The 55,096-nt window shown below is 63.0% G+C and carries 61 protein-coding genes and 1 tRNA gene (1 of these 62 only partly in view); 37 read left to right on the top strand and 25 right to left on the bottom strand.

The window, feature by feature from the left end:
- Window positions 1–1,412: 1,412 nt before the first annotated feature.
- A complete protein-coding gene (locus tag EWV37_RS04660; RefSeq protein WP_129700109.1) occupies window positions 1,413–2,429 on the bottom strand; it encodes an IS481 family transposase in 1,017 nt (338 codons plus the stop codon).
- A gap of 135 nt (window positions 2,430–2,564) precedes the next feature.
- On the opposite strand from EWV37_RS04660, the gene EWV37_RS04655 reads away from it, so the two are divergent.
- The gene (locus EWV37_RS04655) at window positions 2,565–3,311 is read left to right on the top strand and encodes a DUF429 domain-containing protein (RefSeq protein ID WP_129700107.1); all 747 of its coding nucleotides are present in this window, start codon (window positions 2,565–2,567) and stop codon (window positions 3,309–3,311) included.
- Window positions 3,312–3,335: 24 nt separating this feature from the next.
- Here EWV37_RS04655 and EWV37_RS04650 read toward each other — a convergent pair whose 3' ends face one another.
- Window positions 3,336–3,827 (bottom strand): sugar O-acetyltransferase, encoded by a 492-nt coding sequence (locus EWV37_RS04650; protein WP_274542998.1) that lies wholly within the window; start codon window positions 3,825–3,827, stop codon window positions 3,336–3,338.
- A 120-nt stretch (window positions 3,828–3,947) separates the two neighbouring features.
- Here EWV37_RS04650 and EWV37_RS04645 point away from each other — a divergent pair, with 120 nt between their 5' ends.
- The 5 genes from EWV37_RS04645 (at window position 3,948) to EWV37_RS04625 (ending at window position 6,425) form a co-directional block, all read left to right on the top strand.
- Window positions 3,948–4,559, top strand: coding sequence for a DUF1349 domain-containing protein (locus EWV37_RS04645; protein ID WP_129700142.1), 612 nt, complete (start codon window positions 3,948–3,950; stop codon window positions 4,557–4,559).
- 114 nt (window positions 4,560–4,673) lie between these two features.
- Complete coding sequence (locus EWV37_RS04640) at window positions 4,674–5,123, top strand: AAA family ATPase (RefSeq protein ID WP_129700103.1); 450 nt, start codon at window positions 4,674–4,676, stop codon at window positions 5,121–5,123.
- 178 nt (window positions 5,124–5,301) lie between these two features.
- A complete protein-coding gene (gene gvpO / locus EWV37_RS04635; protein ID WP_129700102.1) occupies window positions 5,302–5,787 on the top strand; it encodes a gas vesicle protein GvpO in 486 nt (161 codons plus the stop codon).
- Between the two features lie 67 nt (window positions 5,788–5,854).
- Window positions 5,855–6,088, top strand: a complete 234-nt coding sequence (locus EWV37_RS04630; RefSeq protein WP_202976183.1) for a ribbon-helix-helix protein — start codon at window positions 5,855–5,857, stop codon at window positions 6,086–6,088.
- Window positions 6,069–6,425: a type II toxin-antitoxin system PemK/MazF family toxin gene (locus EWV37_RS04625; RefSeq protein ID WP_129700099.1), complete on the top strand. Its 357-nt coding sequence runs from the start codon at window positions 6,069–6,071 to the stop codon at window positions 6,423–6,425. Before EWV37_RS04630 ends, EWV37_RS04625 begins: the two co-directional genes overlap by 20 nt.
- Before the next feature lie 70 nt (window positions 6,426–6,495).
- On the opposite strand, the gene EWV37_RS04620 is transcribed toward EWV37_RS04625, so the two are convergent.
- On the bottom strand, window positions 6,496–6,735 hold the full coding sequence (locus EWV37_RS04620) for a PspC domain-containing protein (RefSeq protein WP_129700097.1): 240 nt from the start codon (window positions 6,733–6,735) through the stop codon (window positions 6,496–6,498).
- Window positions 6,736–6,929: 194 nt separating this feature from the next.
- Between EWV37_RS04620 and EWV37_RS04615 the strand changes: the two genes are divergently transcribed.
- Window positions 6,930–8,129 (top strand): winged helix-turn-helix domain-containing protein, encoded by a 1,200-nt coding sequence (locus EWV37_RS04615; protein ID WP_129700095.1) that lies wholly within the window; start codon window positions 6,930–6,932, stop codon window positions 8,127–8,129.
- A 15-nt stretch (window positions 8,130–8,144) separates the two neighbouring features.
- Window positions 8,145–8,999 (top strand): Fpg/Nei family DNA glycosylase, encoded by an 855-nt coding sequence (locus tag EWV37_RS04610; RefSeq protein WP_129700093.1) that lies wholly within the window; start codon window positions 8,145–8,147, stop codon window positions 8,997–8,999.
- A 3-nt stretch (window positions 9,000–9,002) separates the two neighbouring features.
- On the opposite strand, the gene EWV37_RS04605 is transcribed toward EWV37_RS04610, so the two are convergent.
- From EWV37_RS04605 to EWV37_RS04585, 5 genes are all read right to left on the bottom strand, one after another.
- Window positions 9,003–9,830, bottom strand: coding sequence for an RCC1 domain-containing protein (locus tag EWV37_RS04605; protein WP_129700091.1), 828 nt, complete (start codon window positions 9,828–9,830; stop codon window positions 9,003–9,005).
- 66 nt (window positions 9,831–9,896) lie between these two features.
- The gene (locus tag EWV37_RS15525) at window positions 9,897–10,106 is read right to left on the bottom strand and encodes a dodecin (protein ID WP_193554300.1); all 210 of its coding nucleotides are present in this window, start codon (window positions 10,104–10,106) and stop codon (window positions 9,897–9,899) included.
- A gap of 224 nt (window positions 10,107–10,330) precedes the next feature.
- Complete coding sequence (locus EWV37_RS04595; protein ID WP_129700087.1) at window positions 10,331–10,516, bottom strand: hypothetical protein; 186 nt, start codon at window positions 10,514–10,516, stop codon at window positions 10,331–10,333.
- A gap of 59 nt (window positions 10,517–10,575) precedes the next feature.
- A complete protein-coding gene (gene arr / locus EWV37_RS04590; protein ID WP_129700085.1) occupies window positions 10,576–11,004 on the bottom strand; it encodes an NAD(+)--rifampin ADP-ribosyltransferase in 429 nt (142 codons plus the stop codon).
- Window positions 11,005–11,050: 46 nt separating this feature from the next.
- Window positions 11,051–11,596 (bottom strand): hypothetical protein, encoded by a 546-nt coding sequence (locus EWV37_RS04585; RefSeq protein WP_129700083.1) that lies wholly within the window; start codon window positions 11,594–11,596, stop codon window positions 11,051–11,053.
- A 124-nt stretch (window positions 11,597–11,720) separates the two neighbouring features.
- On the opposite strand from EWV37_RS04585, the gene EWV37_RS04580 reads away from it, so the two are divergent.
- On the top strand, window positions 11,721–12,140 hold the full coding sequence (locus EWV37_RS04580) for a hypothetical protein (protein WP_129700081.1): 420 nt from the start codon (window positions 11,721–11,723) through the stop codon (window positions 12,138–12,140).
- Between the two features lie 54 nt (window positions 12,141–12,194).
- On the opposite strand, the gene EWV37_RS04575 is transcribed toward EWV37_RS04580, so the two are convergent.
- The 4 genes from EWV37_RS04575 to EWV37_RS04560 all read right to left on the bottom strand — a co-directional run bounded on the left by EWV37_RS04575 (window position 12,195) and on the right by EWV37_RS04560 (window position 15,768).
- Window positions 12,195–12,533 carry a DUF2568 domain-containing protein gene (locus EWV37_RS04575; RefSeq protein ID WP_129700079.1) on the bottom strand — a complete coding sequence of 113 codons (339 nt, stop codon included), beginning with the start codon at window positions 12,531–12,533 and terminating at the stop codon, window positions 12,195–12,197.
- A gap of 77 nt (window positions 12,534–12,610) precedes the next feature.
- Window positions 12,611–13,936 carry an ISL3 family transposase gene (locus EWV37_RS04570; RefSeq protein WP_129700077.1) on the bottom strand — a complete coding sequence of 442 codons (1,326 nt, stop codon included), beginning with the start codon at window positions 13,934–13,936 and terminating at the stop codon, window positions 12,611–12,613.
- Between the two features lie 185 nt (window positions 13,937–14,121).
- Entirely contained in the window at window positions 14,122–15,069 is a 948-nt protein-coding gene (locus tag EWV37_RS04565; RefSeq protein ID WP_129700075.1) for a zinc-binding dehydrogenase, read from the bottom strand.
- 84 nt (window positions 15,070–15,153) lie between these two features.
- The gene (locus tag EWV37_RS04560; RefSeq protein ID WP_129700073.1) at window positions 15,154–15,768 is read right to left on the bottom strand and encodes an NAD(P)-dependent oxidoreductase; all 615 of its coding nucleotides are present in this window, start codon (window positions 15,766–15,768) and stop codon (window positions 15,154–15,156) included.
- A gap of 166 nt (window positions 15,769–15,934) precedes the next feature.
- Between EWV37_RS04560 and EWV37_RS04555 the strand changes: the two genes are divergently transcribed.
- The 3 genes from EWV37_RS04555 (at window position 15,935) to EWV37_RS15465 (ending at window position 16,817) form a co-directional block, all read left to right on the top strand.
- Window positions 15,935–16,144: a type II toxin-antitoxin system VapB family antitoxin gene (locus EWV37_RS04555; protein ID WP_238663061.1), complete on the top strand. Its 210-nt coding sequence runs from the start codon at window positions 15,935–15,937 to the stop codon at window positions 16,142–16,144.
- Window positions 16,141–16,512: a type II toxin-antitoxin system VapC family toxin gene (locus tag EWV37_RS04550; RefSeq protein WP_129700071.1), complete on the top strand. Its 372-nt coding sequence runs from the start codon at window positions 16,141–16,143 to the stop codon at window positions 16,510–16,512. The genes EWV37_RS04555 and EWV37_RS04550 overlap by 4 nt, the downstream gene beginning before the upstream one ends.
- Window positions 16,513–16,670: 158 nt before the next feature.
- Window positions 16,671–16,817, top strand: coding sequence for a hypothetical protein (locus tag EWV37_RS15465; RefSeq protein WP_158222920.1), 147 nt, complete (start codon window positions 16,671–16,673; stop codon window positions 16,815–16,817).
- Between the two features lie 152 nt (window positions 16,818–16,969).
- Here EWV37_RS15465 and EWV37_RS04545 read toward each other — a convergent pair whose 3' ends face one another.
- From EWV37_RS04545 to EWV37_RS04530, 3 genes are all read right to left on the bottom strand, one after another.
- A complete protein-coding gene (locus EWV37_RS04545; protein ID WP_238663060.1) occupies window positions 16,970–18,250 on the bottom strand; it encodes a glycerophosphodiester phosphodiesterase family protein in 1,281 nt (426 codons plus the stop codon).
- 592 nt (window positions 18,251–18,842) lie between these two features.
- The gene (locus tag EWV37_RS04535; RefSeq protein WP_129700065.1) at window positions 18,843–20,513 is read right to left on the bottom strand and encodes an FAD-binding dehydrogenase; all 1,671 of its coding nucleotides are present in this window, start codon (window positions 20,511–20,513) and stop codon (window positions 18,843–18,845) included.
- A 13-nt stretch (window positions 20,514–20,526) separates the two neighbouring features.
- Window positions 20,527–21,144 (bottom strand): HhH-GDP family DNA glycosylase, encoded by a 618-nt coding sequence (locus tag EWV37_RS04530; protein WP_095797525.1) that lies wholly within the window; start codon window positions 21,142–21,144, stop codon window positions 20,527–20,529.
- Between the two features lie 67 nt (window positions 21,145–21,211).
- Between EWV37_RS04530 and EWV37_RS04525 the strand changes: the two genes are divergently transcribed.
- Together EWV37_RS04525 and EWV37_RS04520 are read left to right on the top strand one after the other, a co-directional pair.
- A complete protein-coding gene (locus EWV37_RS04525) occupies window positions 21,212–21,832 on the top strand; it encodes a DUF2238 domain-containing protein (protein WP_129700063.1) in 621 nt (206 codons plus the stop codon).
- Between the two features lie 8 nt (window positions 21,833–21,840).
- On the top strand, window positions 21,841–22,404 hold the full coding sequence (locus EWV37_RS04520) for a protein-L-isoaspartate O-methyltransferase family protein (protein WP_129700061.1): 564 nt from the start codon (window positions 21,841–21,843) through the stop codon (window positions 22,402–22,404).
- A gap of 28 nt (window positions 22,405–22,432) precedes the next feature.
- Here EWV37_RS04520 and EWV37_RS04515 read toward each other — a convergent pair whose 3' ends face one another.
- The 3 genes from EWV37_RS04515 to EWV37_RS04505 all read right to left on the bottom strand — a co-directional run bounded on the left by EWV37_RS04515 (window position 22,433) and on the right by EWV37_RS04505 (window position 24,211).
- On the bottom strand, window positions 22,433–23,137 hold the full coding sequence (locus EWV37_RS04515) for a superoxide dismutase family protein (RefSeq protein WP_095797522.1): 705 nt from the start codon (window positions 23,135–23,137) through the stop codon (window positions 22,433–22,435).
- 121 nt (window positions 23,138–23,258) lie between these two features.
- Window positions 23,259–23,660 carry a VOC family protein gene (locus EWV37_RS04510; RefSeq protein WP_095797521.1) on the bottom strand — a complete coding sequence of 134 codons (402 nt, stop codon included), beginning with the start codon at window positions 23,658–23,660 and terminating at the stop codon, window positions 23,259–23,261.
- Window positions 23,657–24,211, bottom strand: a complete 555-nt coding sequence (locus EWV37_RS04505; protein WP_095797520.1) for a hypothetical protein — start codon at window positions 24,209–24,211, stop codon at window positions 23,657–23,659. Before EWV37_RS04505 ends, EWV37_RS04510 begins: the two co-directional genes overlap by 4 nt.
- Window positions 24,212–24,444: 233 nt before the next feature.
- On the opposite strand from EWV37_RS04505, the gene EWV37_RS04500 reads away from it, so the two are divergent.
- The 5 genes from EWV37_RS04500 (at window position 24,445) to EWV37_RS04480 (ending at window position 30,800) form a co-directional block, all read left to right on the top strand.
- The gene (locus EWV37_RS04500) at window positions 24,445–24,816 is read left to right on the top strand and encodes a PH domain-containing protein (RefSeq protein ID WP_129700059.1); all 372 of its coding nucleotides are present in this window, start codon (window positions 24,445–24,447) and stop codon (window positions 24,814–24,816) included.
- A 217-nt stretch (window positions 24,817–25,033) separates the two neighbouring features.
- Window positions 25,034–27,238, top strand: a complete 2,205-nt coding sequence (locus tag EWV37_RS04495) for a multicopper oxidase family protein (RefSeq protein ID WP_202976182.1) — start codon at window positions 25,034–25,036, stop codon at window positions 27,236–27,238.
- 141 nt (window positions 27,239–27,379) lie between these two features.
- A complete protein-coding gene (locus EWV37_RS04490; protein WP_129700057.1) occupies window positions 27,380–28,813 on the top strand; it encodes a dihydrolipoyl dehydrogenase family protein in 1,434 nt (477 codons plus the stop codon).
- A 74-nt stretch (window positions 28,814–28,887) separates the two neighbouring features.
- Window positions 28,888–30,054 carry a type III polyketide synthase gene (locus tag EWV37_RS04485; protein WP_129700056.1) on the top strand — a complete coding sequence of 389 codons (1,167 nt, stop codon included), beginning with the start codon at window positions 28,888–28,890 and terminating at the stop codon, window positions 30,052–30,054.
- Complete coding sequence (locus tag EWV37_RS04480; protein ID WP_095797516.1) at window positions 30,051–30,800, top strand: class I SAM-dependent methyltransferase; 750 nt, start codon at window positions 30,051–30,053, stop codon at window positions 30,798–30,800. Before EWV37_RS04485 ends, EWV37_RS04480 begins: the two co-directional genes overlap by 4 nt.
- Here the strand turns inward: EWV37_RS04480 and EWV37_RS04475 are convergent.
- From EWV37_RS04475 to EWV37_RS04455, 5 genes are all read right to left on the bottom strand, one after another.
- Window positions 30,758–31,570, bottom strand: coding sequence for a nitroreductase family protein (locus EWV37_RS04475; RefSeq protein ID WP_095797515.1), 813 nt, complete (start codon window positions 31,568–31,570; stop codon window positions 30,758–30,760). The two genes, EWV37_RS04480 and EWV37_RS04475, sit on opposite strands and share 43 nt — an antisense overlap.
- A gap of 3 nt (window positions 31,571–31,573) precedes the next feature.
- Window positions 31,574–31,903, bottom strand: coding sequence for a hypothetical protein (locus EWV37_RS04470; RefSeq protein WP_095797514.1), 330 nt, complete (start codon window positions 31,901–31,903; stop codon window positions 31,574–31,576).
- A 156-nt stretch (window positions 31,904–32,059) separates the two neighbouring features.
- Window positions 32,060–33,274 (bottom strand): baeRF2 domain-containing protein, encoded by a 1,215-nt coding sequence (locus tag EWV37_RS04465; RefSeq protein WP_238663059.1) that lies wholly within the window; start codon window positions 33,272–33,274, stop codon window positions 32,060–32,062.
- 109 nt (window positions 33,275–33,383) lie between these two features.
- Window positions 33,384–35,384 carry a vWA domain-containing protein gene (locus tag EWV37_RS04460; protein ID WP_129700054.1) on the bottom strand — a complete coding sequence of 667 codons (2,001 nt, stop codon included), beginning with the start codon at window positions 35,382–35,384 and terminating at the stop codon, window positions 33,384–33,386.
- Window positions 35,385–35,392: 8 nt separating this feature from the next.
- Window positions 35,393–36,781: a sigma 54-interacting transcriptional regulator gene (locus EWV37_RS04455; RefSeq protein ID WP_129700052.1), complete on the bottom strand. Its 1,389-nt coding sequence runs from the start codon at window positions 36,779–36,781 to the stop codon at window positions 35,393–35,395.
- A gap of 122 nt (window positions 36,782–36,903) precedes the next feature.
- On the opposite strand from EWV37_RS04455, the gene EWV37_RS04450 reads away from it, so the two are divergent.
- The 7 genes from EWV37_RS04450 to nrfD all read left to right on the top strand — a co-directional run bounded on the left by EWV37_RS04450 (window position 36,904) and on the right by nrfD (window position 44,808).
- On the top strand, window positions 36,904–37,536 hold the full coding sequence (locus EWV37_RS04450) for an MSMEG_4193 family putative phosphomutase (RefSeq protein ID WP_129700050.1): 633 nt from the start codon (window positions 36,904–36,906) through the stop codon (window positions 37,534–37,536).
- A 6-nt stretch (window positions 37,537–37,542) separates the two neighbouring features.
- Window positions 37,543–38,250 carry an SCO1664 family protein gene (locus tag EWV37_RS04445; RefSeq protein ID WP_129700048.1) on the top strand — a complete coding sequence of 236 codons (708 nt, stop codon included), beginning with the start codon at window positions 37,543–37,545 and terminating at the stop codon, window positions 38,248–38,250.
- A 167-nt stretch (window positions 38,251–38,417) separates the two neighbouring features.
- On the top strand, window positions 38,418–38,843 hold the full coding sequence (locus tag EWV37_RS04440) for a VOC family protein (protein WP_095797510.1): 426 nt from the start codon (window positions 38,418–38,420) through the stop codon (window positions 38,841–38,843).
- Between the two features lie 69 nt (window positions 38,844–38,912).
- Window positions 38,913–39,146, top strand: a complete 234-nt coding sequence (locus EWV37_RS04435) for a hypothetical protein (RefSeq protein ID WP_016997346.1) — start codon at window positions 38,913–38,915, stop codon at window positions 39,144–39,146.
- A gap of 9 nt (window positions 39,147–39,155) precedes the next feature.
- The gene (fdh, locus tag EWV37_RS04425) at window positions 39,156–42,584 is read left to right on the top strand and encodes a formate dehydrogenase (RefSeq protein WP_193554299.1); all 3,429 of its coding nucleotides are present in this window, start codon (window positions 39,156–39,158) and stop codon (window positions 42,582–42,584) included.
- On the top strand, window positions 42,581–43,717 hold the full coding sequence (locus EWV37_RS04420; RefSeq protein WP_129700045.1) for a 4Fe-4S dicluster domain-containing protein: 1,137 nt from the start codon (window positions 42,581–42,583) through the stop codon (window positions 43,715–43,717). Before fdh ends, EWV37_RS04420 begins: the two co-directional genes overlap by 4 nt.
- Window positions 43,714–44,808, top strand: a complete 1,095-nt coding sequence (nrfD, locus tag EWV37_RS04415; RefSeq protein ID WP_129700043.1) for an NrfD/PsrC family molybdoenzyme membrane anchor subunit — start codon at window positions 43,714–43,716, stop codon at window positions 44,806–44,808. The genes EWV37_RS04420 and nrfD overlap by 4 nt, the downstream gene beginning before the upstream one ends.
- Window positions 44,809–44,916: 108 nt before the next feature.
- Here the strand turns inward: nrfD and selD are convergent, their stop codons facing one another.
- Window positions 44,917–45,933: a selenide, water dikinase SelD gene (gene selD, locus EWV37_RS04410; RefSeq protein ID WP_129700041.1), complete on the bottom strand. Its 1,017-nt coding sequence runs from the start codon at window positions 45,931–45,933 to the stop codon at window positions 44,917–44,919.
- A gap of 164 nt (window positions 45,934–46,097) precedes the next feature.
- Between selD and EWV37_RS04405 the strand changes: the two genes are divergently transcribed.
- From EWV37_RS04405 to EWV37_RS04375, 6 genes are all read left to right on the top strand, one after another.
- Window positions 46,098–46,192, top strand: a tRNA-Sec gene (locus EWV37_RS04405).
- A gap of 77 nt (window positions 46,193–46,269) precedes the next feature.
- On the top strand, window positions 46,270–47,577 hold the full coding sequence (gene selA, locus EWV37_RS04400) for an L-seryl-tRNA(Sec) selenium transferase (protein ID WP_095797505.1): 1,308 nt from the start codon (window positions 46,270–46,272) through the stop codon (window positions 47,575–47,577).
- On the top strand, window positions 47,577–49,376 hold the full coding sequence (selB, locus tag EWV37_RS04395) for a selenocysteine-specific translation elongation factor (RefSeq protein WP_129700039.1): 1,800 nt from the start codon (window positions 47,577–47,579) through the stop codon (window positions 49,374–49,376). Before selA ends, selB begins: the two co-directional genes overlap by 1 nt.
- A 172-nt stretch (window positions 49,377–49,548) precedes the next feature.
- Complete coding sequence (locus tag EWV37_RS04390; RefSeq protein WP_095797503.1) at window positions 49,549–49,818, top strand: DUF3072 domain-containing protein; 270 nt, start codon at window positions 49,549–49,551, stop codon at window positions 49,816–49,818.
- Window positions 49,819–49,875: 57 nt separating this feature from the next.
- Window positions 49,876–50,697, top strand: coding sequence for an alpha/beta fold hydrolase (locus EWV37_RS04385; protein ID WP_129700038.1), 822 nt, complete (start codon window positions 49,876–49,878; stop codon window positions 50,695–50,697).
- Between the two features lie 229 nt (window positions 50,698–50,926).
- The gene (locus tag EWV37_RS04375) at window positions 50,927–51,742 is read left to right on the top strand and encodes a hypothetical protein (protein ID WP_095797501.1); all 816 of its coding nucleotides are present in this window, start codon (window positions 50,927–50,929) and stop codon (window positions 51,740–51,742) included.
- Here the strand turns inward: EWV37_RS04375 and EWV37_RS04370 are convergent.
- A complete protein-coding gene (locus EWV37_RS04370) occupies window positions 51,733–52,383 on the bottom strand; it encodes an STM3941 family protein (RefSeq protein ID WP_129700034.1) in 651 nt (216 codons plus the stop codon). The two genes, EWV37_RS04375 and EWV37_RS04370, sit on opposite strands and share 10 nt — an antisense overlap.
- A 222-nt stretch (window positions 52,384–52,605) precedes the next feature.
- On the opposite strand from EWV37_RS04370, the gene EWV37_RS04365 reads away from it, so the two are divergent.
- The 5 genes from EWV37_RS04365 to EWV37_RS04345 form a co-directional block, all read left to right on the top strand.
- Window positions 52,606–53,424: an EamA family transporter gene (locus EWV37_RS04365; RefSeq protein WP_129700132.1), complete on the top strand. Its 819-nt coding sequence runs from the start codon at window positions 52,606–52,608 to the stop codon at window positions 53,422–53,424.
- Window positions 53,425–53,489: 65 nt separating this feature from the next.
- A complete protein-coding gene (locus EWV37_RS04360; RefSeq protein ID WP_129700033.1) occupies window positions 53,490–54,065 on the top strand; it encodes a mismatch-specific DNA-glycosylase in 576 nt (191 codons plus the stop codon).
- An 83-nt stretch (window positions 54,066–54,148) separates the two neighbouring features.
- The gene (locus EWV37_RS04355) at window positions 54,149–54,586 is read left to right on the top strand and encodes a hypothetical protein (RefSeq protein WP_129700031.1); all 438 of its coding nucleotides are present in this window, start codon (window positions 54,149–54,151) and stop codon (window positions 54,584–54,586) included.
- On the top strand, window positions 54,586–54,807 hold the full coding sequence (locus tag EWV37_RS04350; protein ID WP_016997356.1) for a helix-turn-helix transcriptional regulator: 222 nt from the start codon (window positions 54,586–54,588) through the stop codon (window positions 54,805–54,807). Before EWV37_RS04355 ends, EWV37_RS04350 begins: the two co-directional genes overlap by 1 nt.
- A gap of 120 nt (window positions 54,808–54,927) precedes the next feature.
- Window positions 54,928–55,096, top strand: the start of a protein-coding gene (locus EWV37_RS04345) for a slipin family protein (RefSeq protein WP_129700029.1). It continues 680 nt past the right edge of the window; the window shows 169 of its 849 coding nt (coding positions 1–169); the start codon lies at window positions 54,928–54,930; its stop codon lies off the right edge, out of view.

The raw sequence follows: 55,096 nt of genomic DNA, 5'->3' as shown, positions 1-55,096 counted from the left end.
GACTGTAGTCGCTCATGATGGCCGAATAGGTACTCGGTACCCGCAGTATATCCAGCAAAATATGTCAGTTCTGTAAAAATTTCACTCATCCATCGAGCATGGCTGAGAGAGTAAAACCGACCCCACTTCTGAGTTATCTGGCGCTCGTGGGTCATGAAACTCGCCTGAGTCGGGTCAGTAACTAACGAGCCGTCCTCGTGGAAATGGATCGTAACGCTGAAGTCGGCGAGAATGGCCCCGACTTGTCGTGATTTTGCGCGGGCGCGCTCCTCTCGTTTTGTGCCACGAAAGTGCTCGTCAAGTATTGGCTCGCAAACCGTGTCCCACCAGTGCGCGGTGGGTTCGTGAGGTGACCGATTCCCCGTCAAGGAAGCGTGGTTGGCGTAGCGGCCACGGCTGGCGGACGCAAAATCGTCGAAACTAGCTAATGTACCGGCTGCTATAGGACTTGCCGGTCGCTCGTATCTGAGCTCTAGCCCTCTCCTGTCTCCGACTCTCGCAACCTCGTCGGAGATATCCGAAATCGAGTGACCTTTTAAGCGAAGTTGCTTATCATTCAGGGGTCGGCCATGGGACAGGAGGTGATCACAAGTGAGGATGAGCTTCCCGAGTCTTTCTAGTCCATTTGAGAATCCAAACTGAGCTGCGGTATATCTTCCTTGGTTTGCATAGTCGGCGCGGCCGATCTCGTTTGCGCCCGAGTGAATGAGTTGTGCGGCTAGATCTGTCTCGCGGGCGAGCCCTTGCCAAATTGGATTGGAAAACGGTGTGGTTAGTGCACTCATGTGTCTGATACCTCCAAACGAATGTTGAGGGATCGGGGTGATGCGGCGGCTGTGTGAAGCTACAGCTTGATTGAAGATCCTAGCCCTAGCGGCCTCTCCTGCGCCGAAGACGCGCAAAGGCTGGCAGCACTCGGCCCGGTACTGGATCGACGAGCCCGTAGAGTCCGGCTTCACGTGATCGCCGCCGGGGCAAGGTTGGCACATAGGTGGGGCCGGGCACGATCCGCCAGGAGACGCTTGCTCGAAGGTTATTCGGCTACGGAACGCGGTCGAGTTTAGATTCAACGTGTAAAGCTGCAAGTCACGATCGATTTCGGGCGCATTTCGGGACTGCCGCATGGATAGGTGGCATCTTGACCTGATCGTGCGGCAGTCCCGTTTTTCTTGCCGCATGTGTAGATGGCGTGGGCTAGATTCCAAAGGCCCGCACCGATTTCTGGTTGCGCTGACCCCGGCGCGCCCGCGCTACGATGCCGGCACAGGAACGACCCCGCTGCCTGCCCTGGACCTCCGTGGTTCGCCGGCGGCCGACGACCCGGACGGAGCGCAGACCATTACCGGCACCGCCTTCGGCATGCTGCCCATCCTTCCGGACTCAAACAGCAGCGGCATCAAACCCGGGCCGATTCAGTGTGAGGCCGGGGGCTGCTCGCCGCAGGCGGTATGGGGTCGGTGGTAATTGTAGTGATTGACCCAGACCGCCACCGCGGTGCGTCGGGCGTGTTCGCTGGTGTAGGTGCGGGTATAGAGCACCTCATCGACCAGTAGCCGGTTGTAGCGTTCGACCTTCCCGTTGTGCCGCGGCGTGTAGGCACGGATCCGCTGGTGGCGGGAGGCCAGGGCTTTCACGGTGCGGGTGAAGTCCCGGGCTCGGTAGTTGGCCCCGTTATCCGTCACGACCCGGTGGATCCTGTGGATCCCGTGGGCGGCGAAGAAGGTTCTGGCCCGGGCGAAGAACCCGATCGTGGTCACCGCTTTCTCGTCGTCGAGGGCTTCGGTGTAGGCCAGACGGGAGAAGCCGTCCACGGCCGAGTGCAGGTAGGTGTAGCCGACCCTGGCCCCGGGTCCGCGCTTGGCCGCCTTCGCCTTGGTGGTGCCGCGGCCGTGGGTGCGCCACCCGCCGCCGTCGGGGATCTTGCCGACCTTTTTCACATCCAGGTGGATCATATGCCCGGGCCAGTACGCCCGAATCCTGGCCGGGGCGCTTCGGGCGTTGTCCCCGTCGGGGGTGAGATCCCGCAGCCGGGAGATCCCCAGCCGGGCCAGCCACCGGCCCACGGTGCGTAGGGCGATGATCACCGGAGCGTGGAAGAGCCCCGGGTCCTGGGCGGGGTCGTGGTCGTAGCCGCCGGCGGCCAGGTGGTGCCAGATCCGGCGCGCGGACCACTTGCGCCCCCGCTGCAGGGCTTCTATGCGTTCCACCACTTGCGGTGGTATCTGGGCCGGGGAGGTGGCCGGGGTCGAGGGGCGATCGGTTAGACCCTGCTCACCTTCGGCCAGATAGCGGGTCACCCAGGTGCTCACGGTGGGGCGCGAGACCCGGAACTCGGCGGCCACGTGGGCCTTGGGGATCCCGTCATCGAGGTGGCCCAACACCATGCGCAGCCGGCCGGTAGGGGTCAAGGGTGCATTACGGCGGGTCATGAACGGGCTCTTTCGTCTCGGACGGTCGCTGTAGCAACTTCCATCCTGGGCAAGGAACCCGTTCCTCACCTCACCAACACACCCCTGACAAGAACCTCATGCCCCGCAACACCTAGTGGCGGCTACGTTGGCACTATGACCTTCATTGGAATCGACCTGGCCGCTGACGTGAAGCGCACGGGTCTTGCGGTGCTTCGGGAAGGTGCCGGGAGCGTCGTCGTCGACTTGGTTCGAATAGGCGCGACCGACGAGGACCTGATTGATGCCATCAGTACGGCTGAGCGTGCAGGTGTCGATGTTCCGTTCGGTTGGCCCGAGGATTTCGTAAGCGTCATTGAGGCGCAAGCGAGGGGGACACTTGAGGCCCCGGCTAGTACAGGCTCGGAATGGCGGCGGGACCTGGCGCTGCGAGCTACGGATAAAGCTGTGCATCAGCGAACGGGGCTGACCCCGCTGAGCGTTTCAACGGATCGGATTGCCTATCCCGCGTTGCGGTGGGCGGGGATTGAGGTGAGACTTCGGGACTTGGGGACGAATGTATGTCGGGATGGCGCGGGCGTGGTGTGCGAGGTTTATCCGGCTGCGGCGTTGAAGTGCTGGGGTTTGCCCTACCGCGGTTACAAAGGGGCGAAGAATTCGGCACAGCGATCGGAACTGGTGGACTCGGTATCCGAAAAGCTTCCGTGGCTGGACTGGAATGGGCACCGAGATCTCTGCGCGGCTGACGACAATGCGTTGGACGCGGTCATCGCAGCTCTAGTAGCTAGGGAAGTAGAGAGGGGCCGCTGTGAACCGCCTCCGATAGGCCTTGCAGAGAAAACCAAGCGAGAGGGGTGGATTTGGTTGCCAGGGGAGATGCCAACGGCCCCGCTTGCTAACTAACTGCTCGAACAATGGGATGGGACGTCAGTACTCCGGAACTTCCCGAATGACTCGTGCCGGATTGCCGACGGCCACGCTGTTGGCCGGTATGTCACATGTAACCACAGCACCCGCGCCAATCACGGAGTTCTCCCCGATCGTGACTCCGGGGCAGACGATTACTCCGCCGCCGAGCCACACGTTGTCATGGATGGTGATGGGTTCTGCCGTCTCTTCTTTAGCACGTCGAGGTTCTGCGGCAATGGGATGAACCGGCGTCAGAAGTTGGACGTTCGGACCGATCTGGCAGTCGGCACCGATGCTAATGGGTGCCATGTCGAGGGCGGTGAGATTGAAGTTCACGAATGTGCGGGCCCCGATAGAGAGGTTTAACCCGTCATCAACGCGGATCGGTGGGCGAACTTCCACACCCTCCCCAAGGTGCGCCAATAGCTCCGTGAGGTGCGGACGAATCTCCTGGCCGTCCAACTCAGCGCGGTGGATGTCACGCATGATTTTTGTTGCCCGTTCGGTCATTAGGTCCATCCCTCAAATTCGGCGGAACTTCTTGTGGCTTCCTCCGGGCACCGCCCCCGATGAAGCTACGTATTACTTCAGATGATCGACCGTACCAATGGACGGGGTACGGTCAATTGCATGAGTGACGTCATACCCACGCAATCCGCTTCGAGGGATATTCCTTGGGATGCTGGACGTTGGTCGAATCGGCCGGTGTCGACCAGAGTGTCCGAGGACGGGACGCTTTATGTAATGGCAGCGGAAGGCTCCGACGCTTGGCGGCACACTTCGTACGGCTTTGTTCATGACACCGAACATGCTCTGCTGGTGAGCTTTATTTCCGGGACTTCCATGGAGGTCGAGTTCGGCACTCCGTTCGAGGAGCAGTTCGACCAGGCAGGTATTTTCGTTCGGGTCTCCGCGGAACATTGGGTCAAAGCGGGAATCGAATTCACCGATGGCACTCCTCATATCGGTGCCGTGGTCACGGATGGTCGTTCCGATCGGTCGGCTACGCCCGTTCCGGGCTGGTCTGGCCGACCGGTGACCATGCGGATCAGTTGGGCCGACGACGCTCTCACCGTCCGCGCTCGCTGCTCGGAAGGACCCTGGAAGCTTGTTCGCGTTGCGCCCTTTGACGCATGGGAAGGCGTCACTGCAGGGCCATTCGTGTGCGCGCCGACTCGCAGCGGACTCGAGGTTCCGTTCTGCCGCTGGAGCGTCGGCGAGGCGGACCGTTCGCTGCACTGAACGAAAAAGTCAGGGCTCCGTGGAGAGGCGGCAGCGCGACGTCGGCGTCGTCGTGAACGAAGTGCGGTCCATGGCCAGGCCGAGAGACTGGTGGGTTCGACTTATTGTGGGTGAATGACACGGATTCTGGTGACCGGCATGTCCGGGGCTGGCAAGTCGACTCTTCTGGAGGAGCTGCGGCGTCGGGGGCACGATACGGTCGATACCGACTACGACGGTTGGACACTTCCAGACGGATCGTGGGACGAAGAGCGGGTGCCGCGTCTTTTGGCAGAACCGCACAATGTGGTGGTGTCTGGAACTGTGGAGAACCAGGTCAATTTCTACAATCGTTTTGACCATGTAATTCTTTTGAGCGCACCGCTGGACATTCTTTTGGAGCGGGTACGGACCCGCAGGAGCAACCCCTATGGCCAATCAGTGTCGCAACAAGCTGAAATTCGGCACTATGTGGAAACGGTTGAACCGCTCTTGCGTAGAGGAGCAACGATTGAACTCGACGGTACCCGGACACCACAGGACCTGGCTGATGAAGTTGAACAGCTCATCGATGGGACTGAATGACGGAGAACCGTGTTCACCCAGGCTGCTTGAGACGCACACCCTCCTGGTGGAGCCTCCACCATCGTGGTCTGATAGTCGTAGACATTCGAGAGTGAACGAGCGGGCAATCAGCCTGCCATCGAGTACGACGCACGACGTGCGGTGCACCCCCGCGTAGCGCACAAGGAGACCTGCAGAAATGGCCAAACACCGACGCAAATGGCGTCCCGGCCTGAAGAAAGTCCGCCGAAAATCTTCCCAGCACGCAGCGGGCCCGAGAAGGTCGAGCCGATCGAATATTCCTGAGGCGATCTCGCGGGCGGTCCAAGAGGTGGGGCAAACCACCGGTCATGAGGCGGGCAAGATTGTTGAGCTTCAGCGCACCAACGACGGCGGTTGGCTCATCGTTGCAGAGACCAGAGCATCAACTGGCGACCCGGCGGTTATGGCAGAGCAGTACTTCATCCGGCTCACCGGCGAAGGCAATATTATCTCGTACGAATTGGCTGGCCGGGAGACTCCATCGCGCTCTACAGGAAGCACTCAGCGGGCGCTGCCCGTGGATCTAGGGCTCCGCGCCGAGTTGGACACGGACATCGCGATTTCTTTCCGACGTATCAACGTGGTGAATCTGCGCCTACGAGGATCGATCCGCCCGTTGAGGAACAAAGGCAAGCGGCCTTAGTCGTCTTCGGCATGCTCTACTGACTCGAGGTATACCACTTTGTATACATCGGGAGTAAAATTCCTCTATGTCTATGAACACAACAATCAAGGTGAGCCCTGAACTGCGGGATCGAATTAACCGTGATGCTAAGGAGCGGGGCCTGACTGCGGCGGGTCTCATCGAGAAACTAATTGATGCGCATGAGCGACGACAGCGCATGGAAGCCTTTGGCCGGGCATTTAGAGCTGCGGATGCCACGTACTGGGATGAATATCGCGTCTGGGACGTGACGCTCGACGATGGCCAATCCGTTGAGTGAACTCCGGCGAGGAGACATCGTGTGGATCGAACTCGATCCGGTTCGTGGGCGTGAACAGTCCGGGCGGCGCCCGGCCCTTGTAGTGGCAAGTGATCTGTACCTTGAGCAGGCAAACACGCTGATGGTCATCGTGCCAGCCACAACAACTGATCGGGGATGGCCAAACCATATCCCTTTGCGGGGCCCACAACTTGGCCTGTCACGAGCGACGTTCGCTATGACCGAGCAGCCTCGGACAGTCACTCGAGATCGCGTGGTTGGCCACATCGGTACCGTCGACGCGCAAACAATGCGAGAAGTCGATCAGTGGTTGCGCGACTTTCTTGCGCTTCCCTGAGGGAATCTAACGCAAAAATCAGCCAATCAGTGGATACATCCCCTGATTGGCTGATTGACTGCCGTACTTCCTACTTTCGCAGTGACTTCTCCAACGGGATGCTGCCGTCCTGCCAGGGCAGAACAGCCCAAGCCAGCAGGTATGCCGCGATCCCGATGACCGGCAACAAGAAGGACAGCAGAATCAGCAGGCGGACCACCCACACGTTGACGCCAAATTGGCGGGCGATACCTCCGCCGATGCCCGCGACGAGTCGTTGCGGTCCGCGTCGGAAGCCGAGATTGCGCATGGATTCGAAGAATGAGTTCATGCCGTCAACACTACGCACTCTTGACGGTTGAGACAGTGGGGGTGACCCCCGGAACTCCCTGGATACACGTCAATTAGTCGCGCCCCGGGCAGCTTCCGTCAGGAGTGCCCTCTTGCTGAGTGGATGTCTGAGGGTAGCCGTACCGTGGAGCCCATGAACCATCCCGATCTGGCCAGAACCCCTTCGAGCATGTAATGACTATCCTCGAAACCCTGCCCCCGCGCCGGATCAGTCTGCCGACCGCGCGGCGCATTGCGCTGACGGCACAGGGGTTTCTGGACCCTCCTCCGGTGGCTGGCAAGGTGAGTACTCGTCATCTGCAGCGAGTGATCAACAGAGTGGGCGTGATCCAGATCGACTCGGTCAACGTGCTGAGCCGCAGCCACTACCTACCCTTCTTCTCACGCCTCGGCAGCTATGACAGAGCCAAACTGGATCAACTCCGAGATCGCCACCCGCGGCGGCTGGTCGAATACTGGGCGCACGAGGCCAGTTTGATCCCGCCAACGACCTGGTCCTTGATGGGGTTTCGGATGGATCGCGCCAACCACGAAGCCTGGGGAGGCATGCGCGGTATCCAGCAGGAGCACCCGGACCTTGTGCAAGCAGTTCTGACGGAAGTCAGTGAGCGAGGCCCCATAACCGCCAGAGAATGCAAGGCCGCTCTGAATGTGGACATTCCCCGCCGTGAGGGGGGCTGGGGTTGGAACTGGTCTGCCGTTAAGACCGCCCTCGAGTACCTTTTCTGGTCCGGGAAGATCACGAGTTCAGGACGTAATGTCCAGTTCGAACGCGCCTACGTTCTGCCAGAGTTTCTCCATTTGCCCCGGGAACCAGTGGATCCAGACATCGCTCATCGCGAGTTGGTGCGCATCGCCGCACGGGCCCACGGTATTGGGACCGCGCGGTGCCTCCGAGACTACTTCCGACTTGGAGCTGCAGAAACCAGCCGCGCCCTAGCATCTCTGGTGGCAGATGGAGAGCTGGAGATCGTGACGGTCCCTGGGTGGTCGGATCGCGTGTACCTGGACACCTCGGCTCGGATCCCGCGGAAAGCTCACGTAGAAGCCCTCCTCAGCCCCTTCGATTCGCTGATTTGGCAACGGGAGCGCACCGAAGCCTTGTTCGGTATGCGCTACCGCTTGGAGATCTACACACCCTCCCATCGGCGCATCCACGGGTATTACGTACTGCCGTTCTTGTTCGGAGACACCCTGGTAGCCCGGGTGGACCTGAAGGCGGACCGGCTTGCCGGTCAACTCCTGGTGAAGCGGTGCACGTGGGAGTCCGATGCCCCAACTGAGGCCGTTCCCGCGCTGCGGCATCACTTACAGACTCTGGCGCACTGGCTCGGTCTTGACGAGGTCGTTCATCCCCAGCCGGACGCCCAATAGGGAAAGAATGGAGCCATGCCTGAATTGCCTGAGCTGGATGCAGTCGTCGATCAACTCCGGGACCGCCTGGTGGGTCACCGCCTTCGAGATTTCCAGGTGGTCGCCTTCAGCGTCCTGAAAACTGCGGAGCCGCCCCATATGTCTTTGGTCGAGCGGGAGCTGACAGGGGTGTCGCGCAGAGGCAAGTTCTTGTTGCTCGAAGCAGAAGGGCGATTCGCGGTCACGCACCTAGCCCTGGCAGGTTGGCTGAAACTCGGGGAGGCGCACCTCAGCGATAGGCCGCCGGCCAGATCTGGTCCGCTGGCCGTGCGGTTGGACTTCCACGACGGCGCTCGCCTCGACCTCACGGAGCAGGGAAAACGTAAAGGCATGGCTCTTTGGATCACTGATGCACCGGATTCCCTGAAGCGGATCCAGCGATTGGGCCCTGAAGTGGATGTGGTCACCGTGGAAGAATTTGCGGAGAAGTTAGGCGCGACCTCCTCACGGCTGAAGACTGTTCTGACAGATCAAACTGTGATGGCCGGGATCGGCAATGCCTGGTCGGACGAAATCCTGCACCGCGCCAAACTCTCCCCGTTTGCTGCAGCCAACAAGCTGACGGGGGAACAAGTAACAGCGCTTCACACGGCAGTCCAAGAGGTGCTGACCGAGGTCCGTGACGCTCTGACCAATGTGCCGCTGGATCGTATCAAGGCAACGAAAAAGTCGTTGTTCGGAGTCCACGATCGCGCGGGGCAGGCCTGCCCGGAGTGTGGTGGGACGGTGGCGGAGGTGTCCTACGTGGACCGCTCGATGCAGTACTGCCCCATATGCCAAACCGGCGGCAAAAAGCTCAGCGATCGCAGAATGGACCGACTCCTCAAATAGTATTCAGCGGCGCCAACCGCTGACGTCGCACTGGCCGTTCGCGTTGTGTCCCACTGCCAAGAATGAGCCGTCCGCGCATAACGCCAAGGTGTGAGCCGAACCTGCAGCAACAGCCACGACGTTGCGCCAATCGCGGACATCGCATTGCCCGTAGCTGTTATCACCAGTGGCCAGCACATTGCCATCGTGAGTGAGGGATACGGTGTGCCGACTGCCCGCGGCAATGGCGGCCACGTTCCGCCAGGAGGACACCGAGCACTCGCCGGCACCGCTTGCTCCAGCTGCCACTACGGTGCCGTTGTGGCGCAGACCAACTGTGTGCAGGTATCCCGCAGAGACAGCAATCAACCCGTTCCACGCGTGAGTCTCGGATTGGCCTCGTTGATTGCTTCCCGCGGTCACTGCGGTCCCGTCGGAGCGAAGCCCCACTGAGTGCCAATCGCCGCACGCGATCGCGACGACCTCCGTCCATTCGCCGACGTCGCATTGGGCCTCAACATTGCGCCCCGTCGCAATGACCGTGCCGTTCCGACGAATCCCGAGTGTCCGGCGCCAACCAGCGGCAACGGTCGTCATGTCACGCCATTCCTGCACCTCGCACTGGCCGTCGCCATTCCAGCCCGTGGCTATCACGGTTCCACCGGAGCGCAGCCCCACGGTGTGGGAACGGCCCGTATTCGTTGCAGTGTGAACGTTTCCTGCTGCCACGCCGACGACGCCGCTCCACCCCAGCACCTCGCATTCCCGGGCCCCGTTGTGCCCGGTGGCCAAGACGGTTCCATCGGACCGGACTGCCACTGAATGACGTCGGCCAGCGGCGAGGACGCTCACAGAAACTGGACCGGACAAGATGACGGAAACGGAGCGGCGTCGTCGGTCAATAAGGAAGAGGTGAACTCAGCCCTCGTGACGGAAGCCCACCTTGATGGTGACCTGCCAATCCGCAACCTTGCCGTCCTTGATATGACCGCGGACCGACTGAACCTCGAACCAATCCAGATTCCGCAGTGACTTGGACGCCTCTGCCAGCGCGTTGCTGATGGCGGCGTCGCTGCCCTCAGGGGAGGTGCCGACGATTTCGGTGATGTTGTACACGTTGTTGGACAAGGTTCCTCCTGAAGTGCGCCCCGCTGTCGCGGACCCGCAAGCGATCCTGCGTGTGATGTACACCACACTACTGGACTGGCTTGGGCGGGCGCAGGAGGAAGGACAAAGTCTCATGGGAGGAAACTGCGGCTAATTTCCCCTGGGAGGGACTTATGGCTCGTCACAGACTTGGGGTCTGAGGCCCGCGAGCGTCACTCGTTGTGATCGACGAGCTTGTCGTGCGTCTAATTTTCATCATTCGTCTCGATCGTCTGAACGATGGAGGCTCGCACGGTCAGGACCTTCTTGGTGCGGGATGCATCTGCGTAGAACACGAAGTATTCACCTTCGTCTCGGTAATTGCGCGCTTGAACGGTCTTTTCAAACGTGCCCGGCTGGCCTAGGTCTTTGTTAATGCTGAAGGTGGTCATGTGGTTCGTCCTAACTGATCAAAGTCAGATGGAGTTGGGGCGGCGCAGCTAAGGCGCGGTCAATCAATGATCATGTTCTCACCTCGAGACCGGAGGTCCGCCAGACCGTCCCGCATGGCCTGGATCTGCTCCGGAGTGTGCCCGTTCCAATCCTTCAGTTCCGACAGAATGCGAACGGCCTCTAAGGTTCGGTAGGAACGGGTGGGGTTGCTGGGGAACCGTTTATCGGTGACATTCGGATCATTTTCGATAGGTCCGGTCGGCTCTACGACATAGATCCGTCCCGGGCCGTCACCTGTCGCGAGTTCAGCTCCCCAGGCCGCGGCATCCAGAGTTTCGGTGATGTAGATGTGGCGCAATGCGCGACCATCCTCGAAGTTCGAGGCGTATCCGGGCGTCAACAGCTCTCCCGGGACGAGCTGGGCCTTAGTGCCGTGGAGGTAAGTGCCTTCCTGAAAGACGTCAAACGGAGTTGGTGCAGTGGTCATGAGTTTCCCTCTCAGCCGGGAGAATTCCGTGCGTGACGTGGACATGTCACCACGGCAAACCTCTTTGAGCTACGAACAGGCTGGCCGACACGGCCGAGAAAACGAGGAACGACGTGCCCATGAGTGGGCCGACCAAACGACTGGTCGGCTCGGAATTCTTGCGGAATCGCGGGACGAGCAACAGCAGTCCGGCAAGTTGAACGACGCCCAGAACAGCAAGAGCCCAGTCGTCGAAATACAAAGCGAGTGGGATCAAGTGAAGGGCCACGATGAGCGCGACCCACCAGGCCATCCATCGTGCCTGTCGTCTCCTCCACAGGACTAGACATCCAACTCCCGCGGCAAGAACCTCCAAGAGGACCACCAGGCCGAAGCTCCAGTAAGCGCCGTCGAGAGCCGTACCGTCGCTCCAAAGCTTGGCAACCGCCACTCCGAAACCTCCGGCGAAAACCAGACCCAGGACTGATCCCGCTCCGAGCCAGCCCCGCCAGCGAGCCGGCGGATCTTCCTGCCCCCAGCCGAACCAAACGAACGCCATCAGCCCGAACCAGGCAATCGTGAACGCGTGATCACGGGCGAAGTCGGTGAGCATTGAGTTACCTGCTTCCCGCGGCGTTGGAGCCTGTAGGACCACAGTAGACCTCATGTCCAGGCCGGGGCATTCGCCGGACAGGCCAAAACCCGACGTGCTGCCCCTACAAGTCGATCTGGCGTTCATGACCGCCAACGTCGCCCAGGTTTTCCTCACCGACGAGGACTGGTTGGGCACCCTTACCGCTGCCCATTCCGCCCTCCGCCCGGGCGGCCGCCTCATCTTCGAATCGCGCGATCCCGAACGCCGCGCCTGGGAGAACTGGACCCCCGACAGCACGCGTGAGGTCATCCGTACATCCCACAACGGCGAGGTCGAAACCTGGGTTGAGATCACCCACCTCGACGGCGCCTTGGTCACCTTTGATTCGCCCACCATCTTCCACAACGACGGCGCTCGCATCGACTCCACGAGCACCCTGCGGTTCCGCAGTCGAGACGAACTCACCGCATCACTGAAACATGCTGGATTCACCGTGGAGGACGTCCGCGACGCGCCGGACCGGCCGGGCCGAGAACTCGTCTTCGTGGCGCGCAAGAACTAAAGAGCGCGGACTCCAGTGAGGCCGCGAGCGGCGTCGTAGTTCAACGACGCTGCGTCAGGGCGCTCCCTCGGTGCGATCGTCCATGAACTGGGCCGCCACGATAACGGCCGTGGAAGTGAGTGCGATGATGATGCCGGGCCAGTGGGTGACTGACAAGAACAATGCGCTCACGCCCAGTCCAAGCACGGTGATCAGGCCGAGGCGGGGCCGCAGGGACAGTCGCCACTTGGCGCGGGGAGCGGTCCAGATGGACCAGATAATGACGATGCCGACCAAAAGCGCGGCCGCGGCGAGCAACCGCGCGGGTCCAATGACGAGAGTCCAGCCCGCCCACGCGGCGCAACTCCACAGCACCAGTTCGCCCAGAAATGCAACGAGGTGCCACGGGGTCATGTGGAATTCATCGCTCACATGACAACAGTGCCTGACTACGGGTGATGTCGGAAGGCTTATGTGATGAAAGTGGCCCTTCACAGATGAGCATGGGTAGGGGTCTTGCGCCACGGCCGGTGTCCGCCGGCGGCGAGCAGGGCGCGTAGACGGTAGTTCTCGAAGTTCCGGAACCCGCGGGCGACCCTGCGCATCGTCTCGATCACCCCGTTCACGGCCTCGGTGGGCCCGTTCGAGGCCCCGGCGGTGTCGAAGTAGGCCAGGATCGCGGCCTTCCACCGCCGCAGAGTGCGGCCGAGCCGGGCGACCTCCGGAATCGGGCAGGTGGGGAACGCATCGAGGACCTCGGCGACGAGCCGGCGCCCGTGCTCGGGGCGGGCGTGGTAGACGGCGCGCAGCTTCTGGTAGCAGTGCCAGGCCAGGGTCACCTCATGGTGCGGGTCCCCAGCCACCAGCTTCGCGTTGAGCCGGGTGATCTGCTTGGCAGTGAGGTGCTCGGCGCCGATCTGCAAGGTACGGCGGATCCCGTAGAGAGGGTCCCCGGCCCGGCCTCGGTGGCCGAGGGTGTCCTGCTGCACGCGGCGACGCACCTCGTCCACGACCTGCCCACCGAGCTTCACCACGTGGAAGGCGTCCAGGACGGTGATCGCCTCCGGGAGCTCGTCGCGGATCGCGTTGGCGTAGCCGTGGAACGGGTCCAGCGTCGCCGTGCGGATCCCGCTCGTGAACCCCGGCCCCTGGGTAGCAAGCCAGTCGCCGTAGGCCGCCCCCGTGCGCCCGGGCACCAGATCCAGCAACCTCGCCCGGGGCCGGCCGTCCTCACCGCGGGAGTGATCCACGATGCCGGTGACCAGCCCGGTGCCGGGCGGACCCACATGGCGCCAGACGTGCTCGTCGACGCCCAAGGCGTTGACCCCGGCCAGCCGGTCCTCGGCTGTCAGCTGGGTCTCGATGACGGGGACGATCGCGTGCCAGACGGTGTTCCAGGCGACCCCGAGCATCTCGGCCAGGGCCGAGACCGCGATGTCGTGGGAGCGCAGCTGCGTCACCGCCCAGGCGATCGCGCGGGTGGTGAGCTTGGCCCGTGGCGCGGCGAGTTCGTGGACCTCGCTGAACGTCGAGATCTCGCAGGCATCCTCCCGGCACCGGAGGATCCGCTTGCGCCACAGCACCCGCACGGGCACTCCGGCACACGGCAGATCGTGGAGCAGGACCTCCCGCCGGCCGTGACCGGTGGCGAGCACCCCGCATCCTGGGCAGCCCGCCAGCGATGAGGCGGTTTCCGCCACCACGGTGAACGAGCGTGGCCCGCGTTCCACCGTCAGGACGTGGACGTCGGTCAGGTCGAAGAGCGCGCACGCGGGTGCGCAGATAGCATGAGACACGTCGAGGCCTTCAAGGATCAGGTTGCTTGGTCGCTACCCATCCTGGAGGCCTCGACCTCTACCCAGGCCTCACAACACGCGCTCCGGAACGTCCCCGCGCACCCCGCTACCCATGCTCATTTGTGAAGGGCCATGAAAGTGCACCCAGGATGCCTCCTGAGTGCACTTTCGTCACTTAACACTGTGTTGATCAGAGTTGATCAGAGTCAGTCAGCGACCTTCGCCACCAAGCGGCCCTGCGCTGTGCCGTCGATCAGCTGCTGAATGCCGTCCGCGATCTCTTCGAAGTCGATCTCCGAAATGACCGGGGTGAGATCTCCGGAGGCCATGTACTTCATGGTCTCCAGGATGTCTTCCTTGCTGCCACCCTGCGAGCCGACCAGTTCCTTGCGGCCGAGGATGAGCGGGTAGATATCGATGGTGGCTTCCAACTTGCCCATGCCCACCTGCACCACGCGTCCGCCGCCGGACCACTTCACGACGTCCAGTGCTTCCTTGGTAGTCACGCCGAAGCCGGCGTAGTCGATGATCACGTCGAGCTCGTCGTCGGCGAACTCCGCGATGGACTTGGCCACCTTGACGGCTCCGCCTTCACGGGCGCGATCCCAGACCTTTTCGTTGATCTCCGCGACGTACACCTTGGCGCCGCGCAAGTGAGCAACTCGGGCGCCGATCTGGCCGAGGCCACCGAAACCGATGATGCCAACCTTCATTCCGGCCTCAACACCGCCGGTGGTCAAAGCGCCCACGGAGGTCATGCCGGCGTCGGTAGCGGCGGCTGCTTCAGCAAAGCTGACTCCTTCGGGCATCGGAATGAGTGCCTCGACCGAAACTTCCGCGCGGTCCTCCCACGCGCCGTTGACCATGTAGCCCATGAACTCGGCCATGGGGGTTACGGCAACCTTGTCGCCGACCTTCCAATCGGTCACGCCCTCGCCGACCTCGCTGATCACGCCGGCGGTCTCATGACCCGGGACGACCGGAAGTTCCTTCATGTTGGCGAGCCACTTCTCGTCCTCCATGATGCCCACGTCAGAGTGGCACAACCCGGCGGCCTTCACGTCAATGACTACCTTGCCCGGTCCTGCGGTGGGCTCGGGAATCTCCACGCGCTCGAACGGTTTGTGGGTACCAACGAAATGCCATGCCCTCATGGTGTGCTCCTACTCGTCATCGGGTGTGAACACTTCCATTCTATGAAAGTTCCGCGTCAATAAAGGGCTGTGAGACCCTTCTCACTACCGGCTGCTGACTCCGATGGCCTTACCGAACGTGGACTGATCGGTCACAGCGGCAAGCATGTAGGCAGCAAGATCCGCTCGCGGAATCGAGCCGCTCAGCTTGCCGTCCTGGTCAGCCTCCAGAGCCTTGACCTCACCCGTTGCGGGCTTGTCCGACAGCCCGGAAGGACGCACGATCGTCCAGTCCAAACCGGACTTCTCGACCGCAGCCTCCTGCTCATTGTGGTCCGCCAGCGGTTTGGCCAGCACGATCGGCGTGATCAGGTTCAGTGGCGCCGAGAGCTGTGACGCAGAGTCACCCGCACCCAGCGATGACTGCACGATCAACCGCCGCACGCCAGCTTCCTTCATCGCGGCGATCACGGTCCTCGTCACCGTGGCACGCTGGTTCTCGACGCCCTTGGCCCCACCGACGGTAACGACGACGGCGTCCGCGCCAGCAATTGCCTTACGCACGGCTGCAGAGTCGGTCGCGCTGCCGACGACGCTCCGCACGTCCCCGGGTACGTCACCACTGCGGGACAGCACGGTGACCTCGTCCCCGGCTTGGAGCGCTGCTGCTCCCACGTAGGCCCCGGTGCCCTTCGAGCCGCCGATGATCGTGATTTTCATGGTGTCCTCTTTCCGCCAGTGGGTTTTATTCGTCTCCCCAAGCTCTATCAAGCTGACCTGCAGGTTTTCCGGACGATTCAACGCAAACTTAATGCCCACGACCGTTGTCTCTGGGCCATCTCGATGGCATCATATACAGCATCAGATGATGTAGGTTTCGGTGATCATGGAGGATTTCATGCGCACGACGGTGAACATCGATGATGAACTGCTGGCTCAGGCCAGTGAGCTGACCGGGATCACTGAACGGTCGGTGCTCTTGCGTGATGGTTTGAAGTCGCTTATTCGAGTTGAAAGCGCAAAACGACTTATTGCACTGGGGGGAAGCGATCCGGAGGCTACGGCTGCTCCGCGTCAACGTGGGCAAGGCGCATGATTCTGGTCGATACCTCGATGTGGATCGATCATCTTCATGGGTCAGAGCCAGTGATGCTGACCCTTCTCGAACAAAACCAAGTCGGCTACCACCCATTCGTTGTTCAGGAGTTGTCACTGGGATCGATCAGGAATCGAGATTCCGTACTTGGGATGATTGAAAACCTTGAACAGTTTCCAATGATGAGTCATTTGGAGACCATGACTTTGGTCCGCAGTGGGCAACTATGGGAGCGAGGATTAAGTGCGATTGATGTACATCTCCTCGGATCCGTGTCATTAGTTGGTGGAGCTAGGCTGTGGACGAGAGACAAACGGCTCCGCAAAGCGTGTGAAGACTTGGGCGTTGGCTATTTGGAACAAGCATGAGGGGACGCAACCGCTACCGCGTGGCTGCTTCTCTGCACGATCATCACAGCACGCTGCGACTTCATCCCACCTACAAATAACTGGTGCGAACATGTCACTTTCACCCTCACCACTCCGAACCTGCAAGACTTGAAGCTCTGCTGAACGAAGGGAAGACCATGGAAGACTCACCGAAGACCCAGCCCACCAACCCGCAGAAGGGGACTCCTTGGGGCCTCGTTCTGATCATGATCGGGTTCTTCTTGGCCACCGGACTGGTGATTGGCATTGGCGTTGTTTCGCTGGATCTTGGACTCGGCGGCTGATAGGCCTCACAACCTGAGCCCTTACGGGGCCGGAGCTGTCATTCCGGATTGCTGAGCACGCCAACGGCGGCACGTGAAGATCCCAAGACCACGGCGGGCGGTCACCTTCAACTCGAAGGTGACCGCCCGCCGTCGTCGGCTGTGGTGCGAAGTTAGTTCGCGAAGGTGTCCTGCAGGTTTCCGTTGCCGGTCCACAAGGCGATGGAGTCGCCACCGTTGTTGAGCACGTTGGCGGTGCCGTTGTTGTAGTAGGCGTCCGCGCGGTTGGTGCCCGGGCCGGTGTAGACGCGCAGCTGCGCGCCCGGCGCCAGGACGTAGCCGTTGCCCACGGTGAGCTGGGTATTGGCAGCGTCGCGAATGATGTATCCGGAGACGTCGATCGTGCGGTTGGTGGTGTTCTGCAAGATCACGTGCTCGCCGGTTTCCGGCTGCAGGTCGTTGCCGGGCACATCGTTGATCGAGTCAGCGATCTGTACGCCCGTGTTTTGCGGGAACGGCTTCTGACCGCGCTCATGGCGGGAGAATTGAATGGGGAAGTCGCCGGTCACGCGGTCGACGCCCAGCGCCACCATCTGGTCATAGGCCTCGGTGGAGTTCACGGTGTAGACGCCGATGCCCATGCCCGCGGCCTTCACCCGCGCCACGCCGGCGGCGTCCAGGTTCCGGTAGCTCGTGCCGAAGTGATCGGCGTACGTGGCGATCTGCGCCAGGGTTGCGGAATCGGGCACGGTGCCGATCAGCTGCTGGAGGGGAACATCAGGGGCGAGCTCGGCGAAGCGCTGGGTGGACGCGGGGTCGAAGCCCAAAACCTCGATTTGATCGTTCTTCAGCAGGCGATTCCAGTCGCGATTGTTCTGCAGCGAGTCCGCGACGACCTTTTCAATGCCGGGGGAGTTAACCGGCGACTTGATCTCGATGAACACGCCGATCTTGTTGTTGGCGATCTTGGCGGCATCATTGAAGTGCGGAATCTTCTCGCCCACGAACTTGTCCGAGAAGTACGAACCCGCATCAAGCTGCTGCAGCTCGGCCCAGGTGAACGAGGTGATCGGGTCGTTCTCGCGGCCCGGGAACACGTCTTCCACGTTGGTGGTGCGCGCGGGGGTGTCGTCGTGGAAGAGGAACGGTACGCCGTCCGCGGAAAGCTGCACATCGATCTCAAAGTAGTCCGCGTGCGAGGACCGCGCGTCCTTGAAAGCCGACACCGTGTTCTCGGGGGCAGTACCTGCCGCGCCGCGGTGGCCGATCAGCAAAGGTTCGTTCGCCGACGACGCCGCCCGCGTCTCGTTCTTCGCCGCAGCCTCCGCTGCCGGGCGGGTATCGGGCTGTGCGTAAGCCGGTGCGGTGATTGGTGCCAGGACGGCGACGGACAGCGCCGCGGCCGCCGTGGCCTTGGAGATGCGGCCGAAAGTGCGGTTGCTTCTAGTGTTCACTGTGAACCTTTCGTTCAAGAACTTCGGGCAACTCGAGACCAACTTGACGGTGTATTCCCCCAGGTCCCGAGCGTGTCAGCAGGATCAACGGTGCTTGAAGAAACTGACGGCCAAGAAGCCACGGGGTGACCGGCACATGAAGAAGTAAACTGAGTTGAGACCCCAGGGGACGCGCGAAAGCCTGAATGAACTCGCATTGAGGTCGGGGCAGTTGCGCAGGGGTGCATCGAAACAGAGAGGGCAACCCAATGGGTGCCATCACGATCGAACAAATAATCTCCGCAGACGGATTCGCGGCCGAGTCTGACGGTGGAATCGATTTCTTCGAAGCGGCCGACACTGTCGATGCGCCGGAATCATCAGGTCCGGTGAGCGAGCAGGATTCTGAGCAACTGCATTGGCTCGAATCGGTCGACGGCATCATCCTTGGGCGGCGGACCTATGAAATGTTCTCCAAGTTCTGGCCAATGGCAGATCCCGCCGAGAACCCTGTTGCGGGCCCCATCAATTCGCTACCCAAATACGTGGTGTCCAGGTCGCACTCACTATCGGGCTGGTCACCTCTGATGCACATCCTGCCAATCCGTTGGAACTACCCCCGCAGCTCCTCCGCAATACCCCGTCCCGCCTCACGGCCGGAGAACATGCAGCCGCCCAGGAACGTGCCCTCCAACGAGCGGTAGCCGTGCATCCCGCCGCCACCGAAACCCGCGATCTCGCCCGCGGCCCACAGTCCAGGAACGGGCGAATGGTCCAGGCCCTGAACGCGCCCGGACAGGTCCGTCTGCAGGCCGCCCAAAGTCTTGCGCGTGATGATGTTCAACCGCACCGCGATGAGTGGTCCTGCCTTCGGATCGAGAATTTTGTGCGGTGATGCCGTTCGCGCCAGCCTCTCGCCGCGCGACCGTCGAGAGTTATGGATCGCTGAAACCTGCAGATCCTTAGTGAACGGGTTGTCCATCTCGCGGTCTCGCGCCACGATCTGTCGCTCCAAGTCCGCGAGCTCGATGAGCGGTTCGTCAGTCAGTGCGTTCATGCCTGCCACCAGCTCGCTCAGGGATGACGCCACCACAAAATCCTCGCCATGCTTCTTGAACGCCTCGACCGGACCAGCCGCGCCGGGCAGCACGCGGCTCAGGGTGAGTTTCAAATCGCGGTCGGTCACGTCCGGATTCTGCTCCGATCCGGACAGCGCGAACTCCTTCTCGATGATCCGCTGCGTCAGCACGAACCACGTGTAGTCGTACCCGCTGTGGCCGATCGCCTTGAGCGTCCCCAGCGTGTCGAAACCCGGGAAGTTCGGCACAGGCAGCCGCTGACCGCGCGCGTCGAACCACAGAGAAGACGGCCCGGGAATGATTCGAATCCCGTGATCAGGCCAAATCGGATCCCAGTTGGTCACACCTTCCGTGTAATGCCACATCCGGTCGCGATTCACGATCCGACCGCCGGCGGCCTCCGCGAAGCCCAGCATGCGGCCGTCCACGTACTCGGGCACCCCCGTGATCATCTTGCGTGGCACTTGCCCTAACCGCTCGGGCCAGTTCGCGCGCACCAAATCCTTATTACCGCCGATCCCACCCGCGGTGACGAGCACAGCAGGGGCCGTGAACTCGAATGCCTCGAGTTCCGAACGGTTGGTTGCGGCCCCGCGCGGAGCGGTGTCGGGAGCCAGTACGACGCCGCTCACGCCGTCGACGGCGCCGCCAGACTTCACGAGCTCGTCCACTCGATGCCGGAACGCGAAGGTGACCAGACCGGCGTCGTGCGCATCTCGCACGGCCCGTTCGAAAGGTGCGACGACGCCCGGTCCCGTTCCCCATGTCAAATGAAAACGTGGCACCGAGTTGCCGTGGCCGTCCGCGAGATACCCGCCCCGCTCGGCCCAACCCACGATCGGAACCCAGCGCAGACCACGACTGTGCAGCCACGAGCGTTTCTCACCAGCAGCGAAGTCCAGGTACGCCTGGGCCCAGCGGAAGCCCCAGTAATCTTCCCCGGCGGGGTCATCCACGTTGCGATCGAAACCCGCGCTACCGAGCCAATCCTGCATGGCCAGCTCGGGGGAATCCTTGATGCCCATGCGGCGCTGCTCGGGGGTATTCACCATGAAGAGCCCACCCAACGACCAATGTGCTTGGCCACCCAGGTTGGCTTCTGACTCTTGATCGACCAGCAAGACACGCAGTCCCGCACTGGTCAGTTCCGCGGTGGCTACCAGACCGGCGAGACCGGCTCCCACCACAATGACATCGGCGTTCATGCGATTCTCCGTTCTACTTCTTGGATCGGTCCAAGGCCACACGCACCAGGGCGGAGGCCAACCGCGGTAAGTCCTCGGATGACACCAAGCGACTCAAAGAATCCGGGTTGTCCGGCAGCTCGAGCTTGCGCGCGCCATCCAGGGCCTTCTTATCGAAGAACGGAGCCATGATCGGCCACACTCCTTGAACCTCGCGAGCGAAAATTGCTGCGCCCGTCGGGCCGATGCCCGGGAACTCCTGCAACCGTTTCAGCACGTCCTTGGGATTCTCGGATTGCTCTCGCAATTGCCTCAGGTCCCCGCCGTAGGTGTCGAGAAGGAGGGCGGCGCCGTCGCCGAGCATGGTGGAAGTGCGTTCGTCGTAGCGGCGGTAACCACCCCGGCCGAGAGCGTCGACGCGTTGTTGCCAGGTGGCGTCGCGCATTTTCTCGGGCGTGGTGAAGCCACTGTTGATGAGCTCGTGAGCCGTCGCGACGGCAATAGTGGCGCTGATCCTGGTGGATAACAGGTTGGCCAGGACTAGGAGCTGAAACAGGGGAGCGGGGGTGTCCTTGAGATGGATGCCCGCTTCCTGGGCGTAGGTCTGTCCGTGCTCGTCCAGGAGCTTGTTGACGATGTCCCGGTGGCTCATGAGGTCAAACCTACTTCCGTGGCTGGGGCACAAGAATATCCACAGGTAGGCGCGTAGGGTCAGCAGCATGATGAAACGTGTTTCTTTCAGCGGAATGCTGTTGAGGCACGCGCCGCTCATCGTGGTGGAACTGGTGTTGCTGGTGTCATTCATCGGGGACACGGCGGGCGGGAACCCTGAAAGTGCGGTCATGGCCATGGGGCTGCTGCAGGTGTCCCTGAGTCCGTTGGTGATTGAAGCCATCGCGCGGGTTCGCATCCCGCTGTATCTTCAGCTGCTCTACGCCGTGCTGATTTTCACCGGCGGATACATGGGCAGCTACTTGCGGTTCTACGACGTCTGGCAACCGTGGGACACCATCGTCCACTTCTATTCGGGCATCATGATCGCGCTGTGGGCGGATTACATTCTCCGCGCTGTCATGCGCAAGCACCGATTCCAGATGCCGCGGTGGCTTCACGCGACCGTGGTCACGTCATTCAGCGCACTGGTGGCCATGCTGTGGGAAATCGGGGAGTTCGCGGCGGATCAAATGATTGGATCACGGGCGCAGATCGATAATTACGACACCATGATTGACATGATCACGGGCACCTTGTCCGCGCTGATCGTCGCCGTCATGTTGGTGCTGAGGTCTCCAGAACGGTTTACCGAACGGGCAGAATCGAGAAACAGTTCAATTCGTTAGAGACAGCCATGGATCCAATCTCCCAAGCATTTACGCGTATTAAACGAACAGACTTCCTCCCTGTGGAAGCTCACCGGTTCGCGTTCGTGGACGCCCCGTTGAGCATTGGGCACGGGCAAACCAATTCCCAACCGAGCACAGTCAGGGCCATGCTCAAACTGTTGGATGTGCAGCCCGGCCATCGCGTGCTGGATGTGGGAGCCGGGTCCGGATGGAGCTCGGCGCTACTGGGCCACCTGGTCGGGAGCCACGGTGAAGTGATCGGTGTCGAACGCATCCCCGAACTCGTCGACCTGGCCCGGGCCGCGAACGCACGACAAGGCCAGCCGTGGGTACAGGTCAGGCAAGCAATCGAGGGTGCGCTCGGAGCCCCGGAGGAGGCGCCCTTCGATCGAATTCTCGTCTCCGCCATGGCGCATGCCCTCCCCGAGCAGCTCGTGGAACAGCTGGGGGAGAGCGGCGTCATGGTCGTTCCGGTGGCGGACGAAATGCTGCGTGTGCGCCGTCGTCAAAAGGGCGTGAAGGTCACCCGCCACGGGCAGTTCAGGTTTGTGCCGCTGCGCGAGGATTGAACCGCCTACCGCGGCAGCAAAGAGGCGACTACTCGATGACACCGCACGCCAGGCGACTGCCCGCATCGCCGGTGGACCGAGTGTCCTCGTCCGCGCCGTCGGCAGCGTAGCGTTCGGGAATGTTGGCGTAATTGTCCGGGTCGGAGTGAATCATGAGCGCGGAACCGTCATCGTCCATCAGGTTGTCCCTGGTGAGCCGATCCGTCTGGAACGTCAGCTTGGCCTCGCCTGACTCCATGACTAGCAGCGCGGGAAGGTCGCCTGCGTGCTCGGGGTGCCGGGCGTCGTCGCCGCCCAAGTGACCACCCGCGGACAGGAACGCACCGGTCTCGGACGGGTCATCGGGCGCGGAACTCTCCGCCTCGCACACGCCGTTCGCGTGCACGTGGAACCCGTAATAGCCGGGTTCCAGTCCTGAGAGTTCGGCCGAAACGACCATGGCCTGGTCATTGTCTTCCGCTGAGGAGAATTCCACGGTGCCCAAGTCAGCGCCGTCGGCATTCTGGACGTCCGCCGTAGCGATGGTTTCGGGTTCCGACGCCGCCGCGCTCGTCTCTTCGGAGCCCGTTTCCTCTCCGCCGCCACCGCCTGCGTTGTCGCCGCACGCGGCGAGCGTGAGAAGTCCCGCCAGACCCAGGAAGGCCATGCCGGTTCGGGCTCGAGAGATCTTCTTTTGGGGGGCGCCAGCCAGGTCAGTCGAATCGGTCGGGGAAGTCAGTTCACGCTCGTTCATGGCATCTCCTCATCGTCGGTCCGCTGGGCCGGCGCGTTCGGGAAGTGATGCCGACCGCTCAACGGTGTGGCAACTCCACGCTACGCATGACGCATGTCACAAGCGAGGGTGACCAGGAGTATTACGACTCCTTGGAGCCGATGTTCACACCCCAGTCGACCCCGAACCGATCGCGTAACCCGCCAAAGGAGTCACCCCATTCCTGCTTCTCAAGCGGCATCTCCACCGTGCCACCCTGAGCGAGTGCGTTGAAGAATTCGGTCATGCGCTGTTCGTCGTCGCCCCAGATGCAGACGTTGATACGACTGCCTCCCGTGACGCCGCCCGGGTTGTCGGAGGCCATGAGACTCGACCCCATGTCGGTGTCGAGCTGACCATGCATGACCCAGTCAGGGGTGTCCTCGACCATGCCGAAGTCTCGAAAACGCGTGATCTTGAGGTCCCCGCCAAAGACGGAGTGGTAGAACATGAGCGCTTCTTCTGCCTGGCCTTCGAAGCCGATGTATGGGGTTGCCTGAATCATGGTGTCTCCTCTTTCTCTAGGCGGAGTAGTTGTCCCCGCTCGTCACGCAGCCAGGATGTCCCGTACGAGTCGACGAAGGCAATACCTGTGACCATCCAGCCGGGGTTGTTGGTCACAGGTCGCAATCTGGAGTGGACTTTTTCTTCCACGCGGGACTGGGTTTCAGGAAACTTCCACGGGAACTTATCGTCTTCTATTGCCGCGTAATCACCAGGGGTCAGCACGGACATCGTGAGGGGTTTCTGAGTTTCAGGCGTGTCCCTCTTAGTTTTGGAGTATGTACTGAGTACCTTGACATCGAAAACTGGCGCATTGGAGCTGTTGTGGATCAGCAGTCCCTTGGGCGATGGCTGGTCGGCGGGAGTGTCATAAGTAACGCACCAGGCCGCAATTTCGCTTGCTTGCTCTTTCTCTCTCCGATCAAGTGCAACTTCATCGCGCTTGCGTTCTACGTCAAAAAGGCGTTTAGAAGTCAGACCCGCCCAAACGGCGGCAATTAGTGCAGCCGCTGCCACTAAGACGGAGATCCACTCCGGAACTGTTCCCATCATGTTTGCTCCTCAACTCTGGTCATTCTCGAGGGAAGATTCAGCCATCACTTTACGAGCCCATGGTTGTCCTGACTAGGGAAAACGCAATTATTTCCATGCGTTTGAGATTGAAACTCGCAACTCGTCAGTAATATGTGATTGAGACCTTTCGAATGCCACTCACCTCCAACGCTCGTCGGCAACCGTGAGGCCGAGAAGTCCCCGTAGGCGAAACAATGAAAGAGGGCTAACCCATGAGTGACCAAGTATTGAACAGTGGGTGGACGTTCACATCTCAAATTGACACTCCCCATGACATTCCAGAGCTGCTCGTTCCCGGCGAAACCCCTGTCGTTTCCTTCAAGACCGTACGAGATACTGCGACGTTCACGAACAGGCGACTGATAGTCCGTGATGCTCAAGGTTTCACAGGGAAGAAAGTTGAGACTTACTCGATTCCGTACTCGAGTATCAACATGTGGTCCACGGAAAACGCCGGAACGATCGACCTGAATGCCGAGATTGAACTGTGGACCCGGGCGGGTCGGATCAAGATCAACGTCGGACGCGGTATCGATGTGCGGAAGCTCGACCATCTCATCGCACAGTCTGTTCTGGGTGCATAGGACACTCTGGAGTCGGCCCTGGCCTCGTTATTGAGTCCGGGGTTTACTTCTGCCCGCCATTGGGCCACCGCCGGGCGACCTCACATCCTTAACCAAAACGTGACCCCCTACTCCCCGGTATTTGCTTATGCTAATTTTTTATCAGGGCAACTGAGGGTCGACGTAGGTCGCGGAGGGCTCACTTGCCGCAGCACTACTCGCTAAGCGAGGGCTAATCATGAATACTCCCACCCCCGAATCGCAGAATCTCCCCGCGCCAGGTTCGGTCGAGTACGCCAACCTTGCCCAGACCGGAAGCGCACCGCCGCTTCCATCGGAGCCTGGAATCACTCTCGCTCCTGTGGAGCCGGACACGTCCGAAGAGCCGATGCGCGAACCCATGGGTGGGCCAGCGCCGTCGGCGGACCGGCCGGGAGTGCACCCGCCGGCCGGTTTCCCGTGGTGGCCGCCGCGGCCAGTCCCGTTGCCGGGAGTTGACTCGGGGCTGGGGTTGAAGAAGTTTCGTGATCGCCTCCCACAGCCAACCATCATTCGCGCGTGGCGTCGGCCGGCGGGCAGTCCCATTCGCGTTCGTGCCGAACTCGGGCGAGTGCAGTTCCACGCGGACATCCCGCCCGCCGAGGCGTGGACCTACGAGGGCGGCCTTCCCGGCCCCACGATCGAGGTCCAGCGGGACCGCGCCGTGCGCATCGATTGGGAGAACGGGCTGGAACGGGGCGGCAAGGCGCTGAACTTGCCGTACGACGTCGTACGCGTGCCCGCACTGCCTCCGTTACCTCCCGGGCAGCCCGGGGTCAACGCAAACTTCCGTGCCGCCGCTCTCCCGGGCGGTCGGGCCGCGGATAAGGGCCCCGGCGAGGATTCTTATCCGCGACTGGACCATACCGCCGAACTCACCGCCGCCACCGTGGTCCATCTCCACGGCGCATTGACGGACGGCCACAACGATGGCTGGGCCCACAACGTGAGCCTGCCGGGCGGTGTCACGCGCTGTACCTACCCGAATCGTCAAGAATCAACCACCCTCTGGTATCACGATCACGCCATGGCGGTGACCAGGTTCAACGTATTCGCGGGTCTTTCAGGGTTCTACATCATTCGGGACGAGCAGGAAGCGCGGCTTCGCTTGCCGTCGGGTGAGCGTGAGCTGTTCCTCGGTATCGCGGATCGCAATCTGGAATCCGAGGCGGGCGCGCCGGCGGGGACCATCAAGTTCACGGGGCGTGCCCTGTACAAGCAGGCCGGCTTCACGGGTTCCACCGGGATCAAGGGTGAAATTCCCGTCAGCGCACCGTTCAACATGGTTAACGGCAAAATCTGGCCCACCAAGGACGTGGACGCGTGCTGGTACCGGCTGCGGTTGCTCAACGGCTCCAGTTCGCGGATCCACCGTTTCTCCATCCACGACACCACGGATGAGAAGTTCACTCCGACAAAGGACATCCCCAGTACGGACCCTGCCTTCGGTGCGCGCCGCAAGACCGATGCGCTGGTGGTCATTGGTACGGACGGAGGCCTACTGCCTGCGCCCTTCATTCCCCAGGACGGGATCGTGGACATGGGCCCGGGCGAGCGGGTGGACGTGCTCGTGGACTTCTCCAAGTACCGCGGCCGGACCCTGGAGCTGCGCAATGAGAACGGCACGGCACTCAATGCTCAACCGGGGCAGGCAGACGCAAGCGTCATGCAGTTCCGCGTGGATGATCGCCGCGTGCTCGACCGGTTCCGGCTCCCCGGCGTTCTCAATGGGGAGTACGTGCGCTACCGCCACACGGATGACGGCAAATTGATCATCGGTGACCGAGTGATCGACCATCACGCTCATGCCTGGGTGGCCGTGGTTCCTCCCGGTATCGGGGGCTCCGTGCACCCAGAAATGTGGGAGCTGCGTGAGCTTGCGGAGGGCGAGGACCCCGGCACCGCGGAGGTGATCCGGGTGACCCGCGCGGACGGCAAGGTCCTCACGTTCAAGCCGGCGGCCAAGTTGTTCGACGAATCCCTGACCATCAGGTTCTCCGAAGGTGACTGGGCCGTCTGGAACATCCTGCATCTCGGTGGTCCGGCGCATCCGATGCACATCCACATGACCGAGTTCCAGATGCTCAATCGGTGGCAGTGGCCGCTCGGTCCCGGTGGGTCGGTGCCCGGCTTCAACCTCGCGACGGCTTCAACTTCCAATCCGTTGCCCGTTCTCGGAGCCGGTCGCCCGGTGAGTCCGATGACCGCGGGTATGAAGGATACGTGGGTTATTCAACCGGGGGAGTGGGTCCAGGTGCTCGGTGACTTCACCGGCGCCACGGGCAGTTTCATGTACCACTGCCACATTCTGGATCACGAGGACCACACGATGATGCGGCCCTTCACGGTGCTGCCCAAGAGCATCATGGCCTTCCACGATGTGCACGGTGGTGGTCATCACTAGGGGATGTGGTCAGGGCGGGCGTGGGCGCTTACGATGCCATTAATTGTCAGTAGGCTTCTGAATAATCAGTAGGCTTCCCACCCGGTGTGGTGGGGTCGGATTACCGGCCCCACCACACCGACACTTCAAGAAGAGGTGCTCATGCCCCACACGCAACAACCGCAAACTCAGGAACTCACCGTGGACGTCGTCGTCATCGGTGGGGGAGCCGTGGGCGAGAACGCCGCCCAATACGCGATCGAAGGCACCGATCTCACGGCCGTCATCGTGGAGGGCCACCTTTTGGGTGGCGAGTGTTCTTACTACGCGTGCATGCCCAGCAAGGCCCTGCTGCGCCCCCTCGATGTCGCTGGCACCTCCGCAGACGTTGACGGCGTCTCGCCCGCGCGCCTGGACCACGGTGGGATGCTCGAGCGCCGGGATTCCTTCGTGTCGAATTACGACGATTCTTCCCAGGTCGAGTGGGCGGAATCGGCAGGGATCCAGGTGGTTCGCGGTCACGCTCGCCTTGTCGGCGAACGCACGGTTCGGGTCGACGACGCCGCTGCGCTCACCATCACCGCGCGGCACGCCGTGATCATCGCGACCGGTAGCGAACCCAAGGTGTCGGACGAGTTCGAGGATGTGGAGGCCTGGACCTCCGCCGACGCCACCGGAGTGGTCGAGGTGCCGGAACGGTTGGCAATCGTGGGCGGCGGGGTAGTTGCCTGCGAGGCCGCCACATGGCTGGCCGGTCTCGGGGCGCAGGTCACGCTGCTGGTCCGAGGCCCAGACCTACTGTCGGACAACGAGCCGTTCGCCGGGCAGAGTGTCCTGGAGGGGATGAAAACTCATGGCGTGGAAGTGGTCTTCAACGCGTCCGTGACGTCGTGCCGGAGGGAGAACCCCGAGGCCACCGGGCTAGGGAAGATTCACGGCGGCACCGTACAGCTTCAGACCACCGCGGGTGATTTCGAAGCGGACGAGGTGCTGTTGGCGACCGGGCGCGCACCGCGGTTGGGAGATCTAGGGCTGGACGCCGTGGGACTCACTCCGGACCACGTTCTCGATGACGACCTCCCCAATTGGTTACACGCCGTGGGCGATGCAAGCGGGGATGTTCCGCTGACTCACTGGGGCAAGTACCGGGCACGCGTGGTGGGGGCCAAGATCCGCGCGGCAGCCACGGGCGGCCCCGAACCTTTCCTCGCCGAGTACGCGCCCGTTCCCCAGGTCATTTTCACGGAGCCGCAGGTGGCGCAGGTGGGGCCGACCGAAGCCACCGCGCGTGAACAGGGGATCGAGGTGGTCACCGCCGAGGTGCCCTACAACTCCACTGCGGGTTCCGCGCTTCTGCGCAATGACGTTCCCGGGCGAGCCAAAATCGTGGTGGACGGTTCGACGCGCTGCGTGGTGGGCGCAACGTTCGTGGGGCCGGAGGCCGGCGAGCAGCTGCACGCGGCGACCATCGCCATCACCGGTCAGGTGCCGGTCCACGTGCTGCGCCATGCGGTACCGAGCTATCCCACGGTGTCCGAACTCTGGCTGCGGTTGCTCGAAGAACTTCCCGGCGAGATGCGCCGACCAAGGGATTGACCGGACCCGTGTCGGCACTGCGCGGGCGTGTCCCGACAGCACCGGTCGGGACCGCGCCGTGCCTACCATGGGGTATGACCGTACGCATGCTGACGATTGCGACCGCCGTTCCGGATACTCAGATCCACCAGCCGGATGTCGCGAAGCTCTTCGCCAACCAACCAGCCATGACACGGTTGGGGTCCCGGCTGGTCGGCTCGGCCTTCGCGGGATCCGGCGTGGCCACTCGCCACACGGTCCTTCCGGAGCTCGCAACGGCCGTCTCGCGGGGCCTCGATGGCACCAACGAGACTGACGACGCCGCGCCGTCGCCGTTCGTGGATCCCGTCTCGGGGCACTTGCTCTCCCCGGGAACGCAGACCCGGAACCAGCTCTACACCGAGCATGCTCGAAGGTTGTTCGTTCGGGTCGGGCGCACCGCGCTCGCGCAAGCTGCTCCGGCTGTCGAACCCGAGGACGTCACACATGTGATCACGGTGTCCTGCACGGGGTTCTTCGCACCCGGGCCCGATGTCCGGGTGGTCAAGGATCTGGGACTCCCGGCAAACGTAGCTCGAACGCACCTGGGGTTCATGGGGTGCAATGCCGCATTCCCCGCTCTGCGAGCCGCCTACACCGCGTGCCGCTCCGATCCGCAGGCCGTCGTGCTGGTGGTGTGCGTGGAACTGTGCACCCTTCACCTGCATGTTCGCAACGACCCGGACACCATCATGGGAAACGCCTTGTTCGCAGACGGTGCTGCGGCGACCGTGGTTACGGCTAGAGATTCCGGCGACCCGACAGTCGAACCCGTACTAGAACTGGAGGACTTCGAGACCACACTGGCACCGGTGGGTGAAGAAGACCTGGCCTGGAGCGTGGGCGACGAAGGGTTTGAAATGATCCTGGGAACCTATGTGCCGCGCATCATTGACGATCACGTCACGGATGCGCTGGCCCCGTTGCTGTCCAGGGCTGAGCTGGACGCCGCCGAGATACCACTGTGGGCCGTGCACCCCGGTGGCCGGAGCATCCTGGACAAGGTGCAATCACGTCTGGGGCTCACTCATGAGCAAATGGAACCGTCCCGTGGCGTCTTGTCAGAGGTCGGGAACATGAGCAGCGCCACCATTCTCTTCGTGCTGGACAGGATTCGGACGTCAGGGGCACGTGGGCTTGTGGCGGCGTTGGCCTTCGGTCCAGGGCTGAGCATCGAAAGCGCATTGGTGCGCGCCGTGGAACCCGAAGTTCGGCCACGATGAAGGATCCGCTACTGCGCCGTCGGAGTATCAACGAAGCGGAGTTGATGGACGACCCGAGCTGTGATCCCGTGGCACTGAACAACACCTACGCCTTGTTCGGCGTGATTAATCCGTTGGTTGCCTCGTGGCGGCCCGTCTACCGACGCTGGATCCGTCCGGCCCTTCAAGCCGCAGCCGGGGAGGGCCGCACGCCCACACTTTTGGACGTGGGTAGCGGGGGTGGCGACGTCGCTCGGGTCCTGTCCCGGTGGGCCACCCGTGATGGCATCGAGCTGTCGGTGACCGCCATCGACCCGGACCCGAGGGCCTATAGCTGGGCGCTCGCACATGACAACGGTGTCGGGGTGGATTACCGGGCGCTGTCGAGCGCGGACTTGGTCGCCGAAGGCGAACGGTTCGACGTGGTCGTGTCCAACCATGTCCTCCACCACTTATCGCCGGGCGAACTCACGGAATTGCTGACTGACACGTCCGCTCTGACCGGCTCCGTGGCCGTCCACAACGACCTGCGGCGCAGCCGAACGGCCTGGTTGCTGTACTGGGTGGGCACGCTCCCACTGATTCGTGCGCGAACGTTCGCCCGTTTCGACGGCCTGTTGTCGGTCCGCCGTAGCTATCGCCGGAATGAACTGATCGACGCCGTGCCTTCGGGGTGGAGCGTGCGGCAGCAACGGTTCTTCCGACTACTCGCGGTGTTCGCGGCTCACGCGGAACCCGGCCGAACGTCGTCGTCCCAGCCTTCCTGAGGCGCGTCGCAGGTCTCTCGGAAAACGAACTGCGAAGGGCGTTTGCGCTCTCGGCTGGACCAATCGATGGCGGGGCGGTGGGTTCGTTCGGGAAGGTAACCCAGCCGGTACACGGCCATCAGCTCGAGGTCATCCGGCACGCGCAACATGTCCACGATGCGCTGCCACTGGTGTGGAGCCTCCATGGGGAAGGAGACGAACTGGATGCCCATGCCCAATTCCACCGTGGTCAGCCATAGGTTTTCCATGGCCGCGCCCATGCTGAAGACGGAGTAGAACCCGGACAATTGTTCTGGCCGATATTCACCGCGTTCCAGCATCACGCCCAGGAGCAACGGTGAACCGGCCACCAACTTGCGGTTTTCCTGACCCAGGGTTTGCGGCACACGCAGTTTGTTCATCAGGTTCTGCCCGGACGGGGTGAACGCGCGGGACGTGAAAGGGCGGAGCAATGCGGGCAACTTGTCGAAAAGCATGCCGCTGCGCAGGGTGTCCATTTCCTTCTGCGAAAACCGAAAATACTTCTTGTATCGGTTGAAGAAGGTACCGGAGCTCATAACCTCGGTCATGCTTTCACCGCTGATGGTGGCCACCGTCTCAATGGTGTCCCGGTCCTCGATGAGCACGAACCGCCAGGGTTGGCTGTTGAACTGGGAGGGTGCGGCCGCCGCGGCGCGGATCAGGGTCTGTTGGTGCTCGGGGCTGACCGGATCCGGGCGAAAGGGGCCGTTGGTGGTACGCCGATTGAACACGGCATCAAGGAACTCCATGGATCACCTCCCGGCCAGCACGAGACCGGCCGCGTAGCAGGGGGCCGCCATCAGTGCGTCACGGGTGTGTCGCCGGAGCGGTCGCGCTCCGTGATGTTGCAGCAGGAACAGGGGAGCGGCGGCGGGAGCCAATGCGATCGCGGCCGGTGATCGTTGGGCAGCAGACGCGAAGAACGCGATGGCCGTGGTACTCGCCGTCAGGATGTACAAGCCGTGATGGACCCACCGGAACTTGGAGGTGTCGACCCATCGCTGGGCCACCGAAATCCCCAGCGAACAGTTCGCCGCATAGAATCCGGCAGCGATACACACCAGCCCACGGGACGAAGCCATGGTTCTCCTCTGCACGAAATGATCAGCCTGCTGCTTATGGCCTCTTATGATGCCACGCTCAGCCGCACGGAGCATCGGGGACTCGCAGGATGACCTCCGCCGTGGGCACCGGTTCCATTCCTGGAACCGGTGCCCACGGCGGAGGTTGGCGCCAGCTTAACGACGGATTGATTCTTCTTCGCGCTCGCGGGGCGATTCCTCGCTGTCCGGATCCACTGCGCTCTCGCGACCGTGGTCCCCGGACATGCTGGACAAGCTATTCGAGGGGGTTGCCTCGTCCCGCCAGCGGAGCAGTGCGCCGACACCTTCCGGCAAGGTCACGTACCCCTCACCGAGGGTGGAAATCTCGGCATCCGTTGCGAGAGCCTGCCGGGTGAGTTCCTCAGCGTTGTCCGGTTCGGCACCGATCGTCAGGAGGAGCTCGGAGACCTGACCGCGTTGCAAGGCTTCCGCGACCTCGGCCGCGCCGGCCACGGATTCCCCGCCCCGGTTCTGATTCTCGGTGAACTGATCCGCCAGTTTCTGCTGACGTTCCTTGATGAACTCTTCGGTCACACGTGCCATTTCTTCCCGGAACGAGGCGCGATCAAGGCTCTGACCGCGGGTGCCTCCCGGAACTTCCTTGAGGATGGCCAGCGCTTCCTTGCCGAGCTCGTCCTTCAGTAGCGACTGCGCGCGGACATCGCCGGTGAGCAACAGCATGTCCAGTTGGCGCTCGCGGACAATGGCATCAACCTTTGCGGCCACCGCCTCCGCATTGCGTTCCCAGGAGTCCTCGACGCGAGCTTCCTGGTTGGAGTAGCGCCAACCGTGTTGCGATCCTCCACCCACGCTGGCCTTGTGCAGTTCGTCGTGGCCCCCGTCCACGGAGGAGTCCTCACCCAGACCGTTGTCGTTCTTGGTGATCTTGGGGTTTTCCGGCGCGCGCAGGTGCAGGTCGGCGCCGGAACGGTCAACTTCCACGAGCAATTGGCGAACCGCCTGTGGGATCACCTGCAACAAGGGCACCAGAATTGGCTCATCACCCCAATGGGCGGAATCTTGCCGCGGGGGTGCCGGCAGCACTCGGTCGACCAGAATCTCCGATCCAGTGGCCAGGAGGGCTCGACCGTGCCGACCACCGATGGGAGACGGTTCCAGCAAGGTCTCTTCGATCTCCTCGAGAATTGCCTCCGGAGCGCCGTCGTCCGCGAGTTTCGACCGGAAGTGTCCCCACCGGGTGGACAGCCCCGAGGCGGAGCTGGGATCGGTTCGGGTGGAGTCGATGTAGATCGACAGGAACGGACCTTCGGCCTCGAGCACGGGCATGAGCCAAGACAGGTTCACGGTGACCTCCTGATTACTTGTCGGGCGACCGGGCGCCACAGTCATGGCGCCGTGGTGCACATCACTGTTCCATGCAAACGAAGCTGGGACAAGGGACGAGTAGTCACGGTTGAGGGCCGAAAACTTGGAGGTTCCACTGTGCTGCTTGTGGGGGTTAGTCCCAGTCCACGTCCCACACGGGATCTGCGTAGCGGTTTCGCAGGAACTCTCCGACCACCGCCGCACCCAGGTCTTCGGGGTCCGGTGCCACCATGCGGCCCCCGGCTCGTGTGGCCATGGCTTGAACGAATCGGACCAAGCCTGGGTCGTCACCCAATCTGAAGAACGTGACCTCTGCGCCCTGCCGCGTGACCTTGTCCAACTCGGAGACAGTGTTCAGAAGCGTCTCGCGATCCGGAGGATACGAGAACCACGCCTCGCCGTGGGTCATGAGGTGGGCGGTGGGCTCACCATCGGTCACCACGAGCAGCACCGGTTGCATGTTGGGGTGCTGGCGAAAGAACCGGCCTGCCAGTAACAGACCGTGGTGCAGGTTGGTGCCTTGTTCGTGCCAGGCGGGCAGCGCCGTTAGCTCGCCGATGTCCATGCGCTGGGCGTAGCGCCCGAACGTGATCAGCTCGAGCCGGTCGCCTCGGAACCGCGTGGAGAGCAAATGATGCAGTGCCAGGGCCGTGCGCTTCATGGGCACCCAGCGGCCGTTGAGCGCCATGGAGAACGAGGTGTCCACGAGCAACACCACCGCCGCTTGCGTCCGGGCCTCGGTTTCGCGCACCTCGATGTCCTGGACATCGATGCGCAGCCCCTTCATCGGGTCCTTGCCGGCGGCCGCCGTGCGGCCGATCGCGTTGGTCACCGTGCGAGTGACGTCCCACGGCTCCACGTCTCCGAATGCCCACGCTCGGCTGGAGCCCGTCTGTTCACCGGCCGCTCCGGCCAGGCGAGTGTCCCGGCGACCCTGCCGGCCGGAAATCCGCCCGGCGGCATCGCGCAACAGGGACTGCCCCAGCTTGCGCATCGCGCGCGGGGACAATTTCAGATCCCCGTCCGTGCCACGGCGCAGGTAACCGCTGTCCTGCATCGCCTTCTCCAGTTCGGCGAGCGTGCGGGCCGAGACCGCGGCGTCGTCGCCCAATTGTCGGGTCAGGGCCTCGATATCGAGGTCCGATAGCGTGGAGCCCGAATAGGACTGTGAGAGCTGTTCGGCCAGTGAATCCAGGTCGGCCAAGTCTTGGAGCACACCGGTGCCGTCGCCCAGGCCGAGACCCTGATCGCCGTCGAACTGCTCGGACCCGGTCCAGTCTTCCCCGGGACGCAGTGCCTGCAGGGACGCGTCCAGTCGGTCCAGCTGCGACATCAACTCGGGCGAACCTAAGGCCTGAGCGGACAGCGACATCAGCTCGTCGCGCTGTTCTTGCGTCATGGAGCGCATCATGCGCTGGGCGGCCGCCGAACGCTGGGCGAGTGCGTCGATCAACTCATCCACGTTCTGGGGATTCTCGGGGAACTGATCCCCGTGTTTGGCCATGAACTCGTCGAAGTCTTCCGGGGTGTCTTCACCGCGGGCGTGCTTGTCCAGCAGGTCGTTGAGGTCACCCAGCATCTCGGCCACGGCCTGCCGGTCCTCGTCGGTCGCGTTCTCCAGCGCTTGCTTCATGCCGGCAAACCGCTGGTCGAGCATCTCGCGCCCCAACAGGTCCTTGATCTGCTCGTAGTGCTGCCGGGCGGTATCGGACTGCCAGTCGTAGTCGGCGAGTTCCGTGACGGCAGCCGCGGGGGAGGAGGGCAGGCTGTCCAATTGCATTTCGCGGAACTGCCGGTCCATGGGATCCATGCGAGCGTCGCGCAGGAACTGGTTGCGTTCCTCGCGCAAGGCCTTCTCCAGCAGCTCCTTAACCTCCTGGATCGTGCCGTCCAGGCGGTGCTTGCTCAACAGATCACGACGCCGCTGTTGCACTTTGCGTGCCAGATCGTCCAGTCCGCGCTGGTTGCGTCCGCCCCGGCGCAGGAACTCACGCATGGCCTGTTCCGGGGAGTAGCCGGACATGACGTCTTCCGCGACGGCGTCGAGGGCCTCGGCGAGGTCGACGGGTGGTGCCAGGGGATCGGGGCCCCCGGAGTAGCGGCCGTACCGGGAGGACCTGTGGCGGTTACGCATGATGGCCTCTATCCGTAGACGGTTTCCCCGTCACCGGTTTCCTTGGAGAGCTGGCGGATCAGGAACAACCCCTCCAGGGCCAGCTCGATGGCGGTGGCGCGGTGACCGGGGGTGCTCCCGCCCACCTGGGATGCGATCTGGTCGTACAGGGCGCTGTCTTCCAGTTCGGGCAGGGCGTCCAGGAACTCCTGGGCGGTGACCTGCTCACCGGTGGTGATGGTGCGCTGGCCGTCGAAAGCCTCCACGAGCGGACCGAAATCCAACCCGCGGAAATGGGCCCGAACGGCGTCGGCGGTGGCGGTGCGCAAGAGGTGCTCAAGGATCTCGTCCTCGCGGCCTTCTTCGCCGGATTCGAATTCAATCTTGCCGCCGAGCACGTCCACGGCGCTGTCCACGTCCACGAGGCGGGCCACGGCGTCTTCACCGTGGCGCACCGTGGCACGGTGCCGGGCCGCTGCAGCAATGGTCTCCGCGCCGGCGATCGCGAAGCGGGCCGAGACGCCCGAGGCCTGGTTGACCGCATTGGATTCGCGCAGCGCGCGTGTGAAGCGGGCCAGGATCTCGAGGATCACCTCCGGGACCTCGGCCGTCAGATGGGCCTCTTGGCGGATGACCGCCATCTCGTCCTCGAGTTCCAGGGGATAGTGGGTGCGGATTTCGGCACCGAAACGGTCCTTGAGCGGGGTGATGATGCGACCGCGGTTGGTGTAGTCCTCCGGGTTGGCCGACGCCACGACCAGGACGTCCAGTGGGAGCCGCAGCACGTAACCGCGGATCTGGATGTCGCGCTCCTCCATGACGTTGAGCAGAGCCACTTGGATGCGTTCGGCCAGGTCGGGGAGTTCGTTGAGCGCCACGATGCCCCGGTTGGCGCGGGGGACCAGGCCGAAGTGGATGGTTTCGGGGTCCCCCAACCGGCGACCTTCGGCCACGCGCATGGGGTCCACGTCGCCAATGAGGTCGGCCACGGAGGTGTCCGGAGTGGACAGCTTTTCCACGTATCGATCCGTGCGGTGCCGCCAGGCGATGGGCAGAGCGTCACCTTCGAGTGCTGCCCGGGCAACGGATTCCGCGGTGATGGGGTCATAGGGGTGCTCATTGAGTTCGGACCCCTCGATCACCGGACTCCATTCATCCAGCAACCCGGACAGGGTCCGCAACAGACGTGTTTTACCCTGGCCTCGTTCACCCAACAACACGATGTCGTGTCCGGCGATCAAGGCGCGTTCGAGCTGGGGGATGACCGTGCGGTCGAAGCCGTGCAGGCCGGGCCACGGATTATCCCCGGCTGCCAGGGCAGCCAGCAGGTTGTCGCGAATCTCTTCACGCAGGGTTTTCTGGACGTGACCGGCTGATCGCAGGTCACCCACGGTACGAATCTCAGGCTGAACGCTCACGCAAGCCACGCTACGCGCGGGGGTGAGCGGCGTCGACCCCTCCAAAGGGTGATGACGCCGCGTGACCCGTGGCTCTCGCAAGAACCGTGACGAGGCAGAACCGTGGGCCTACGCTGGACGGTGTGAGCCCCGAAACCACCACGCTGCTTCTGGTCAGACACGGTCAGACACCCACCACAGGGCAACTTCTGCCCGGCCGAACCCCGGGATTGCACCTGTCCGACGCCGGGCGGGAACAGGCGGCTCGCGTCGCCAAGCGGCTGAGCGAATTGCGGCTGACCGCGCTGTACTCGTCTCCGCTCGAGCGCACGCGGGAGACCGCGCAGGCCACCGCGGACGCTACCGGTTTGTCGGTGATCGAGGACCCTGGGCTACTGGAACTAGAGGTCGGTGACTGGACCGGCGAGAAATTGGCAGACCTGGCGCGCTCGCCCGAATGGCAGACCGTGCAGCACGAACCCGCGAGCTTCACGTTCCCGGGTGGCGAGAGTTTCCGGGAGATGCTGGAGCGGATGGTCGACGCGCTGACTCGCATCCGGACCGCTCACCCCGGTGGCACGGTGGTGTGTTTCTCCCATGCGGACCCGATTCGGGCGGTGCTGGCCCACGAGATGGGGACACCGCTGGACAAGTTCCAGCGGCTCAGTGTGGGGCCGTGCTCGGTGTCCGCGATTGCCTATCCGAGCGACCACGACCCCTTGGTGCTCACGGTCAATTCCACACAGGATTCCCTGGCCACGCTCACGGCGCAGTGAGGAACCATGGTGGACGACCAGCGCACGAGTGAACTCCTGGAACTCGGCGAGATTGAGATCCTCGGGCAGCTCGTGGAGAGCAGCAACGAGACCTTTCTGGTCGAACTGACCCACGGGGACTGTCAGTGTTGGGCCATTTACAAACCAGAACTGGGGGAGCGGCCCCTGTACGACTTCGAGCCGGGGCTCTACCGACGGGAGCGCGCAGCGTACCTGCTGAGTGAGGCGCTGGGCTGGGGCATCGTGCCGCTGACCATTATTCGGGAGGACGGGCCGTACGGCATCGGGTCCCTGCAGCGGTTCGTGGAGACGGACCTGGAACAGCACTATTTCACTCTCTACACGGATTGCCCGGAGACGCACGAAGACCTCAAACGCATGGCGGTTTTCGACGTGGTCACCAACAACACCGACCGCAAGGCCGGCCACGTTCTACGAGGCCTGGACGGCCGGATCTGGGGCATTGACCACGGCCTGTGCTTCGCCGAGCCGTACAAACTTCGAACGGTTATCTGGGACTTTGCGCGGGAACCCATCGCGGAGTCCTTGCAGGAGGACATCGCGCCGCTCGAACATCAGGTCCCGGCCGGTGTGGCGGACCTACTGACTGCCGGGGAAGTCCAGGCCATTCAGGAACGCGTGAGAGTCCTGGGGCTCTTGGGCAGGCTCCCGGCGGATCCCACGGGGATGCGGTTCCCGTGGCCGCTGATCTGAACGGGTGTCTATGACGACGCACAAGGGCTCCCCCCTAGGTAGCGGGTGACGCGCGTGAGTTAACGCGAAGTTCCCCTCGGGAGGTCTGGTTCCACGAGCCGGGGAGGCCTATTCTGGCCAGCACGCGACACAAAACTGCCGTGACGTTCTGAACTCAGGAGCATCTCATGAGCACCACCCTCGCTACCTACATCGCTCTACCCGGCAACGCCGCCGAGGCCTTTGAACACTGGCACGAAGTCTTCGGCGGAGACCTGGATCTCATGCGCTACGGAGACATGCAGCTGGAGGGGATGCCCTTCGAACCGAACCCTCAACACGTGGCCCACGCGGTCCTGACCACTCCGGGTGGCCGGGTTGCCGGTGGGGACGCCATGGAGGACGGTAATGACTATCCACTGCGCGGAACCGCCTACTCGCTGCTCTACTCGGTCGAGACCCCCGACGACGCTCGCGACCTCATCCAGAAGCTCACCAACGGTGGTGGCTCGGTGGGCATGCCTTTCGAAAAGGCGCCATGGGGCGGGTGGTACGGCACGGTCTTCGATCGCTTCGGTGTGATGTGGTCCTTCGATGCACCGGCCGACGAGTGATAGTAAGTACAATGATCGTCCTACGGGTCGGTCGAATTAACCGACCACGCAGCGAGAAAGGAAGCCATCATGTCTCAACCCATTCCCGACCCCAACCCCATCGACAACCCGGACACCGCCAGTGAACCCCTGCGCGAGGACGAGTTCATCGGCACCACCGGTGATGAGGATTCCGCGTGGGAAGAGGACGATGCCCAGTGGGGGGCCGATGAGGACCCGCTCAAGGACGTGGACGAACTGCAGATAGAGAATCGGATCGACACGGCGGATCAAGAGCTGCCCACCGATCCTGACCTGGACTAGCCTGACACCATGTCGCGATTCAGCCCCTTGGAATGGCCGGTCTTCCGGCAATTCCGCACAGCGGACTCCACCGGCCGTAGTTCTGCCGTGGTGTCTCAGCGCACCCGGGACATCACCTCACGCACCGAAACGGCCGACCGGGTGGTGCAGAGCATCTGCCCGTACTGCGCCGTGGGCTGTGGGCAGAAGGTGTACGTCAAGGACGACAAGGTCATCCAGATCGAGGGCGATCCGGATTCCCCGATCTCCCGTGGTCGTTTGTGCCCCAAGGGGTCTGCGAGCGAACAGCTCGTCAACTCTCCTGGTCGACAGACCCGCGTGCTGTACCGCGCACCCCGCGCCACCGATTGGCAAGAGTTGGACGTCGATACCGCGACGGACATGATCGCCGATCGATTCATCAAGGCCCGACGCCGCGGGTGGCAGGACACGGACGACCAAGGCCGTCCGCTGCGTCGCACCATGGGCATCGCCTCACTGGGCGGTGCGACCCTGGACAACGAAGAGAATTATCTGATCAAGAAGCTCTTCACTGCTGCCGGGGCCGTACAGATCGAGAATCAAGCCCGTATTTGACACTCCTCCACGGTTCCCAGTTTGGGAACCTCATTTGGCCGCGGTGGCGCTACTCAGTCACTGCAGGACATGGCGAACGCCGATTGCATCATCATTCAGGGATCCAACATGGCCGAGTGCCATCCCGTGGGATTCCAATGGGTGACGGAGGCCAAGGCGCGCGGCGCCAAGGTCATTCACGTCGATCCGCGTTTCACGCGCACCTCGGCGGTGGCGGACAAACACATTCCGATTCGTACGGGTACCGACATCGTGCTGCTCGGCGCACTCATCAACTATGTGCTGAGCAACGACTTGTGGTTCGACGAGTACGTGCGCGCCTACACCAACGCGGCGAACCTGGTGAACGAGGACTTCCAGGACACCGAAGACCTGGACGGACTGTTCTCCGGGTACAGCGTCAAGGACAACGCGTACGACATGGAGTCGTGGTCCTACCAGACCACCGAACAGCACGATCAGGATTCCGACGACGCCGCCGAGCCTGACGAATCGGCCCTGTCCACTCACTCCGCCTACCACGGCTACGGCACCTCCTGGGACGAGCACCACGGGGAACCCCAGGACCGCTCGGACGAGACTGCACCCGAGGAGCACGAAGAGGGTGACGATGAACGCGAGCAGGCCGGCGGCGACAAGTACGGTAGCGGCGGCGCTCCCGTGGGCCCCGGAGTTCCGCTCCGGGACGACACTCTCCAGGACCCGCAGACCGTGTTCCAGATTCTTAAGCGCCACTACGCCCGGTACACGCCGGACATGGTGCAGGACGCGTGCGGTATCTCGATCGAGGACTTCGAGTACATGGCGCGGGCGATTATCGAGAACTCGGGCCGTGAACGCACCACGTGTTTTGCTTATGCGGTGGGGTGGACCCAGCACACTCTGGGGGCACAATTCATCCGCACGGCATCGATCTTGCAGTTGCTGCTGGGCAACATGGGTCGTCCCGGCGGCGGCATCATGGCGCTGCGCGGTCACGCAAGTATTCAGGGATCAACGGACATCCCCACCCTGTTCAACCTGCTACCGGGCTACTTGCCCATGCCTTCGGTCCGAACGGAAACGTTCACCGATTACCTGGACACGATTTCCGCTCGCGATCAGAAGGGGTACTGGGCTTACGCGGATGCGTACGCGGTCAGTCTCCTGAAGGCATGGTGGGGAGACGCCGCGCAGGCGGAGAACAACTGGGCCTACGACTACATCCCCCGGCTCAACGGGCCTCACGGCACGTACCAAACCCTCATGAACATGCTGGCCGATCAGGTCGAAGGCTACTTCCTCCTGGGCCAGAACCCCGCGGTGGGATCGGCGCACGGCCGCTTGCAGCGCATGGGCATGTCTCACCTGAAGTGGCTGGTCGTGCGGGATCTGAACATGATCGAGTCCGCCACGTGGTGGAAGGACGGCCCGGAAATCCAGTCGGGTGAGCTGCGCACCGAAGACATCGACACCGAAGTGTTCTTCATGCCCGCGGCCACCCACGTGGAGAAGTCCGGAACGTTCACCCAGACGCAACGCTTGCTGCAATGGCGTCACCAGGCGGTGAACCCGCCGGGGGACAGCCAGAGTGAGTTGGAGTTCTTCTACAAGTTGGGTCAGCGCATCCGGGAACGCCTCGCAGATTCGGATGACCCCCGTGATCGTCCGCTGCTGGACCTCACCTGGGATTACCCCACGGACGAGCACGGCGACCCCGATGCCGAGGCAGTGCTGGCGGAAATCAACGGGCGCCATCTGACCGGCGAGAACGCCGGTAAACCATTGTCGGCCTACACGGAGATGCGCTCGGACGGTTCAACCTCGGGTGGTTGTTGGATCTACACGGGTGTCTACGCGGACGGCATCAACCACGCCTCCGATCGTGTGCCCGGCAGTGAGCAGGACGAGATCGCTTCCCAGTGGGGTTGGGCTTGGCCCGCCAACCGCCGCATCATTTACAACCGTGCCTCGGCGGATCCACAGGGTAGGCCGTGGAGCGAGCGGAAGAAGCTGATCTGGTGGGACGAGGACCAGGAACGTTGGGTTGGCAAGGACAACCCTGATTTCCCGATCGATCGCGCACCGGGCAGCACTCCGGGTAAGGACAAGCGGGGCGGCGACGCCTTGGCCGGTGACGACCCGTTCGTCATGCAAGCTGACGGTAAGGGTTGGTTGTACGCACCCAAGGGTCTGGTGGACGGGCCGATGCCCGCGCACTACGAGCCACAGGAATCTCCCGTGGCCAACCCGCTTTACGCGCAGCAGCAGAACCCCACGCGCATGACGTTCCCGCGCTGGGACAACCTGTTCGCCCAGAGTGCGGGCAAGCCGGGCACGGAGGTGTACCCCTACGTGTTCACCACCTACCGCTTGACGGAGCAACATACGGCGGGTGGCATGAGCCGTTGGTTGCCGTACCTGTCCGAGCTACAGCCGGAGATGTTCTGTGAGGTCTCACCCGAGCTCGCGGAAGAAAAGGGTCTGGAGCCGTACGGCTGGGCCACCATCATTTCGCCTCGCTCCGCGATCGAGGCCAGAGTGTTGGTGACCGACCGGATGAAGCCATTGACCGTGCGAGGGCACACCGTGCACCAGATCGGCTTGCCCTATCACTGGGGGGTCGGCCAGGACGCCGTGGTGACCGGTGACGCGGCCAACGACTTGCTGGGCATCGCCCTGGACCCCAACGTGCACATTCAGAACGGCAAGGTGGGTTCGTGCGATATCAAGCCCGGGCGCAGACCCCGCGGACCCGAGGTGCTGGAACTGGTCTCGGAATATCAGGAACGCGCGGGGCTCACACCGGCCACGAGTAACACCATGGTCACCGACCCGCAGCGAGAACTCACCGCCGAACAGATAGAGGACGGATCCCCATGACCGGAGAAGCAGCAGCCAATCCGACAGCGGACGCCCACTACGACCATCCGCACCCGCGCAAGGGGTTCTTCACGGACACCTCCATTTGCATCGGCTGCAAAGCGTGTGAGGTCGCCTGCAAGGAGTGGAACCGTAACCCGGTCGACTCGGACTACGAGTTGCTGGGATCCTCCTACGACAACACGGGTGCACTGGGTGCCAACACCTGGCGCCACGTGGCCTTCATCGAGCAGGGCGCGGACCAGATCGAACGCGCTCGTGAGTCCGGTCGCGCCCTCGTGAACCTGGGTATGCCCAAGGTCGGCCCGCCGCAGGGCTCGGTATCACCAACGACGACGCCGCAGGGCACCATTCCGGTGACGCAGGCCGCCCCGGCCGGTTGCGCTTCGGGTGCTTGCGGTTGCGGTGGTTCGGCCACCGACGCTCCCGTGACCGATTCCGCGGACAGTAGCGTGGCGAGTTCTTCGGACGGATCTTCCGTTCACCCGGACACCCCCGATTTCCGCTGGCTCATGTCCTCGGACGTGTGCAAGCACTGCACCAACGCGGGCTGCTTGGACGTGTGCCCCACGGGTGCGCTGTTCCGCACCGAGTACGGCACCGTGGTGGTTCAGGACGATATCTGCAACGGATGTGGCACGTGCGTGGCCGGTTGCCCGTTTGGTGTGATCGAACGTCGCAGTGACGGCGTGTTCGAACCCAAGAACCAGCGTGATGCGCCACCCATGCCGGACACCGTCAAGGTGCCGGAACACGGCGTGGCCCAGAAATGCACCCTCTGCTACGACCGGATGAAGAACGATCAGACTCCGGCGTGCGCCCAGGCTTGCCCCACCACGTCCATCAAGTACGGTGACCGCGATTCCATGGTGGCGACCGCTCGCGAGCGGGTCACGCAAATGCACGAGCAGGGGAAGACCGAGTCCCGCCTCTACGGTGCCAACCCCAAGGACGGCGTGGGTGGAACCGGTTCCGTGTTCCTCCTTCTGGACGAACCGGAAACCTATGGCCTGCCACCGGATCCGCGAGTCCCCACGGCCGATCTTCCGTACATGTTCAAGCGTGCCGGTATGGCCGTCGCCGGCATGTTGGCCGTGGGCGCCGTCGCTTTTGCGTCGGGTGGTCGCCGATGAGTGTCTCAGAGTTCGACAACTACCGGCCCCCGGAAGAGCCGCGTCGTAAGCGCAAGGGGCGCCGTCGTGCGCCCGGATCGGCGTTCCGGCGCGGCGGCGACGGCTCGCGCGAAATGCCCATGGTACCGGAGCCCGAGTTCACGTCTTACTACGGGCGGCCCATCGTTAAGGCACCACCGTGGGAAGCACCGATCGGTGCGTACCTGTTCCTGGGTGGCCTGGCGGGTGGCTCGTCCATCCTGGCTTTCGGTGGTGAGCTCACCGACCGGCCGCTGTTGCGACGCAACATGCGTCTCTCCGCCATCACCGCGGCGAGCTTGGGCACGGTGGCGTTGGTGACGGACCTGGGCCGTCCCGAGCGGTTCCTCAACATGATGCGCACTATCAAGCCCACTTCTCCCATGAGCCTGGGTTCGTGGCTGCTCGCCTATTACGCCACGCACGCGGGCGTCGCGGCTGCCGCGGAAGTGGATCGCGTGACGCACTCGAAACTTCCCTTGGGACCTTTCCGTCCCGTCCTGCGTTTCGTCGATCGCCCCGCCGCCGCGGGTGCCGCAGTGTTGGGCGCACCGCTGGCCGCCTACACCGCAGTGCTGCTCGGTGACACCGCTGTTCCCACATGGAACGCGATGCACAAGGATCTTCCGTTCGTGTTCGTGAGCTCAGCCTCCCTGGCCGCGGGCGGACTCGCGATGCTGACCACGCCGATTTCAGAGACCGCGCCGGCTCGGACCTTCGCGCTCGCGGGCGTGGCCGGTGAGCTCGTGGCCATGCACCTCATGAAGGAGCGCATGGACTCCGTGGCCGTCGAACCTCTTGAGCAGGGTCGGCCCGGTACGTGGCTCATGTGGAGTGAACGCCTCGCGATCGCCGGTGCCGCGGGCACGATCCTCGGCGGACGACGTCGCTGGGTCGCCGCACTCTCGGGCGCCGCCTTGGTTGCCTCCTCGGCTCTGACCCGCTTCGGTGTGTTCCAGGCGGGCAAGGATTCCGTCAAGGACCCGAAATACACTGTGGAGCCACAGCGAAACCGACTGGCGAAGCGCCGTGCCGCGGGCATCACCGACGACTCGATCACCACGGCTGGCTGACGCGTCGAGCTGGGCCAAACTATGGCTGTGAGCTGACATCGTACGGTGTCAGCCCACAGCCATCTGAACTCCAAGTCGTATTGACCGTGGCCGTAGGGCCGGAGGATCTCAGCGGACGCGGACCAGCTCTTCGTCGCGTTCGGGGAGGGCCACGGTCTCACCGATCACGGGATAACCGGGCAGTTCTCCGATCACGAGGAGCCCGCCCGAGGTTTGGGCGTCCGCGAGGAATAGCAGATCGTCCTCGGAAATGCCCGCGTCAGCGGTCAGGTGCGGGCGGACCCAGTCCAGATTGCGACGAGTTCCCCCTGAGACGAAGCCGCCCCGCAGTGCTTCTGCCGCACCGGAAACCATAGGCACCGCGCTGCGGTCGATCACCGCCCCCACTCCGGACGCGCGGGCCATTTTGTACAGGTGACCGAGCAGTCCGAAACCGGTGACATCCGTGGCCGCCTTTAGGCCCGCGGCCACAGCCGCCTGCGAAGCATCCCGATTGAGCTGGGTCATGGTGGCGATGGCTTCCTCGAAGACCTCGCCGGTCTGCTTGTGGCGGTTGTTGAGCAGCCCCACGCCCAACGGTTTGGTGAGCGTAATGGGCAGCCCCGCCTCGGCCGCGTCATTGCGGAGCAACTTGGTGGGGTCGGCCGTGCCGGTCACGGCCATGCCGTACTTGGGTTCGGGATCATCAATCGAGTGACCGCCGATCACCGGGCATCCCGCTTCAGAAGCGATATCCAGTCCGCCCTGCAACACCTCGGACATCAGATCCATGGGGAGCAGGTCGCGGGGCCAGCCGACCAGATTAATCGCGACCACCGGGTGACCGCCCATCGCGTAGACGTCGGAGAGCGCGTTGGCAGCGGCGATCCGGCCCCAGTCGTAGGCGCTGTCGACCACGGGGGTGAAGAAGTCGGCCGTGGACAGGACCGCGAGGTCGTCACGGACAAGGACCGCAGCGGCGTCGTCGCCGTCGTCCAGGCCGACCAGAACGTTGGGTGCCGTCTGGCCGGTGAGGCTGCGGACGGCTTCTTCGAGTTCTCCCGGCGGGATCTTGCAGGCGCAACCGCCGCCGTGAGCGTACCCGGTGAGTCGAAGATCGGTGGACGAGGACTGTGATGAGGCCATGTCTTCAGTGTAGGAGCCGGGCCCAGCGGGAGTGGTTCTCGCCCGCGCGCCATTCCGTGACGGGTTCTGACAGATTTTCGGGGCCTACTGAGCAGTACGGCATGATGAAATGGCTGGCTGCCGCTGTAACTGGTCTGCATCCTTTCCGGTGATAAGTTCGACACGGAGGCGTCTGTGTCCTGGTGGGCACCCCGGTCTTCAAAACCGGTGAAACCGAGCATCTCGGTTTGGCGGGTTCGATTCCCGTCCGCTTCCGCCAACTTTCACCGCAGCTTTCGGCCCGGTCCGGGGCGGCGGCCGCTCACCCCAGGCACCCCAATCGCACAAGGAGTCACAGTGACCGGTGCAGACCCCCGTTCACGGATTCCCCGCACGGACCAACTTCTGGCGCTCCCGGCAGTTCAAGCCGCTCGAGCCAGGCTGAGCGATCAGGTGATTCGCACAGTCGTTACGCGGGCGCAGGATCGGGCCCGCCGGTCGGAGATAGCACCGGAAGACGTGCAGGACACGGTGATCACGGACCTTGCCGAACGGCGAGCCACCTCCCTGACTTCAGTGCTGAACGCGACCGGCGTGGTCATCCACACGAACCTCGGTAGGGCACCGCTGTCGCCGGCAGCTCGTGAGGCGTTGTTGGATGCGAGTGGGTATGTGGACGTCGAGCTGGATCTGACCACGGGTCAACGGTCCAAACGAGGGGTGGCTACGCGCGAGGCACTTCTCGCCGCGTGTCCCACCGCGGAGGACGCGTTAGTCGTCAACAATGGTGCCGCTGCCCTCGTGCTGGCCACCACCGCCCTGGCCGCAGACCGCGAGATCATCGTGAGCCGCGGGGAACTCGTGGAGATCGGTGCGGGTTTCCGACTACCGGATCTCATGGAATCCACGGGCGCCCGACTGCGGGAGGTCGGCACCACCAATCGCACTCATCTGGCCGACTACGCGGACGCAGTGAGTCCCCAGACCGCGGCGCTGTTGAAGGTCCATCCCAGTAACTTCAGGGTCAGCGGGTTCACCTCGGATGTCCCGTTGCGAGAGTTGCGCGCGCTCGCGGATGAGCACGACCTTCCCCTGATCATGGACGTGGGCAGCGGGCTGCTCATGCCGGACCCGATCCTTCCGGATGAACCCAGCCTGTCCGAAGCGCTCGAGGCCGGCGCGGATGTCGTCATCGCCAGCGGAGACAAACTGCTCGGCGGCACCCAGGCAGGAATTCTCCTGGGTCGCACGGATACGATCCAGAAGCTCGCCAAGCACCCACTGGCCCGCGCGGTACGCGCCGATAAATTAACGCTCGCAGCCCTCGAAGCCACGTTGGTCTCCGGCGACACTCCGGTGCAGCAGGCACTTCACGCGGACCCCGAGCGATTGCGCGCGCGAGCCGAGGAACTCGGCGACGACCTCGGGATGCCCGTGGTTTCCCACGATGGCCGCGTGGGCGGCGGGGGAGCACCCGGCGTGCCGCTGCCAGGGTGGGCCGTGCGCCTGCCGGAGCGAGCGGCGTCGTTCTTACGGCTGGGCCAGCCCGCCGTGCTGCCGCGCGTCCACGACGGCGCGTGCCTGATCGACCTGCGCTGCATTCCCGAGGACGACGACGCCCGGGTCGCCGCCGCGGCTCACGCCGCGTTGGGGGCGCTGGACTGATGTACGTAGTCGCAACTTCGGGCCACGTGGACCACGGAAAATCCACGCTGGTGCGCGCCCTGACCGGCATGGAACCGGACCGCTGGGCCGAGGAGAAACGACGCGGTCTCACCATCGATCTGGGCTTCGCGTGGGTGGATCTGGCGTCCGGAAAGAACGTGGCGTTCGTGGACGTCCCCGGACATGAACGATTCCTCGGCAATATGTTGGCTGGGCTCGGGCCCGCACCGGTGGTGTGTTTCGTGGTGGCCGCGGACGAGGGCTGGCAGGCCCAATCCAGCGACCATCGGGATGCGTTGGCAGCGCTGGGGATCGAGCGCGGGCTGATCGTGCTGACCAAGACGGACCGGGCACCGGAACGAGTCGAGGCGGTGACCGAGCAGGTCAGGGGTGAACTCGCGGGAACCGGTCTGCGCGATGCCCCCGTGGTGGCCGTATCCGCCCAGAACGGGACGGGTCTGGGCGAGTTCCGCGCGGCGTTGGACAGCCTGCTGGACGGGCTACCTCTGCCGGACCCGGCGGATCGATTGAGGCTGTGGGTCGACCGTGCGTTCTCGGTGTCCGGAGCTGGGACCGTGGTGACGGGCACGCTGACCAGCGGAACGGTTCGCGTGGGGGACCGGCTCATGTTGCTCGGCCAGGGCGGAGGCCGCTCCGTAACCGTGCGGTCGTTACAGAGCCATAATTCCTCGGTCGAGAGCATCGGCCCCACCAATCGCGTGGCCATCAACCTGCGCGGTATCTCTGCGGAGGACATTCACCGCGGCGACGCGCTCCTGACGTCGAACGCATGGCCCACCACGGATGAACTGGATGTCCGCCGGATGTCCGGGATCTCGTTCGAGGACGCGCCGGCGGAGATTATGGTCCACGCGGGTTCCTCCTCGGTACCGGCACGCTTGCGACCCTTCGATGACGATCACGCGCGCGTGCAACTATCCCGAGAGTTGGCGCTGATCCCGGGGGACCGGCTGGTCATGCGCTATCCAGAAGCCCGTGTGCTCTTAGGCGGTGCACGGGTCCTGGACGTGGATCCGGCCGGACTCACCCGGCGCGGGGACAGTGCACGGCAGGCCGCATGGCTGGCCGGCCTTCCGGACACGGGCGATGCTGTCGCCGAAACGAAGCGCCGCGGTGCCGTCCGAGTGGCAAGGCTGCACCAGCTGGGACTGGTAGCCACGGATACGGCCGAGCCGCCCGCAGACGCAAACATTCTGCGAGCGGGTCACTGGTGGATTCACCGACCCGTGTTGACCTCCTGGGCGGGTCAGCTGAGGACTGCCGTAGAACGATTACACGAGCGCGATCCGCTGAGTCCGGGTCTGACTCGGGGTGCCGCGATCGGTGAACTCTCGCTGCCCGGACCGGAGCTATTGAGCGCCGTCATCAAACAGGCACAGCTCGAAGAACGAGACGGCTCCATCACCGTTCCCGGCCGCGCCGCCGGGTTGGGTCCCGCAGAAAAGTCACTTGCCACCGTCGAGGCGCAACTGACCAAGAACCCCTTTGCGGCCCCCGAGGCCTACGAACTGGACGATCTCGGGCTGGGTTCGCGTGAGCTGGCCGCGGCAGAACGGGCCGGACGGCTGCTGAGGTTGGAGGGCGGCGTCGTCGTGCTGCCGAAGGCTCCGGCCCTGGCCATGCGTGAGCTGGCGCGGCTGGAGCAGCCCTTCACCACGAGCCAGGCGCGGCAGGCGTGGGGGACCACCCGGCGCGTGGCCATCCCGCTGCTCGAGCATCTGGATGCGCGCGGTTGGACACGGCGATTGGACGGGAGCAAGCGCGAGATCGCCCGTTAGCAGGGCAAAGGGTCTCATCTTTGAGCTGCTGCCCTGAGCGAAAAAGCTCTTATGGCTGTCGGCGGGTGGGATTAACCTGGATAGCAAGGTGGGTGATTATCGGTGGTGTTTCAACGTCGCCCAACCCACCAGAATTCATGGGACCCACAGTGCAGAGGATTGAGGAGCAATCATGACCCAGAACCCTGACGAGAACATTGCCGGCGAACCCCTCGGAGCGCGCGGTGATACCGGCGAGACCATCGGTGCGACAAGTGACGCGCAGAACCCAAACCTGGAAAAGGACCCCGAAGAGTGGGTGAGCGGTAACGACCCGATGACCGAGTCCCAGAAGTCCTACTTGGACACGCTGGCCAAGCGAGCGGGTGAAGAGCTGCCCGCTAATCTCACCAAGGCCGAGGCCTCGGAGCACATCGACCGATTGCGAGGTTCCGGGTCCTGACTCGTCCCGCCGTGTTCGACTTGGGTGGTGGGGCAGCGTGACCAGTAGATTGGTCGGGTGACTGATACGAGCTCAACCACCGTTCATTCCGTCGAAACCGGCGACGGCGATCACCGCGTCGTGTTCCTCCACGGCCTGTTCGGCCGGGGTAAGAACTTCAGCATGATCGCCAAGGGTCTGCAGCCCGAGTTCCGCAGCCTGCTGGTGGATCTGCCGAACCACGGCCAGTCGGACTGGACCGAGGAACTCGATTATCTGCAACTCGCGGATCAGGTGGCGGAGCATCTCGAGAGCAGTTTCGCCGCGGACGGCCCCGTGGACGTGGTCGGTCACTCGATGGGTGGCAAAGTGGCCATGGTGCTTGCCCTGCGTCATCCGGAGTTGGTGCGCAAGCTGGTGATCATTGACATTTCGCCCGTGGGTTCGGGTTCGAGTCGCAGCGAATTCCATCACCTCCTGGACGCGCTCGCGGCCGTGGACATTGAATCCGCCGAGCGCCGCTCCGACGTGGACGCCGCTCTCAAAGACCCCATCCGTGAGGCCGGCGTGCGCGGGTTCCTGCTCCAGAATCTCAAGAACGATGGCGACGGTCTGCGTTGGCAGCCCAACCTCACCCTGCTGCGCTCCGAGCTGGAAACCATCATGGGCTTCCCGGACATCGAGACCGATCTCGACCAGGTCCAGTTCCCCGGCCGGGTGCTCTGGATCGCCGGCGAGAAGTCCAACTACGTCAAGGACGAGGACGAGCCCGTCATGCGCGCGCTCTTCCCCAGCACCATTCGCTTGAAGGTGCGCGGAGCCAGCCACTGGGTGCATTCGGACCGCCCGCAGGAAGTCATCAATGCTCTGCGGACGTTCCTGTTGTCCGAGCGGAAGTAGGGATCGGAAGGCCAGCTTTAGGCACAACATTTCCTCACATGACGCGATGTACGTGGTTCTCGCAGAGGCGTTGGGATGCAAAGTGCTGACCTTTGACGCGCGCCTCGCAAAAGCTTCCGACCACTGCGTCACACCCGGCTGAGAGTATTAGTGCACGTCACACGCGGCTGTTAATCAGTTGTCTTATGGTTTCTTCGCTACGGTGGCGGGACGCTACCTGAGGAGAGTCATGAACACCGATCTGGCCCGCCGCCTATTCGTCACTGCCGCTGAAATCTTCTGTGTCATCGGCACGCTTGTGGGAACAGGGGTGATCGGTACACGGGTTGCGGAGTCCTCCGGTGGTGCGCTCTCCGCTGATGCCACTCTTATTGCCCCGCTCGGCACGGCGTTCTCGATTTGGTCCGTGATTTACCTCGGCCTCTTCGCCTACACCATCTGGCAGTGGCTCCCTCGCGTGGCCACCACCTCACGCGAACGCCGGATCGGGTGGCTCGCCGGCATCACCATGATCCTCAATGCGGTGTGGTTGCTGGTCACCCAGGTCGGTTGGATCTGGGTCAGCGTCCTGGTCATCCTGGCGCTCGCGATCACGTTGGGAATTCTGGTCAAGCGTCTGCGCGAAAATCCCGGGACGACGCCGCTCGGTAAGCTCATCGTGGACGGCACCTTTGGCTTGTACCTCGGTTGGGTCACGGCGGCAACGTGCGCCAATATCGCGGCAGCCGGATCCGCATCAGGCTGGGGTTCTGGAGGCCCATCAGATGAGTGGATCGCCGTGACCGTGATGACCGTTGCGGTGGTACTGTCCGCCGTCTACGTGATCGTCCTGGGCCCCCGGTTCGCGGTGGCCGCCGGTATCGCCTGGGCACTGGCCTGGATCAGCGTGGCTCGTCTCACCGATGAGCCGGCCTCACAGCTCGTCGGTATCGCGGCGGGCATTCTGTCCGCGATTGTTCTGATCATCTGGGCTCTAGGTCGTGGACGGCTCTACCGGTCAGCTCGTCAGTGCCGCAGCCTGGATCGAGAACCCGCTTACTCCTGAGGGTCGGCAGTGCGGGGTCGTTCAGCTCGCGGATCATGAGTAACAGCCTCGGCATCTGCATGAGCCTCCGCCTGGGCACGCGCATACCCTTCGCGCACTTCAGGAGGGCCGTACTGACCGTGCGCCAGTCCCAGCAAAGTCACTAGTTCCTTGGGCCCGCCACCGATGGTGGCCGGAAGGGCAATCATGCCCTCGCCCATCATCCTTTGATTGGCCTTGGCCAATTGGCGTGTAGAGCCCGTCAGCTGAGATTCGTAGCGTTCGTAGCCTTCGGAAGTCAGCTTCATCGCGACCATGGTTGAACGGCTCACGCGCGCCAGCCCCATTCCTTCCACCTCGTCCCAGCGGATCTCGAGCTCGGGATCGGTGCCCGCCGAATGGGGCTTCCCGTAGCGGAAACCCTGTTTATCCAGAGTCAGTTGCCGCTTCTGAACGATCTGGGAGAACAGGGACGGAATACCTAAGATGCCGAAGAACACCACCACCAGGAGCCCGATCCAGAAGGATCCGGACCCGAACATCCCTGCTACCGTCGCGGCCTGTCCAGAGGACGCGAACATCATTCCCAGGCCGAAGAGCGTGAAGACCAGGGTGAGCAGAAACAGGAAAATCAATTTCCCGCGGTTCGTTGAAAGCTGCACGGTTCCAGAATTCTTGAGTGTTTCGAATTGCCCTAGGACACGTTGATCGTTCACGTTAACCCTCGCCCTGGTTGTGTGATGGGGGTCATGCAGTCAGCCACTATTCAGGCTATCGACCGGTGCCACCAAAGCTCGGAACCGCGTACATTCGGTGTGGTGACCAATCGCTCGTCTCGTTCTCATCCGCCGACGGCGCCGGGGTCCTCCGCGGCTGGCGTCGCCTTGGTCGTCGCAGCGGCGCTCGTTACCCAGACCGGTGCGGCCATTGCGTATCAGATCTTCGATCGCGTGGGTGCACAGGGTGCGGTCTTTCTGCGCCTGCTCATTTCATCGGTGCTGTTGTGGATCGTGTTCCGACCCTCGGTTCGTGCGATCACGACCAAGAAGCTGCCGGTGATCCTCGGGTTCGGGTTGAGTCTCGGAGCCATGAACATGTGTATCTATCAGGCCATTGCCCGCTTGCCGCTTGGTGTTGCGGTGACCATTGAACTGCTCGGGCCCCTGGTGTTGTCGGTCGTGTTGTCCCGTAAATTGAGCGGTCTGTTGTGGGCCGGGCTGGCGCTCGTTGGAGTGCTCCTGCTCAGCGGCGTGGGGCCCAGTACGGACGGCCTGGATCCGGTGGGCGTGGCCTTCGCCTTGGCCGCCGCGTGCATGTGGGCGCTGTATATCCTCATGTCCCGCCAAGCCGGGCGGGAATTTCCCGGTACACAAGGTCTCGCGCTCGCCATGGTGGTGGGTGCGCTCCTGGCCGCGCCGTTCGGAGTGGCCAGCGGCGGCGTCGAACTCCTGGACCCGTGGGTATTGCTGATCGGCGCGCTGATCGCCGTGATGTCCTCGGCGGTACCCTATGCCCTGGAGCTCGCATCGCTGCGGCTCCTTGCTGCGGAAACATTCGCGATTCTGGTGAGTCTGGCACCGGCGATCGCGGCACTCGTGGGGTGGGTCATGCTGGGTCAGGCACTCGATGTTCTGGAAATCGCGGGCATCGGGCTTGTGATTCTGGCCAGTGCCGCTGCCGTGCGATCGGCTCAACGGTCGTAACAGTGGCCGTGCGGGTCCCCGGATGTACTTGAGGAGGACGGGCACCACACGGATAGCCTGATCACATGGGATTTTCGCGTGCAGAACTTGAGACGTTCCGCGATTGCACGGTGCCGGACCTGCTACCCGATCCGCTGAATCTCCTGTTCGTGGGCATCAATCCCAGTTTATGGACGGCGGCTACGGGTGCTCACTTCGCGCGGCCCGGCAACCGCTTCTATCCGGCTCTGTACCGAGCGGGCATCACCGATACTCTCATCGACGCGAGGGACGGTTACTCGGAATCAGACCTCGCACAATTGACGAGCAAGGGCATCGGCAACAGCAACATCTGCCCGCGGGCCACCGCACGGGCAGATGAGCTGTCCCGCGGAGAACTGTTGGCCGGTGCGGATCGGTTGAATCGGCTCGTGGCCGAGCGAAAACCCAAGGTGGTCGCTGTTCTGGGTATTACCGCCTACCGCTCGGCCTTCAAACTCCCGAAGGCGCAACTGGGAAAGCAGGACTCCCCGTGGCCCGGTGTGCAGTTGTGGGTCGCGCCTAACCCCAGCGGTCTCAATGCCCACGCGAGTGTTGACGACTTAGCGGCGGCCTACCGGGAGATCGCGAAGGCCGCTGGAATTGTTGTCAAACACCCTTGACGTCGAATGGTAAAGCTTGCTTGACTGAGTCAAGTGCGCTTTACATAGCCGGAAGGGCCGCACAAGCCCATATCAAGGGAGTCATGATGGCAACAACAACCCGCACCGCTGGCAAGGCACCACTCTCGGCCTACGTGCTGAGCGTTCTTGCGGCCCTTGTGCTCGCCTCCATCGTGGGGGCCATTGCGTCGTTGTTCTACGACGAGAACAGATTGCTCGGATTCGTAATCTTTGCGGCCTGTACCGCGGGAACGTTCTTCGCCCTGGGCTGGGTGTTGTTCGTCTCCAAGTACACGGTGGAGTCGGATGAGCACGCGGAGGACAACATTGAGCGCCGGTGGTATGACAAGGCCACCTCGGGGGCATTCCACAACATCATCACCACGGCCGGTATTGCGCTGTTCGTCCTGGCGATCACCCGGCTTGAAGTCAGCGGGATGGTTGTTCTGACCCTGATCCTGGTGTTGGCGGTGGTCAGTTTCGCGGTTCGTTTCTGGGTGGCCAGAAGGCGGGACTCCTAGTGGAGAACATCATTGCCGAGCAACGCGGGGAGCGGTCCTGGTCGCAGGCCCACTTGGCCGCGTTGTTGGGGGTGTCCCGGCAGACCGTGATCTCCATCGAGCGAGGCCGTTTTGATCCGAGCCTCCCACTGGCGTTCCGAATCGCTGAGGTGTTCGGCTGTCGCATCGAGGACTTGTTCACACCTCAGGCCACACCCGTCTCTGATCCCGAAAAGAGCTGACCGGGGGCCTCTCCGGTGCGACTGGGCGAGCGTACGCTTGACGGTACAGGGCGGCGATGATCGTCCACAAAGAACGCTCGGTCGCACCGCCGGCATGTCTAGTGCTAGAGGGGTGCCGTCATGAGCACACTCATCATCATCCTGCTCGTTCTACTGGTGGTTGTGGTCTTGCTCGCCATCATGTCGATACGAGTCATCAAGCAGTACGAAAAAGGTGTCATCCTCCGCTTCGGACGACTGAACGGAGTGCGAGAGCCGGGGATTCGGCTCATCGTTCCGGCCGTCGACG

It is taken from the genome of Kocuria carniphila, assembly GCF_004136555.1.
GTDB lineage: Bacteria > Actinomycetota > Actinomycetes > Actinomycetales > Micrococcaceae > Kocuria > Kocuria carniphila.
The sequence above is the reverse complement of the archived record's forward strand: the minus strand, read 5'-3'. Positions and strand labels throughout refer to the sequence as shown.

Bases quoted from the DNA above. Each gene is read 5' to 3' on its own strand.
- EWV37_RS04585 (WP_129700083.1), bottom strand. From the start codon at position 11,596: ATGCTCACCGACTTCGCCCGTGATCACGCGTTCACGATTGCCTGGTTC.
- EWV37_RS04650 (WP_274542998.1), bottom strand. From the start codon at position 3,827: ATGACCGAACGGGCAACAAAAATCATGCGTGACATCCACCGCGCTGAG.
- EWV37_RS04460 (WP_129700054.1), bottom strand. From the start codon at position 35,384: ATGCGTAACCGCCACAGGTCCTCCCGGTACGGCCGCTACTCCGGGGGC.
- EWV37_RS04445 (WP_129700048.1), top strand. From the start codon at position 37,543: ATGGTGGACGACCAGCGCACGAGTGAACTCCTGGAACTCGGCGAGATT.
- EWV37_RS04565 (WP_129700075.1), bottom strand. From the start codon at position 15,069: ATGAGGGCATGGCATTTCGTTGGTACCCACAAACCGTTCGAGCGCGTG.
- EWV37_RS04645 (WP_129700142.1), top strand. From the start codon at position 3,948: ATGAGTGACGTCATACCCACGCAATCCGCTTCGAGGGATATTCCTTGG.
- EWV37_RS04515 (WP_095797522.1), bottom strand. From the start codon at position 23,137: ATGAACGAGCGTGAACTGACTTCCCCGACCGATTCGACTGACCTGGCT.
- EWV37_RS15465 (WP_158222920.1), top strand. From the start codon at position 16,671: ATGGAAGACTCACCGAAGACCCAGCCCACCAACCCGCAGAAGGGGACT.
- EWV37_RS04500 (WP_129700059.1), top strand. From the start codon at position 24,445: ATGAGTGACCAAGTATTGAACAGTGGGTGGACGTTCACATCTCAAATT.
- EWV37_RS04555 (WP_238663061.1), top strand. From the start codon at position 15,935: ATGGAGGATTTCATGCGCACGACGGTGAACATCGATGATGAACTGCTG.
- EWV37_RS04485 (WP_129700056.1), top strand. From the start codon at position 28,888: ATGACCGTACGCATGCTGACGATTGCGACCGCCGTTCCGGATACTCAG.
- EWV37_RS04530 (WP_095797525.1), bottom strand. From the start codon at position 21,144: ATGAGCCACCGGGACATCGTCAACAAGCTCCTGGACGAGCACGGACAG.
- EWV37_RS04535 (WP_129700065.1), bottom strand. From the start codon at position 20,513: ATGAACGCCGATGTCATTGTGGTGGGAGCCGGTCTCGCCGGTCTGGTA.
- EWV37_RS04505 (WP_095797520.1), bottom strand. From the start codon at position 24,211: ATGATGGGAACAGTTCCGGAGTGGATCTCCGTCTTAGTGGCAGCGGCT.
- EWV37_RS04475 (WP_095797515.1), bottom strand. From the start codon at position 31,570: ATGGAGTTCCTTGATGCCGTGTTCAATCGGCGTACCACCAACGGCCCC.
- EWV37_RS04440 (WP_095797510.1), top strand. From the start codon at position 38,418: ATGAGCACCACCCTCGCTACCTACATCGCTCTACCCGGCAACGCCGCC.
- EWV37_RS04550 (WP_129700071.1), top strand. From the start codon at position 16,141: ATGATTCTGGTCGATACCTCGATGTGGATCGATCATCTTCATGGGTCA.
- EWV37_RS04630 (WP_202976183.1), top strand. From the start codon at position 5,855: ATGTCTATGAACACAACAATCAAGGTGAGCCCTGAACTGCGGGATCGA.
- EWV37_RS04610 (WP_129700093.1), top strand. From the start codon at position 8,145: ATGCCTGAATTGCCTGAGCTGGATGCAGTCGTCGATCAACTCCGGGAC.
- EWV37_RS04355 (WP_129700031.1), top strand. From the start codon at position 54,149: ATGATGGCAACAACAACCCGCACCGCTGGCAAGGCACCACTCTCGGCC.
- EWV37_RS04580 (WP_129700081.1), top strand. From the start codon at position 11,721: ATGACCGCCAACGTCGCCCAGGTTTTCCTCACCGACGAGGACTGGTTG.
- EWV37_RS04490 (WP_129700057.1), top strand. From the start codon at position 27,380: ATGCCCCACACGCAACAACCGCAAACTCAGGAACTCACCGTGGACGTC.
- EWV37_RS04660 (WP_129700109.1), bottom strand. From the start codon at position 2,429: ATGACCCGCCGTAATGCACCCTTGACCCCTACCGGCCGGCTGCGCATG.
- EWV37_RS04435 (WP_016997346.1), top strand. From the start codon at position 38,913: ATGTCTCAACCCATTCCCGACCCCAACCCCATCGACAACCCGGACACC.
- EWV37_RS04520 (WP_129700061.1), top strand. From the start codon at position 21,841: ATGGATCCAATCTCCCAAGCATTTACGCGTATTAAACGAACAGACTTC.
- arr (WP_129700085.1), bottom strand. From the start codon at position 11,004: ATGACCACTGCACCAACTCCGTTTGACGTCTTTCAGGAAGGCACTTAC.
- EWV37_RS04465 (WP_238663059.1), bottom strand. From the start codon at position 33,274: ATGACTGTGGCGCCCGGTCGCCCGACAAGTAATCAGGAGGTCACCGTG.
- EWV37_RS04390 (WP_095797503.1), top strand. From the start codon at position 49,549: ATGACCCAGAACCCTGACGAGAACATTGCCGGCGAACCCCTCGGAGCG.
- EWV37_RS04595 (WP_129700087.1), bottom strand. From the start codon at position 10,516: ATGACCACCTTCAGCATTAACAAAGACCTAGGCCAGCCGGGCACGTTT.
- EWV37_RS04575 (WP_129700079.1), bottom strand. From the start codon at position 12,533: ATGACCCCGTGGCACCTCGTTGCATTTCTGGGCGAACTGGTGCTGTGG.
- EWV37_RS04655 (WP_129700107.1), top strand. From the start codon at position 2,565: ATGACCTTCATTGGAATCGACCTGGCCGCTGACGTGAAGCGCACGGGT.
- selD (WP_129700041.1), bottom strand. From the start codon at position 45,933: ATGGCCTCATCACAGTCCTCGTCCACCGATCTTCGACTCACCGGGTAC.
- nrfD (WP_129700043.1), top strand. From the start codon at position 43,714: ATGAGTGTCTCAGAGTTCGACAACTACCGGCCCCCGGAAGAGCCGCGT.
- EWV37_RS04360 (WP_129700033.1), top strand. From the start codon at position 53,490: ATGGGATTTTCGCGTGCAGAACTTGAGACGTTCCGCGATTGCACGGTG.
- selB (WP_129700039.1), top strand. From the start codon at position 47,577: ATGTACGTAGTCGCAACTTCGGGCCACGTGGACCACGGAAAATCCACG.
- EWV37_RS04625 (WP_129700099.1), top strand. From the start codon at position 6,069: ATGGCCAATCCGTTGAGTGAACTCCGGCGAGGAGACATCGTGTGGATC.
- EWV37_RS04470 (WP_095797514.1), bottom strand. From the start codon at position 31,903: ATGGCTTCGTCCCGTGGGCTGGTGTGTATCGCTGCCGGATTCTATGCG.
- gvpO (WP_129700102.1), top strand. From the start codon at position 5,302: ATGGCCAAACACCGACGCAAATGGCGTCCCGGCCTGAAGAAAGTCCGC.
- EWV37_RS04510 (WP_095797521.1), bottom strand. From the start codon at position 23,660: ATGATTCAGGCAACCCCATACATCGGCTTCGAAGGCCAGGCAGAAGAA.
- EWV37_RS04480 (WP_095797516.1), top strand. From the start codon at position 30,051: ATGAAGGATCCGCTACTGCGCCGTCGGAGTATCAACGAAGCGGAGTTG.
- EWV37_RS04640 (WP_129700103.1), top strand. From the start codon at position 4,674: ATGACACGGATTCTGGTGACCGGCATGTCCGGGGCTGGCAAGTCGACT.
- EWV37_RS04375 (WP_095797501.1), top strand. From the start codon at position 50,927: ATGAACACCGATCTGGCCCGCCGCCTATTCGTCACTGCCGCTGAAATC.
- EWV37_RS04615 (WP_129700095.1), top strand. From the start codon at position 6,930: ATGACTATCCTCGAAACCCTGCCCCCGCGCCGGATCAGTCTGCCGACC.
- EWV37_RS04495 (WP_202976182.1), top strand. From the start codon at position 25,034: ATGAATACTCCCACCCCCGAATCGCAGAATCTCCCCGCGCCAGGTTCG.
- EWV37_RS04560 (WP_129700073.1), bottom strand. From the start codon at position 15,768: ATGAAAATCACGATCATCGGCGGCTCGAAGGGCACCGGGGCCTACGTG.
- EWV37_RS04620 (WP_129700097.1), bottom strand. From the start codon at position 6,735: ATGAACTCATTCTTCGAATCCATGCGCAATCTCGGCTTCCGACGCGGA.
- EWV37_RS04420 (WP_129700045.1), top strand. From the start codon at position 42,581: ATGACCGGAGAAGCAGCAGCCAATCCGACAGCGGACGCCCACTACGAC.
- EWV37_RS04525 (WP_129700063.1), top strand. From the start codon at position 21,212: ATGATGAAACGTGTTTCTTTCAGCGGAATGCTGTTGAGGCACGCGCCG.